The 57021-nt window shown below is 70.4% G+C and carries 52 protein-coding genes, 1 tRNA gene and 1 other RNA gene (1 of these 54 running past the window's edge); 31 read left to right on the top strand and 23 right to left on the bottom strand.

Annotated elements, in window-relative coordinates; all coding sequences use genetic code 11:
• Position 1: 1 nt before the first annotated feature.
• The gene (locus tag N553_RS0111130) at positions 2-1261 is read right to left on the bottom strand and encodes a CdaR family transcriptional regulator (RefSeq protein WP_028046580.1); all 1260 of its coding nucleotides are present in this window, start codon (positions 1259-1261) and stop codon (positions 2-4) included.
• A 113-nt stretch (positions 1262-1374) separates the two neighbouring features.
• Here N553_RS0111130 and N553_RS0111125 point away from each other — a divergent pair, with 113 nt between their 5' ends.
• Complete coding sequence (locus N553_RS0111125; protein ID WP_028046579.1) at positions 1375-2064, top strand: hypothetical protein; 690 nt, start codon at positions 1375-1377, stop codon at positions 2062-2064.
• A gap of 68 nt (positions 2065-2132) precedes the next feature.
• Here the strand turns inward: N553_RS0111125 and aceE are convergent, their stop codons facing one another.
• The gene (aceE, locus tag N553_RS0111120) at positions 2133-4877 is read right to left on the bottom strand and encodes a pyruvate dehydrogenase (acetyl-transferring), homodimeric type (RefSeq protein WP_028046888.1); all 2745 of its coding nucleotides are present in this window, start codon (positions 4875-4877) and stop codon (positions 2133-2135) included.
• A 315-nt stretch (positions 4878-5192) separates the two neighbouring features.
• Between aceE and N553_RS0111110 the strand changes: the two genes are divergently transcribed.
• From N553_RS0111110 to N553_RS0111045, 14 genes are all read left to right on the top strand, one after another.
• On the top strand, positions 5193-5612 hold the full coding sequence (locus tag N553_RS0111110) for a DUF3052 domain-containing protein (RefSeq protein ID WP_028046578.1): 420 nt from the start codon (positions 5193-5195) through the stop codon (positions 5610-5612).
• 79 nt (positions 5613-5691) lie between these two features.
• Positions 5692-6159, top strand: coding sequence for a peroxiredoxin (locus tag N553_RS0111105; protein WP_028046577.1), 468 nt, complete (start codon positions 5692-5694; stop codon positions 6157-6159).
• A gap of 29 nt (positions 6160-6188) precedes the next feature.
• Positions 6189-6265 (top strand) — tRNA-Val (locus tag N553_RS0111100).
• 92 nt (positions 6266-6357) lie between these two features.
• A complete protein-coding gene (locus N553_RS0111095) occupies positions 6358-6588 on the top strand; it encodes a helix-turn-helix domain-containing protein (RefSeq protein WP_028046576.1) in 231 nt (76 codons plus the stop codon).
• Complete coding sequence (locus tag N553_RS0111090; protein WP_028046575.1) at positions 6585-7826, top strand: type II toxin-antitoxin system HipA family toxin; 1242 nt, start codon at positions 6585-6587, stop codon at positions 7824-7826. The genes N553_RS0111095 and N553_RS0111090 overlap by 4 nt, the downstream gene beginning before the upstream one ends.
• Before the next feature lie 56 nt (positions 7827-7882).
• Positions 7883-8737, top strand: coding sequence for an MOSC domain-containing protein (locus tag N553_RS0111085; protein WP_034621801.1), 855 nt, complete (start codon positions 7883-7885; stop codon positions 8735-8737).
• 114 nt (positions 8738-8851) lie between these two features.
• On the top strand, positions 8852-9484 hold the full coding sequence (locus N553_RS0111080) for a DUF624 domain-containing protein (RefSeq protein ID WP_028046573.1): 633 nt from the start codon (positions 8852-8854) through the stop codon (positions 9482-9484).
• A 166-nt stretch (positions 9485-9650) separates the two neighbouring features.
• On the top strand, positions 9651-11000 hold the full coding sequence (locus N553_RS0111075; protein ID WP_028046572.1) for an ABC transporter substrate-binding protein: 1350 nt from the start codon (positions 9651-9653) through the stop codon (positions 10998-11000).
• A 95-nt stretch (positions 11001-11095) separates the two neighbouring features.
• Positions 11096-11938 carry a carbohydrate ABC transporter permease gene (locus N553_RS0111070; RefSeq protein WP_028046571.1) on the top strand — a complete coding sequence of 281 codons (843 nt, stop codon included), beginning with the start codon at positions 11096-11098 and terminating at the stop codon, positions 11936-11938.
• Complete coding sequence (locus N553_RS0111065; RefSeq protein WP_028046570.1) at positions 11935-12771, top strand: carbohydrate ABC transporter permease; 837 nt, start codon at positions 11935-11937, stop codon at positions 12769-12771. Before N553_RS0111070 ends, N553_RS0111065 begins: the two co-directional genes overlap by 4 nt.
• A 33-nt stretch (positions 12772-12804) precedes the next feature.
• Positions 12805-13866, top strand: coding sequence for a LacI family DNA-binding transcriptional regulator (locus tag N553_RS22300; RefSeq protein WP_231505269.1), 1062 nt, complete (start codon positions 12805-12807; stop codon positions 13864-13866).
• Positions 13867-13960: 94 nt separating this feature from the next.
• On the top strand, positions 13961-15157 hold the full coding sequence (locus N553_RS0111055) for a Nif3-like dinuclear metal center hexameric protein (protein WP_028046569.1): 1197 nt from the start codon (positions 13961-13963) through the stop codon (positions 15155-15157).
• Positions 15154-15900 carry a zinc ribbon domain-containing protein gene (locus N553_RS25080; protein WP_028046568.1) on the top strand — a complete coding sequence of 249 codons (747 nt, stop codon included), beginning with the start codon at positions 15154-15156 and terminating at the stop codon, positions 15898-15900. Before N553_RS0111055 ends, N553_RS25080 begins: the two co-directional genes overlap by 4 nt.
• 1 nt (position 15901) lies before the next feature.
• Positions 15902-17044, top strand: coding sequence for a bifunctional RNase H/acid phosphatase (locus N553_RS0111045; RefSeq protein ID WP_028046567.1), 1143 nt, complete (start codon positions 15902-15904; stop codon positions 17042-17044).
• Here N553_RS0111045 and N553_RS0111040 read toward each other — a convergent pair.
• Together N553_RS0111040 and N553_RS25645 are read right to left on the bottom strand one after the other, a co-directional pair.
• Positions 17041-18201, bottom strand: coding sequence for an SLC13 family permease (locus N553_RS0111040; RefSeq protein ID WP_028046566.1), 1161 nt, complete (start codon positions 18199-18201; stop codon positions 17041-17043). The genes N553_RS0111045 and N553_RS0111040 overlap by 4 nt on opposite strands.
• Positions 18198-18980, bottom strand: a complete 783-nt coding sequence (locus N553_RS25645) for a YaaA family protein (RefSeq protein ID WP_028046565.1) — start codon at positions 18978-18980, stop codon at positions 18198-18200. Before N553_RS25645 ends, N553_RS0111040 begins: the two co-directional genes overlap by 4 nt.
• A gap of 47 nt (positions 18981-19027) precedes the next feature.
• Here N553_RS25645 and N553_RS0111030 point away from each other — a divergent pair, with 47 nt between their 5' ends.
• Positions 19028-19411, top strand: a complete 384-nt coding sequence (locus tag N553_RS0111030) for a tautomerase family protein (RefSeq protein ID WP_028046564.1) — start codon at positions 19028-19030, stop codon at positions 19409-19411.
• A 36-nt stretch (positions 19412-19447) separates the two neighbouring features.
• Positions 19448-19830: RNase P RNA component class A (gene rnpB, locus N553_RS24350), an RNA gene on the top strand.
• On the opposite strand, the gene N553_RS0111025 is transcribed toward rnpB, so the two are convergent.
• Positions 19824-20384: a CGNR zinc finger domain-containing protein gene (locus N553_RS0111025; RefSeq protein ID WP_028046563.1), complete on the bottom strand. Its 561-nt coding sequence runs from the start codon at positions 20382-20384 to the stop codon at positions 19824-19826. The genes rnpB and N553_RS0111025 overlap by 7 nt on opposite strands.
• 86 nt (positions 20385-20470) lie before the next feature.
• Between N553_RS0111025 and N553_RS0111020 the strand changes: the two genes are divergently transcribed.
• The gene (locus N553_RS0111020; protein WP_028046562.1) at positions 20471-21439 is read left to right on the top strand and encodes a DMT family transporter; all 969 of its coding nucleotides are present in this window, start codon (positions 20471-20473) and stop codon (positions 21437-21439) included.
• A 15-nt stretch (positions 21440-21454) separates the two neighbouring features.
• Here the strand turns inward: N553_RS0111020 and N553_RS22295 are convergent, their stop codons facing one another.
• The 5 genes from N553_RS22295 to map are packed head-to-tail and all read right to left on the bottom strand — an operon-like array spanning position 21455 to position 24631.
• A complete protein-coding gene (locus tag N553_RS22295) occupies positions 21455-21862 on the bottom strand; it encodes a VOC family protein (RefSeq protein WP_034621798.1) in 408 nt (135 codons plus the stop codon).
• A 33-nt stretch (positions 21863-21895) separates the two neighbouring features.
• Positions 21896-22183: a DUF6191 domain-containing protein gene (locus N553_RS0111010; protein WP_034621796.1), complete on the bottom strand. Its 288-nt coding sequence runs from the start codon at positions 22181-22183 to the stop codon at positions 21896-21898.
• A 32-nt stretch (positions 22184-22215) separates the two neighbouring features.
• On the bottom strand, positions 22216-22980 hold the full coding sequence (locus N553_RS22290) for an MBL fold metallo-hydrolase (protein WP_051640079.1): 765 nt from the start codon (positions 22978-22980) through the stop codon (positions 22216-22218).
• A 2-nt stretch (positions 22981-22982) separates the two neighbouring features.
• The gene (ppgK, locus tag N553_RS0111000; protein WP_028046560.1) at positions 22983-23762 is read right to left on the bottom strand and encodes a polyphosphate--glucose phosphotransferase; all 780 of its coding nucleotides are present in this window, start codon (positions 23760-23762) and stop codon (positions 22983-22985) included.
• Positions 23759-24631 carry a type I methionyl aminopeptidase gene (gene map / locus N553_RS0110995; protein ID WP_369796705.1) on the bottom strand — a complete coding sequence of 291 codons (873 nt, stop codon included), beginning with the start codon at positions 24629-24631 and terminating at the stop codon, positions 23759-23761. Before map ends, ppgK begins: the two co-directional genes overlap by 4 nt.
• A gap of 64 nt (positions 24632-24695) precedes the next feature.
• On the opposite strand from map, the gene N553_RS25075 reads away from it, so the two are divergent.
• Positions 24696-24866, top strand: coding sequence for an SPOR domain-containing protein (locus N553_RS25075; RefSeq protein WP_156043807.1), 171 nt, complete (start codon positions 24696-24698; stop codon positions 24864-24866).
• Position 24867: 1 nt separating this feature from the next.
• On the opposite strand, the gene N553_RS0110985 is transcribed toward N553_RS25075, so the two are convergent.
• Genes N553_RS0110985 through N553_RS0110975 form a run of 3 tightly spaced genes read right to left on the bottom strand, consistent with a single transcriptional unit; the run spans position 24868 to position 28360 of the window.
• Positions 24868-25851, bottom strand: coding sequence for an endonuclease/exonuclease/phosphatase family protein (locus N553_RS0110985; RefSeq protein ID WP_028046558.1), 984 nt, complete (start codon positions 25849-25851; stop codon positions 24868-24870).
• On the bottom strand, positions 25848-26660 hold the full coding sequence (panB, locus tag N553_RS0110980) for a 3-methyl-2-oxobutanoate hydroxymethyltransferase (protein WP_028046557.1): 813 nt from the start codon (positions 26658-26660) through the stop codon (positions 25848-25850). The genes N553_RS0110985 and panB overlap by 4 nt, the downstream gene beginning before the upstream one ends.
• 23 nt (positions 26661-26683) lie before the next feature.
• Positions 26684-28360 (bottom strand): NAD+ synthase, encoded by a 1677-nt coding sequence (locus N553_RS0110975; RefSeq protein WP_028046556.1) that lies wholly within the window; start codon positions 28358-28360, stop codon positions 26684-26686.
• A gap of 118 nt (positions 28361-28478) precedes the next feature.
• Here N553_RS0110975 and glnA (N553_RS0110970) point away from each other — a divergent pair, with 118 nt between their 5' ends.
• The 4 genes from glnA (N553_RS0110970) to N553_RS0110955 all read left to right on the top strand — a co-directional run bounded on the left by glnA (N553_RS0110970) (position 28479) and on the right by N553_RS0110955 (position 38809).
• Positions 28479-29816, top strand: a complete 1338-nt coding sequence (glnA, locus tag N553_RS0110970; RefSeq protein WP_028046555.1) for a type I glutamate--ammonia ligase — start codon at positions 28479-28481, stop codon at positions 29814-29816.
• On the top strand, positions 29813-32842 hold the full coding sequence (locus N553_RS0110965) for a bifunctional [glutamine synthetase] adenylyltransferase/[glutamine synthetase]-adenylyl-L-tyrosine phosphorylase (RefSeq protein ID WP_028046554.1): 3030 nt from the start codon (positions 29813-29815) through the stop codon (positions 32840-32842). Before glnA (N553_RS0110970) ends, N553_RS0110965 begins: the two co-directional genes overlap by 4 nt.
• Positions 32843-32943: 101 nt before the next feature.
• Entirely contained in the window at positions 32944-34545 is a 1602-nt protein-coding gene (locus N553_RS22285; RefSeq protein WP_231505239.1) for a hypothetical protein, read from the top strand.
• A 142-nt stretch (positions 34546-34687) separates the two neighbouring features.
• Positions 34688-38809, top strand: a complete 4122-nt coding sequence (locus N553_RS0110955; protein ID WP_028046553.1) for a bifunctional nitrate reductase/sulfite reductase flavoprotein subunit alpha — start codon at positions 34688-34690, stop codon at positions 38807-38809.
• A 46-nt stretch (positions 38810-38855) separates the two neighbouring features.
• Here N553_RS0110955 and N553_RS0110950 read toward each other — a convergent pair whose 3' ends face one another.
• Positions 38856-39329 carry a nitroreductase family deazaflavin-dependent oxidoreductase gene (locus N553_RS0110950; protein WP_028046552.1) on the bottom strand — a complete coding sequence of 158 codons (474 nt, stop codon included), beginning with the start codon at positions 39327-39329 and terminating at the stop codon, positions 38856-38858.
• Positions 39330-39578: 249 nt separating this feature from the next.
• Here N553_RS0110950 and N553_RS0110945 point away from each other — a divergent pair, with 249 nt between their 5' ends.
• On the top strand, positions 39579-40142 hold the full coding sequence (locus tag N553_RS0110945; RefSeq protein ID WP_028046551.1) for a YqgE/AlgH family protein: 564 nt from the start codon (positions 39579-39581) through the stop codon (positions 40140-40142).
• 100 nt (positions 40143-40242) lie between these two features.
• Here the strand turns inward: N553_RS0110945 and glnA (N553_RS0110940) are convergent, their stop codons facing one another.
• Positions 40243-41667 (bottom strand): type I glutamate--ammonia ligase, encoded by a 1425-nt coding sequence (glnA, locus tag N553_RS0110940; RefSeq protein ID WP_028046550.1) that lies wholly within the window; start codon positions 41665-41667, stop codon positions 40243-40245.
• Positions 41668-41871: 204 nt separating this feature from the next.
• Between glnA (N553_RS0110940) and N553_RS0110935 the strand changes: the two genes are divergently transcribed.
• A complete protein-coding gene (locus tag N553_RS0110935) occupies positions 41872-42381 on the top strand; it encodes an RDD family protein (RefSeq protein WP_028046549.1) in 510 nt (169 codons plus the stop codon).
• 74 nt (positions 42382-42455) lie between these two features.
• Here the strand turns inward: N553_RS0110935 and N553_RS0110930 are convergent, their stop codons facing one another.
• Genes N553_RS0110930 through N553_RS22280 form a run of 4 tightly spaced genes read right to left on the bottom strand, consistent with a single transcriptional unit; the run spans position 42456 to position 45384 of the window.
• Positions 42456-43163: a DUF4191 domain-containing protein gene (locus tag N553_RS0110930; protein ID WP_028046548.1), complete on the bottom strand. Its 708-nt coding sequence runs from the start codon at positions 43161-43163 to the stop codon at positions 42456-42458.
• 39 nt (positions 43164-43202) lie between these two features.
• Entirely contained in the window at positions 43203-44204 is a 1002-nt protein-coding gene (lipA, locus tag N553_RS0110925; protein ID WP_028046547.1) for a lipoyl synthase, read from the bottom strand.
• A 52-nt stretch (positions 44205-44256) separates the two neighbouring features.
• Positions 44257-44913, bottom strand: coding sequence for a lipoyl(octanoyl) transferase LipB (gene lipB, locus N553_RS0110920; protein ID WP_028046546.1), 657 nt, complete (start codon positions 44911-44913; stop codon positions 44257-44259).
• 9 nt (positions 44914-44922) lie between these two features.
• Entirely contained in the window at positions 44923-45384 is a 462-nt protein-coding gene (locus N553_RS22280; protein ID WP_051640076.1) for a MarR family winged helix-turn-helix transcriptional regulator, read from the bottom strand.
• 50 nt (positions 45385-45434) lie between these two features.
• Between N553_RS22280 and N553_RS0110910 the strand changes: the two genes are divergently transcribed.
• The 3 genes from N553_RS0110910 to N553_RS0110900 are packed head-to-tail and all read left to right on the top strand — an operon-like array spanning position 45435 to position 49992.
• The gene (locus tag N553_RS0110910; RefSeq protein ID WP_034621788.1) at positions 45435-47684 is read left to right on the top strand and encodes an MMPL family transporter; all 2250 of its coding nucleotides are present in this window, start codon (positions 45435-45437) and stop codon (positions 47682-47684) included.
• Between the two features lie 5 nt (positions 47685-47689).
• Positions 47690-48712, top strand: a complete 1023-nt coding sequence (locus N553_RS0110905) for a Gfo/Idh/MocA family protein (RefSeq protein ID WP_028046544.1) — start codon at positions 47690-47692, stop codon at positions 48710-48712.
• A gap of 50 nt (positions 48713-48762) precedes the next feature.
• Complete coding sequence (locus N553_RS0110900; RefSeq protein WP_028046543.1) at positions 48763-49992, top strand: hypothetical protein; 1230 nt, start codon at positions 48763-48765, stop codon at positions 49990-49992.
• A 4-nt stretch (positions 49993-49996) separates the two neighbouring features.
• Here the strand turns inward: N553_RS0110900 and N553_RS0110895 are convergent, their stop codons facing one another.
• The 3 genes from N553_RS0110895 to lpdA all read right to left on the bottom strand — a co-directional run bounded on the left by N553_RS0110895 (position 49997) and on the right by lpdA (position 54299).
• Positions 49997-50887 carry a TIGR01777 family oxidoreductase gene (locus N553_RS0110895; protein WP_028046542.1) on the bottom strand — a complete coding sequence of 297 codons (891 nt, stop codon included), beginning with the start codon at positions 50885-50887 and terminating at the stop codon, positions 49997-49999.
• Between the two features lie 160 nt (positions 50888-51047).
• Complete coding sequence (sucB, locus tag N553_RS0110885; protein WP_028046541.1) at positions 51048-52883, bottom strand: 2-oxoglutarate dehydrogenase, E2 component, dihydrolipoamide succinyltransferase; 1836 nt, start codon at positions 52881-52883, stop codon at positions 51048-51050.
• Between the two features lie 30 nt (positions 52884-52913).
• Positions 52914-54299 (bottom strand): dihydrolipoyl dehydrogenase, encoded by a 1386-nt coding sequence (gene lpdA / locus N553_RS0110880; protein WP_028046540.1) that lies wholly within the window; start codon positions 54297-54299, stop codon positions 52914-52916.
• Between the two features lie 184 nt (positions 54300-54483).
• Between lpdA and N553_RS0110875 the strand changes: the two genes are divergently transcribed.
• Entirely contained in the window at positions 54484-54825 is a 342-nt protein-coding gene (locus N553_RS0110875) for a hypothetical protein (protein ID WP_028046539.1), read from the top strand.
• A 40-nt stretch (positions 54826-54865) separates the two neighbouring features.
• Here N553_RS0110875 and N553_RS0110870 read toward each other — a convergent pair whose 3' ends face one another.
• A complete protein-coding gene (locus tag N553_RS0110870) occupies positions 54866-56335 on the bottom strand; it encodes a leucyl aminopeptidase (protein WP_028046538.1) in 1470 nt (489 codons plus the stop codon).
• Between the two features lie 40 nt (positions 56336-56375).
• Here N553_RS0110870 and N553_RS0110865 point away from each other — a divergent pair, with 40 nt between their 5' ends.
• Together N553_RS0110865 and N553_RS22275 are read left to right on the top strand one after the other, a co-directional pair.
• Positions 56376-56735 (top strand): hypothetical protein, encoded by a 360-nt coding sequence (locus N553_RS0110865; protein WP_028046537.1) that lies wholly within the window; start codon positions 56376-56378, stop codon positions 56733-56735.
• Positions 56732-57021, top strand: the 5' portion of a protein-coding gene (locus N553_RS22275; RefSeq protein WP_034621786.1) for a hypothetical protein. 139 nt of this gene lie beyond the right edge of the window; 290 of the gene's 429 nt are visible here — the first part of the coding sequence; it begins with the start codon at positions 56732-56734; its stop codon lies off the right edge, out of view. Before N553_RS0110865 ends, N553_RS22275 begins: the two co-directional genes overlap by 4 nt.

Genomic DNA, 57021 nt, shown 5'->3' with positions numbered 1-57021 from the left:
CCTACGACGGAACGCTCGCGGCGTCGAGCCTCCCGAGCGCGAGCGCGGTCTGCAGGACGTACGACTCGCGGGCGTCCAACGGGTCCCAGCCGGTCACGTCGGAGACGCGGCGCAGACGGTAGCGAACCGTGTTCGGGTGCACGTACAGCGTCCGAGCCGCAGCCTCGAGCGACCGCCCGGTGCCGAGGTACGCCGACAGTGTCTCGAGCAGCGATCCCTGGCTGGCCGCCAAGGGCGCGTACGCCTGGGCGACGAGCGTCCTGCGGGCCGTCTCGTCGCCGATGAGCACGCGTTCGGGCAGCAGCTCGTCGGCCTGCACCGGTCGCGGTGCCTGCTCCCACGCGGGTGCCGCGAGGAGCCCGGAGAGCGCCGCGCGGGCGGACCGGGCCGAGTCGCTGAGGTCACCGACGACCGGTCCGATCACCACGGGGCCCGGGCCGAACCGGTGGAGCAGGGTCGCTGCGGCGGCACGGAGGTCGCCCTCGCCGCCGAGGAAGACGACAAGGCGGTCGCCCTGGATGCCGACGAGCGCGTCGTCGGCCGTTCGGCGGGTCGCCCGGCGCAGCTCGGCGGCCCGCACGTCATCGAGCGCGGACGTCGTCGTGCCCACCATGACCAGCGTCGATCCTCGTCCGCTCCATCCGAGGGCCGCGATGCGGGACCTGAGAGCGTCGTCTGCGTCGCCCCGGACGAGAGCGTCGACCACGAGCGCCTCGAGCCGCGCATCCCATGCGCCACGCATCTCCGCGGCGCGGGCGTAGACCTCGGCGGCCGAGAACGCCACCTCGCGCGAGTAGCGCAGGACGGCTTCGCGGACCTCTCGCTCGTCGCCCGGGGCTGCGAGGCGGTCGCTGTTCATCTCGACGACGTCGACCACCACGCGTACGAGCTGGAGCGTGTGCTGCAGCGAGATCGACCGGGTGAGCTCGGGTGGTGCGGTGGCGAAGATGTCCCCGACACCGTGCGGGGGACGGGTCGGCTCGGCGAACCAGGTGACGAACGCGGTGATCCCGGCCTGGGCGATCAGACCCACCCAGGAGCGGTCCTCGGCCGGCAGCTGGCGGTACCACTCCAGGTCCTCGTCGAGCCGTCGCATCGCTGCCGCGGAGAGCAGCCCCGCGCCTTCGCGTACGCGCCGCTGCGTCTCTGGCCCTCCGCGGGCCTCCAGAGCAGGAGTCCGAACTCGTGCCGGCGGGGTGCGTCGGGGACGGGACGGGGGTGCTGGAGGCGGGGTGGCCTGCCCGTCGAGGGTGCTGGACATGGGGCGAGCATAGGGTCCCGATTGTGGGAAGTCGACAAACGCCGAGGTGTGCTCGACCGTGTCGGAGCCGCGTCGAGCCGGTGCGGTTCGTCCCATACGGATAAGGTCGCTGCATGGCACTCCTGCCCCGTCTGCGTCAGCTCATGCGACGGCCGTCCTCGGCGTCGCGGGTTGGTGCACGCCGTCCGACGACCGCAGCGCGCCGTGGGGACACGCTCCACGAGGACGCCCTTCGGTCGATGCTCAGCGACGACCCGAACAACGAGCGAGCGTTCGTCGCCCTCGCCGAGATCGTTCGTCGCCGGGCTGCGGACTCCACGGTGGCCGACGAGGACCCGCTGGCCGCGCCCCCCGACGAGAGCGAACGTCAGCACGCCGCGGACCTCGCGGTCTGGGCTCTCGGGGAGGAGCTCGCCGGGAACCCACGGGCCTGGTACCCGCTCATCGAGGTCGCGCGCCTGTCGGTCAGCGACGACCACGAGGGAACGCTGCGCCGGCTCACCACGGCGGCCGAGCGGGACCCGTCCGGCAAGGCGCTCGTCGAGGCTCTTGCACTGCTGCGCGGCGCAGGGATGCCCGTCGACGCGATCGGGCTCGGCGTGGGCCACTGGCGCCCGCGCGAGCACGACCCCGAGGTCGCACGCCAGCTCGTGCTCGCTTCCATCGAGGCCGGGCGACCGCTCGAGGCCAAGCAGCACATCGCCGCCCTGGACCTGTATCCCGATCAGGCGGCAGTCGCAGAGCTCAGGGGCGAGCTGGGCCGGGAGCTCGCGCACGCCGAGCAGAACATCCCCGGGACCTGAGTCCGACCGCACGACGAAGGCCCGGGCGAACGTTCGCCCGGGCCTTCGTCGTCTCGCAGGTCAGAGGGTCAGCTCTCGCCACCGGCGTTGCCGGACGTACCTGCTGTGACGTCGTGCAGGCGGTACCGCTCGATCGCCTGCGCGGGCACCTCGGGTCCGACCGCCCCGCTGCGCGCGAGCTGCTGGAGCACACGCACCACGGTGGACGGACCGTCGATCTTGAAGTGCCGGCGTGCCGCGGCCCGGGTGTCCGAGAACCCGAAGCCGTCGGCGCCCAGCGTCGCGTACGTGCCGGGGATCCAGGCGCGCACCTGGTCGGCGACGAGGTGGTCGTAGTCCGTCGTCGCGACGAACGGTCCCTCGGCCCCCTGCAGCTTCTGCGTGAGGTACGGGACGCGCTCCTCCTCGCCGGGGTGCAGGTAGGCGTGCTGGTCGGCGGCCAGGCCGTCGCGCCGCAGCTCGTTCCAGCTGGTCACCGACCAGACCGCAGCCCGGACTCCCCAGTCGTCGGCGAGCAGCTTCTTGGCCTCGAGGGCCCACGGAACCGCCACGCCCGACGCGAGGATCTGGGCGCGCGGCCCGTCACCCTCGACCGGCGAGACCAGGTGGATGCCGCGCAGGATGCCCTCGACGTCCACGTTGTCCGGCTCGACCGGCTGCAGCATCGGCTCGTTGTACACCGTGAGGTAGTAGATGACGTCACGGTCGCGACCACCGGCATCGCCGTACATCCGCTCGATGCCGTCGCGCACGATGTGCCGGATCTCGTACCCGTACGCCGGGTCGTAGTGCACGACGTGCGACATCGTCCCGGCGAGCAGCGGGGAGTGCCCGTCCGCGTGCTGGAGCCCCTCACCGGTCAGGGTCGTACGACCAGCCGTGGCACCGATCAGGAACCCGCGGACCATCTGGTCGCCGGCTGCCCAGAACTGGTCGCCGGTCCGCTGGAACCCGAACATCGAGTAGTAGAAGTAGAACGGGATCAGGGGCTCGCCGTGCGTCGCGTAGGACGTCCCGACCGCCTGGAACGCCGACGCGCTGCCGGCCTCGTTGATGCCCGTGTGCATGATCTGGCCGGACTCGGACTCCTTGTAGGAGAGCATGAGCTCGCGGTCCACGGCCATGTAGTTCTGGCCGTTCGTGTTGAAGATCTTGGCGCTCGGGAAGATCGAGTCCAGGCCGAACGTGCGCGCCTCGTCAGGGATGATCGGCACCAGGCGGTGACCGAACTCCTTGTCCCGGACCAGGTCCTTGAACAGGCGCACGAGCGCCATCGTCGTGGCCACCTCCTGGTGACCTGAGCCCTTGGCCAGACCCTCGTAGACCTTGTCGTCCGGAAGGGTCAGCGGCTTGTGCGTCGTACGACGCTCCGGCACGAAACCACCGAGCTGGCGGCGGCGCTCGAGCATGTACTGGATGCCCTCGTCCTCGGTCCCCGGGTGGTAGTAGGGCGGCACGTAGGGGTTGGCGTCGATCTGCTCGTCCGTGATCGGGATGTGCAGCGAGTCCCGCAGGGTCTTGAGGTCGTCGCCCTTGAGCTTCTTCATCTGGTGCGTCGCGTTGCGCCCGGCGAAGCCCGAGCCCAGCCCGTAGCCCTTGATCGTGTGGGCCAGGATGACCGTCGGCTGACCCGTGTGCTCGCGGGCGGCCTTGTAGGCGGCGTAGATCTTGCGGTAGTCGTGACCGCCGCGCTTGAGCGCCCAGATCTCGTCGTCGGTCATCTTCTCGACCAGCGTCTTGGTCCGCGGGTCGCGACCGAAGAAGTGCTCGCGGATGAAGGCGCCGTTCTCGGCACGGAACGTCTGGAAGTCGCCGTCCGGCGTCGTGTTCATCAGGTTGACGAGCGCCCGGTCCTTGTCGGCGTTGAGCAGGGCGTCCCACTCGCGACCCCAGACGACCTTGATGACGTTCCAGCCCGCACCGCGGAACTGCGCCTCGAGCTCCTGGATGATCTTGCCGTTGCCACGCACCGGTCCGTCGAGCCGCTGCAGGTTGCAGTTGACGACGAACGTCAGGTTGTCGAGACCCTGCTGGCCCGCCAGCTGCAGCATGCCGCGCGACTCGGGCTCGTCCATCTCGCCGTCGCCGAGGAACGCCCAGACGTCCTGCTGGCTGGTGTCCTTGATGCCGCGCAGGTGCAGGTACCGGTTGGTCCAGGCCTGGTAGATCGCCGACGACGGGCCGAGGCCCATCGAGACCGTCGGGAACTCCCACAGGTCCGGCGCGAGACGCGGGTGCGGGTACGACGGCAGACCGCCGCCCGGGTGCGACAGCTCCTGACGGAACCCGTCCAGCTGGTGCTCCGACAGGCGCCCCTCGAGGAATGCGCGGGCGTAGACGCCGGGGGAGGCGTGACCCTGGAAGTAGACCTGGTCACCGCCGCCGGGGTGGTCCTTGCCGCGGAAGAAGTGGTTGAGGCCCACCTCGGTGAGCGTCGCCACCGACGCGTAGGACGAGATGTGCCCGCCGACGCCTACGCCCGGTCGCTGTGCCCGCGTGACCATGACGGCCGCGTTCCAGCGGATCCAGGAGCGGTAGCGCCGCTCGAGCGCCTCGTCGCCGGGGAAGTACGGCTCGTCGTGCACCGCGATGGTGTTGACGTAGGGCGTGTTGAGCGAGGCCGGGATGGCCACGTTCCGCTGTCGGGCGCGCTGCAGCATGCTCAGCAGCACGTACCGCGCGCGGGGACCGCCCTTCTCGTCGATGAGTCCGTCGATGGACTCCACCCACTCGCCGGTCTCCTCCGGGTCGATGTCCGGAACCTGGCTGAGCAGGCCGCCGATGAGCGGACCCGTCTCGTCGATCGAAGCCACCTGCGCTCCTTGCGTCTCGTCCGCGCGCACGAGCCCGGTCGGCATCGGCGGCGCATCTGTGCCCTGCCCCGCCGCACTCGCCCGGGTAGGCGCTGTGCGATTGGGTGCGGGTAGTGCACCCCATTCTCGGACCCCCGAGGCCCGAAAGTCACACCGAGTAGCAGGAACTGCCGCGTGACGTCCGTGACACCGGTCGAGCCGAGGTGGTCCGGGCGCCGTGTCTTGCCAGACCAGGCCCCCGTGCGGTGGGCTACGGTTTGGCATCAGGAAGCGTCGCCCCGGCCCGGGGCGAGCGAGGGAAGGGATCGGTCAGACGTGTCATCCACCACGGACGACGCCGCGAACGCAGCGTCTCGTCTGGGTTTCGCCGCGGGACAGGTGATCCAGGAGTTCGGTTACGACGACGACGTCGACGACACGCTGCGGTCAGGCCTCGAAGGCATCACCGGCACCGACCTCGTCGACGAGGACTATGACGACGTCACCGACGGCGCGGTGATCTGGTTCCGGCAGGACGACGGGGACCTCACCGACGCGCTCGTCGACGCCCTCACTGTTCTTGACGACAGCGGTCCGATCTGGGTGCTCACCCCTAAGGCCGGCCGTCCCGGCCATGTGTCGCACAGTGACATCGAAGAGGCTGCGACCACGTCCGGTCTGCACGCGATGAGCACCTTGTCGGTGGCTGCCGACTGGTCTGCCACCCGGCTCGCCGCCCGAGGCCGCGGCCGCTGAGGTGGTGAGGGTCGCCGGTGCAGGCGACCTCGGCCGGCGCCCGAGGGCCCTGGCTGCTGAGCGTTGCTAGGGTCGCCACATGGCGCATCCGGCCGTCGGTGACCTCGCTCCCGACTTCTCCCTGTCCGACACGCACGGCACTCCCGTGACCTTGAGCGGACTGCGCGGGGGCCCTGCGGTTCTCGTGTTCGTGCCGTTCGCGTTTTCGGGCACGTGCACCGGTGAGCTGTGCGAGCTGCGTGACAACATCGCCGACTTCGAGCAGGCGGGGGTGCACGTCGCAGTCATCTCGTGCGACCCCAGGCACTCGCTGCGGGCGTGGGCGGCCCAGGAGGGCTTCGGTTTCGACCTGCTGTCGGACTTCTGGCCGCACGGCGAGGTCGCCCGCGCCTACAGCGTCTTCGACGAGGCCAAGGGGCACGCCGTGCGGGGCAGCTTCCTGGTGGACGGTGAGGGCATCGTGCGCTGGTCCGTCGTCAACCCGCCCGGTCGTGCGCGCGAGCTGTCCGAGTACCGTTCGGCTGTCGCGGCACTCGCCGCCGCCTGACCGGTAGGCTGACCGCCCGTCGTCGTCAGGGGCCTGTAGCTCAGCTGGTTAGAGCGCCGCGTTTACACCGCGGAGGTCGCCGGTTCGAAACCGGCCGGGCCCACCAGGAGTTCAACGCCACCATATGGTGACATCGCGTCTAGGTAACGATATCGTTACCAGTACCGGATGTGCGGATATGGTGACACGGAGACCTCGATGAGCGACGACAAGCCATGGGCGTGGGTGACCCGCCCGAGCGACCTGGGTCGCTTCCTGCGCGAGACCCGGTCGGCCCGCGGGCTGACCCAGGCAGAGCTTGCCGACGAGCTGGGGATTTCGAGGCGGTACGTCAACGAGATCGAGCAGGGCAAGCCCAGCCTCTACACCGACCGGCTGTTCGCCGTGCTCCGTGAGCTAGGGGTCGTGCTGCGGGTCGAGCAGCGGTGAATGACGTCCTGGACGTCTGGCTCTACGGGACACGCGCCGCAACCGTGCACCCGCAGCGGTCGGGGATGTCGCTGACCTGGAGCGAGGAGGCGGTGCGCCGCTGGGGGACAGGCAGCCGCGTCGTCTCGCACCTGCTGCCCATCGGGACTGCCGAAGGTGCCCAGCCCGCACGGGTGCGCGCCTGGCTCGAAGGTCTGCTGCCCGAAGGCCGCGCCCGTAGCGCCATGGCCGCCGAGCACCGCATCGACCCCGACGACACCCTCGCGATGCTCGCGGTCTACGGCAAGGACACCGCCGGCGCCGTCGTGCTCGTGGACGAGGGCGCCCCGGACCCCGCCACGACGGGCCGTCTGGAGCCCGTCGACGCAGACGAGATCGCCGAGATGCTGACCCACGCGGCGCGGCACGGAGGAGGGGGCAACCGACTCGACTCGTTGACCTCGCTCGCGGGGATGGAACCCAAGGTCGCGCTCGCGAGGACAGCGCACGGCTGGGCGCGGGTGCGCGGTGGAGCGCCGTCGACACACATCCTCAAGCTCTCCCGACCCGACGGATCGGCCACTCGGGACCTGATCGACACCGAGGCGGCCGCGCTCGACCTCGCGCGGCGCGTGGGACTCACCAGCGTGCAGGCCGGGGTCGAGCGGTTCGCGCACGTCCGGGCCATCGTCGTGCAGCGGTACGACCGCGTGGCCGACGGCGGCGCCGTACGTCGCATCCACCAGGAGGACCTCGCCCAGGCGCTCGGCCTGTCGACGGCAGACCCCGACCGCAAGTTCCAACGCGGACGGGCGCTGCCCTCGTACTCGGCGGCCGCGGCGGTGCTGACGGACGGGGGCTCGACGCCGGACCCGCTCCTTCGGCTCGCGACGTTCACGGTGCTGGTCGGGAACACGGACGCGCACGCGAAGAACCACTCGTTCCTGCGGCACGACGACGGCGCACGGGTGGATCTGGCGCCCGCGTACGACGTGTCGATGCACGAGCACACCGGCGTCTCGTCAGGGCTGCTCGCCCTCGACATCGCCGGGCGCCGGGCGATCGCCGAGATCACCGTCGACGACCTGGTCGCCGAGGGCGCGTCGTGGGGTCTTGCGCCGGCGAGGGCACTGCGCGTCGTTCGTCAGACCGTCGACGCCACAGCGGCGGCGCTGGCGGACATCGACAGGTCCGCCCACCCAGGGGTCTCGATGCAGGCATGGGCCCAGGTCGAGCGCCGGGTCCAGCAGCTCGCGTAGTCGCCGGTCCTTGGTCGGCGCCGGGTCCGGCGACGCCCGATTGTTACTGTCCGCAGATGCCCGTCGTGTCCGCACTGACCGTCTATCCGGTGAAGTCCTTCGCGGGTTCGCCGCTGTCGCACATGAGGGTGGACGTCTCCGGTCCGCGCGGTGACCGGCGGTGGATGCTCGTGGACGACGACGGTCAGACGCTGACCGCCCGGAAGTTCCCCCGGATGCTGGCGGCCCGGGCAGAGGTCGTGGACGAGGGCGTGCAGCTCTCCGGTGCCGGGCTTCCGACGATCACCGTGGCGGAGCCGGACGGGGAGCCAGACGTCCCGGTGGAGCTCTCCCGGGTCTCTGTCGCAACTCATGCCGGCGTGGAGGCTGCGCAGTGGTGCTCCGAGCTGCTCGGTCGCTCGGTGCGGTTGGTCTGGCTGGACGACCCGCGACGCCGGGGGATGTCCGACCGGCACGGCGGCAGCCTCGAGGACCCCCTGGCCCTCAGCGACACGGGCCCGGTCCACGTCACGACGACGGCCTCGCTGGCGCGGCTCGATACCTGGGCCGCGGAGGTCCACGACGAGCTCGTCCTCACCGCTCTCGAGAGCGGTCGTCCGTCGCCCGAACCCAGGGAGCTCATGGACATGCGCCGGTTCCGGCCCAACCTGGTCATCGACGGGGACCTGGAACCGTTCGAGGAGGACGGCTGGTCGAGCGTGACGGTCGGTGACGTGGAGCTGCGGTTCGCGGACACCTGCGGCCGGTGCGTGCTCACGACGATCGACCCGGACTCGCTCCGGACGGGCAAGGAGCCACTGCGGACGCTCGCTCGGCACAGGCGCCGCGACGGCGAGGTGTGGTTCGGGATCCAGATGGTGCCTGTGCGGGTCGGCACGCTGGCCGTCGGTCAGGAAGTCCGCGCCGGTTAGCCGTCCGACGTGACGAACGTGTCGGGCCATCGGTCCGGCCGCACCGGAAACGTATGCGGTCAGCGCGGCGGGAACCGGTTCCGGCCACACGCGGTCGGCCGCTAGTCTTAGGGCGTGATCTCTCGTCTCTTCGAGCGTGGGGCGCCACTCTGGAACGCGGCGGAGACGCTGGGTGAGATCGTCGTCGTCAACCTGCTGCTCGTGCTCAGCGCGCTGCCGGTGGTCACGTTCGGTGCCGGTCTCACCGCTGCCTACGACACCGCGCGCCGCCTGCAGACGGGCGACGACCACGACGGCGCTGCGCGCACCTTCCGTCGGTCGTTCCGCGCCAACCTGGCCGGGGCGACGCTGCTGTGGCTCGTCGTCGGTGCCGTCGGCGTGGCCGTCCTGGCGAGCTGGCTCTTTCTCCCTATTGCAGGACTGGCTGTCGTAAAAACGCTGGTCACGGGCGTGTACATGCTCGTGTGGCCCTTGATCTGGGCGATGCAGGCGCGCTTCGAGAACAGCGCCTTGCGGATGATCCGCAACGCGACGGTCGTCGCGGTCGGCAGCCTGCCGTTGGCGGTCGGTGTCGCGGCGACGCAGCTCGGGGTCATCGCGGTCATCGTCGCTACCTGGGTGTACATGCCGCAGATCGTCGCCCTCCTGCTCCTGCTCGGCTATCCGCTCGCGGTGTTCGCCTCGACGCCCTTGATCGAGCGCGCCATGGCCCCGCTCCTGATGCAGGCCGAGGTCGACCGCGACTGACGACGCGGCCAGTACCCCGTTCGGCGGCGTTGCGCGGACCGGAAACGTGCCCGTATGCTCTCGCCGCAGAGGCACGGAATCGTTTCCGAAGATTGTCTCTCGTGCCGCCGCATCGACGCATCGGCATGTGGGCGTCTCCCTATCCAATGACGGAAGGCCTTAGACGATGATCAACCGCAGGATGGCGACCATGCTCGCCGCCGGCATCACCCTGACCACGATGGCGGGTGCACTCACCGGCTGCAGCAACGGCGGCGACGACGCGAGCTCCGACTCGAGCGGCGCCAGCGGCAAGGTCTACTACCTCAACTTCAAGCCCGAGCAGGCCGAGGACTGGACGGCGCTGGCTGCCGAGTACACGACGGAGACCGGGGTGCCGGTCGACGTGCAGACGGCGGCATCGGGGACGTACGAGACCACGTTGAAGTCCGAGATGGCCAAGAGCGACGCTCCGACGCTGTTCCAGGTCAACGGCCCGGTCGGTCTGGCCACGTGGAAGGACTTCGCCGCAGACCTGTCCGACACGGCGGTCTACAAGGACCTCAACGACCAGTCGATCGCCCTGACCGGTGACGACGACGCCGTGCTGGCGATCCCGTACGTCATGGAGACGTACGGCATCATCGTCAACAAGAAGCTGGTGAACGACTACATCGCCCTGCCCGGTGCGGCCGTTGCCTCGATCGACGAGATCGACAACTTCGACAAGCTCAAGGCCGTCGTCGAGGGCATGCAGGCTCAGAAGGACGCGCTCGGCATCGACGGCGCCTTCACGTCGGCGGGCTTCGACTCGTCGTCGGACTGGCGGTTCAAGACGCACCTCGCCAACCTGCCGCTGTACTACCAGTTCAAGGCGGACGACGTGACGGGGCAGCCCGCCACCGTGACGAACGAGTACCTCGACAGCTACAAGAAGATCTTCGACCTCTACATCAACAACTCGACCACCGAGCCCACGCTCCTGTCGAGCAAGACGATCGAGGACGCGAACGCCGACTTCGCCCTGGGTAAGGCGGCGTTCTACCAGAACGGCACCTGGGCCTACAACGACATCAAGGGCCAGTCCGTCTCCGACGAGGACCTCGGCATGCTGCCGATCTATATCGGCGCCGACGGCGAGGAGAAGCAGGGCCTGACGACCGGCTCGGAGAACTACTGGGTGGTCAACAACGAGGCGTCCGACGCCGACCAGCAGGCCACCAAGGACTTCCTCGAGTGGGTCATCACGTCCGACAAGGGACGCGACGCGCTCGCCAACACCATGGGCTTCGTGACCCCGTTCAACACGTTCGCCGACTACCTGCCGTCGAACCCGTTCGTCCAGGCCGACGCCGAGTACACGGCCGCCGGCAAGACGGCGGTCTCGTGGAACTTCACGGTCATGCCGTCGGAGGAGTGGAAGAACGGCGTCGGCCAGGCCCTGCTGCAGTACGCGCAGGGCACCGGCGAGTGGGACGGCGTGGAGACGGCGTTCGTCGACGGCTGGGCGAGCGAGTACGAGCTGGCCAACGGCTGACCTGTCCTGCCCCTCACCGAGGCCTCGGCCTCCCGCGGCTGGGCCGGCGTGGACGATCGCATCCGTCCACGCCGGTCCCGCAAGGAGCGCTCTTCATGAAGAAGTCCCTGGCCCGATGGGGCTGGCTGTTCACCGGACCGACGGTGCTGGCATTCATCATCGGCTTCGTCATCCCGTTCGTCCTGGGTGTGTACCTGTCCTTCGCTGACTTCCGCACGGTCACGCACAGCACCTGGGTAGGCCTGGACAACTACAAGAAGCTGTTCGGCGACGATGTCTTCCTGCACTCGCTCTGGTACACGTCCGCATTCGCCGTCGTGACGACCGTGCTCATCAACGTCCTCGCCTTCACGGTCGCCTACGTGCTGGTGAAGAAGTTCCGTGGGCGCAATGCGTTCCGCTCGGTGTTCTTCATGCCGAACCTGATCGGCGGGATCGTCCTCGGCTACATCTGGCTGCTTCTGCTCAACGGTCTGCTGGCGATGTGGGCGCGTTCGATCACCTTCAGCCCCGAGTACGGCTTCTGGGGCATGGTCGTCCTCATGTGCTGGCAGCAGATCGGCTACATGATGGTGATCTACATCGCTGGACTTCAGTCGATCCCCACCGAGCTGCTCGAGGCCGCCGACATGGACGGAGCCTCCACCTCGCGACGGCTGCGCAGCGTGGTCATCCCGCTCGTCATGCCGGCGATCACGGTGTGCACGTTCCTGACGATCACCAACGGCTTCAAGATGTTCGACCAGAACCTGGCGCTGACCAACGGTGCGCCGTCACGTCTGTCCGAGCTGCTCTCGCTCAACATCTTCAACACCTTCTACGGCCGCCCCGGGTTCGAGGGCGTCGGCCAGGCGAAGGCCGTGGTCTTCCTCATCATCGTCGCGGTCCTCGCGCTCGCGCAGAACCGTTTTGCCCGCTCGAAGGAGGCCATCGCGTGATCGACAAGCTGCGCCGTCCCTGGTTGTGGACCACGGTGTTCACGCTCATCGCGATCGCGTACCTGTACCCGATCGCCCTCGTGCTCATCAACTCGTTCAAGGGCAAGGTCTACATCGCCTCCGAGCCGTTCTCGCTTCCGGACGCGGAGAGCTTCGTCGGGTGGGACAACTATGTGCGCGGCATCGACCTGAGCGACTTCTTCTCGTCGTTCGGCTGGTCGCTCGTGATCACCGTCGGCTCGACCGTCTTGATCCTGGCCTGCACGTCGATGACGGCCTGGTGGATCGTGCGGATGGACAACATCTACGCCAAGACGCTGTACACGACGTTCCTGTTCAACCTCGTCGTGCCGTTCCAGATGGTGATGTTCACGCTCTCGTGGTTTGCCGACTACCTGGGACTGAGCAATCCGTTCGGGCTGTGGATCATCTACCTCGGTTTCGGAGCCGGACTGGCGGTCTTTGTCTTCACCGGGTTCGTGAAGGGCATTCCGTACGAGATCGAGGAGGCCGCCACGATCGACGGTTGTGGCCCGGTCCGCACATTCTTCCTCGTGGTCCTGCCCATCATGAAGCCCGCCGTGATCACCGTCGCAATTCTTGAGGTGATGTGGCTCTGGAACGACTACCTGCTGCCCTACCTGACGCTCGACCTGAAGAACTACAAGACGATCCCGATCGCGGTGCAATACCTCAAGGGCGGATACGGGTCGGTCGACATGGGCGCAATGATGGGCGTCCTGGTGCTGGCTATGATCCCCGTGATCGTTTTCTACCTGGCCAGCCAGCGTCACATCATCCGCGGTGTCGTCGCCGGCGCAGTCAAGGGCTGACGCCATTCGCAGAGGAGGTTCGCCGTGTCCGAGATGACCATCAAGGAGCTGGCGCGCATCTGCGGCGTGGCCGTCTCGACGGTGTCGCGCGCGATGAACGACCGTTCCGACGTCAACCCGCAGACGCGAACCCGAATCCGGGCCGCGGCCGAGAAATATGGCTACGTCCCCAATGCGAGTGCACGGCGCCTCAAGATCGGTTCGACCGACACCATCGCGGTCTTCATCCAAGGCGAGTTCGGTCAGCTGCTGATCGAGGTTCTCCAGCACCTCGAGGTGGCGTTCGCCGACGCCGGGTACGACGTCACCCTGTCCCACGTCGCCGACACGCAGAACGACCACGCCGGCTTGGTCGAGCGGATCGTGCGGGAGGGCAAGTTCGGCGGCGTCGTCTTCCTCGGCCGGTACGGCAGCGCTGATCGCGAGGCGTCGGCGCAGCTGAGTCGACGGCTCGGCGAGATCGACGTGCCGATGGTCTTCTGCACCACTCCCGACTACTCGGGGAGCGCGGCGCAGCACTCCTCGATCTCGGTGGACGACCACGCCGGTGCTCGTGACCTCACGGCGCACCTGATCTCCCGGGGGCACCGCCGGATAGCGTTCGTCGGCGCAGGCGAGGAGCCCGACAGGGAGCATGCCTGGGCTCTGCGTCTCGCCGGGTACCGAGCGGCATTGCAGGACGCGGGTGTGCCGTTCGACGAGTCGCTCGTGGTCGCGTCCGTCGTGGAGGGGCAGGTGTACACCATGCGCAACGGCTACGAGTCGACGCAGCGCTGGCTGCAGAGCGGCAGAGCCGGTGCGACGGCGTTCTTCGCGGTGTGTGACACGGCCGCCATCGGCGCCGGGCGTGCGCTCATCGAGGCGGGCCTATCCGTGCCGGCCGACGTGTCGCTCGTCGGGTTCGACGGCCTCGATGTGGCGGACTACTACAACCCGCGGCTGACCACCATCGTCCAGCCCGTGTCGGAGATCGCGCAGAGCACGGCCCGGGTCCTCCTCGCGACGATGCGGGAACCGGCGCGCGCGATCGAGCAGGTGTGGGTCCGGGGAAGGCTCGTCGAGGGTGCCTCGGTCGCCGCACCGCCCGCATCCTGAAGCCCGTTCCGCGCCGGGCGCTGTACAGCGCCGAGCTCGGAACCGCTCGCCGGTCGTCGTCGGCCACGAGGCCCGGGTTGGGTAACGTGCAGACGTGACCGCTGCGACCCTGGCCGACGTCGTGCGGCTGCTCGAACGCCGCTACCCGCCCGCGACGGCCGAGTCCTGGGACGCGGTCGGGCTGGTGACCGGTGACCCGTCGCAGCCCGTGGCGCGGGTCCTCTTCGCCGTCGACCCCGTCGCAGCGGTCGTCGACGAGGCCGCAGCATGGGGTGCGGACCTCGTCGTGACCCACCATCCACTGCTGCTGAAGCCGGTCCAGTCGATCGCTGCGTCGACGTTCAAGGGCGCGCTCCTGCATCGGCTCGTGCTCGGCGGCATCGGGCTCTTCACCGCCCACACGAACGCCGACGCAGCGACCGGGGGAGTTGCGGACGCTCTGGCCGACGCTCTCGGGCTCGTCGAGACGACACCGCTGGAGGCTGCGCCGGCCGAGCCGCTCGACAAGCACGTGGTCTTCGTTCCTGTCGGTGCCGCTGAGCGGCTCGTCGACGCGCTCGCGACGGCCGGGGCGGGGGCGATCGGCGAGTACACGCGGTGCGCGTGGACGTCGACGGGGGAGGGCACGTTCACGCCCTCGGAACGAGCGAACCCGACGATCGGCTCCATCGGCACCGCGGCGAGGGTCGTCGAGGCGCGGGTCGAGATGGTCGCGCCGCGGCGGTTGCGACCGGAGATCGTGGCTGCGCTGCGGGCCGCGCACCCGTACGAGGAGCCGGCGTTCGACGTTCTGGAGCTCGCGTCGTGGCCCGGGTCCACGGGCATCGGTCGGGTCGGGCGTCTGACGGCCCCGACGACCCTTCAGCAGTTCGCGGCCGTCGTCGCGGAGGCGCTGCCCTCCACCGCACAGGGCATCCGGTTCGCCGGCGACCCGGACGGGCGCGTCGAGCGGGTCGCCGTCGTCGGCGGATCCGGCGACTCGTTGTTCGACGCCGTACGACGTTCCGGCGTCGACGCGTACGTGACGGCCGACCTGCGCCACCACCCGGCGTCGGAGCTGCGTGAGCGGGCCGCGCACGAGAACGGCAGGCCCTTCCTCGTGGACGTCGCGCACTTCGCGTCGGAGTGGCCCTGGCTCGCGCACGCCGCCCGCGCTCTGGAGCACGATGCGACCGCCGCGGGGACTACGGTTGAGACGCGCGTCAGCACGTTGAGCACCGACCCGTGGACGGGTCGCGTCGCGAGCCCCGTGCAGACCGCACCACACGCCTCGAACGAAGGACACCCGTGACCACAGCCCCCGCAGCGGACCAGCGCCGACTGCTCGACGTCCAGGACCTCGACACGCGACTGGACCAGATCGCGCACAAGCGGCGGACGCTGCCGGAGCTGGCGCGCCTCGTCGAGCTGGACTCCCAGGTGGGTGACCTCTACACGGCACTGGTCACCAGCCGGACCGCGGTCGGCGACCTCAAGCGCGAGCTCACGAAGGCGGAGAGCGACGTCGAGCAGGTCAGGGTTCGCGCAGCCCGGGACCAGGCTCGCCTCGACTCCGGGCAAGGAAGCCCGAAGGACCTGCAGGCACTCCAGAGCGAGCTCGTCGCGCTCGGGCGCCGGCAGTCCGACCTCGAGGAGGTCGAGCTGGACGTCATGGAGCGGCTCGAGGCCCACGAGACCGCGCTCGCCGAGGTGACGACCGCGCACGACTCGCTGGCCTCGCGCCGTGCGGCGGTCGAGGTCGAGCGTGACGCCGCGTTCGCAGCGCTCGACGCCGATGCCGAGAAGGTCCGAGCCGAACGCGCTGCGGCCGTCGAGGGGCTCGACGCTGCGCTGGTCACCCTCTACGAGAAGCTTCGAGCCCAGCTGGGGGGCCGCGGTGCGGGTGCGCTGCGCGGCGCGCGGTGCGAGAGCTGCCGGCTCGAGCTCAACCCGCTCGACGTCGAAGCCATCCGCAAGGCGCCGGAGGACCAGGTCGTCCGGTGCGAGGAGTGCGGGCGCATCCTGGTGCGGCTGCCCGAGCCCGCCCGCGGCTGACGTGGCGCGGCGGCTCGTCGTCGAGGCCGACGGTGGATCGCGGGGGAACCCCGGTCCGGCGGGCTACGGCGCGCTCGTGCGCGACGCTGAGACCGGCAACGTGCTTGCCGAGCGCGCGGACTACCTCGGCATCGTGTCCAACAACGTGGCCGAGTACTCCGGGCTCGTCGCCGGGCTGCGTGCGGCGGTCGAGATCGACCCGGCTGCCGAGATCGAGGTCCGGATGGACTCGCGGCTCGTGATCGAGCAGATGCGCGGCGTCTGGCAGATCAAGCACGAGGACATGCGCCGGCTCGCTGCTGAGGCGCGTTCGGTGGTCGATCCGTCGGGCGTGACGTGGACCTGGGTGCCGCGCGCCGAGAACGGCGCGGCCGACCGCCTCGCGAACCTGGCGATGGACCGCAAGACTTCCCACGTGAGCGACGTCGCTGCACCGCCCCTCGGCCGGGCACCGCGCCCCTCCGGGGCCGGCGTCCGTTTCGACGAGGAACAACCCGTCACCATCGTGCTGGTCCGGCACGGGCAGACGACCATGACCGTCGCACGCGGCTACTCCGGCTCGGGCGTACCCGGTCCACCGCTCGACGACACGGGCATCGGCCAGGCGCACGCCGCCGCCGACCTCGTCGACAGGGTCGGTCGGGACCTGTGGGGCGACATCCCGTACCCGAGCCTGGTCATCGCGTCCCCGATGGTCCGCACCCAGATGACCGGTGCGATCATCGCCGAGCGGCTCGGGCTTCCGGTCCGGACCGACGCCACCTTCCAGGAGGCGAACTTCGGCGAGTGGGAAGGGCTGACCTCGGAGGAGATCAACGAGCGGTGGCCGGGCCAGCTCGAGCCGTGGCACACCGAGGCGAACCTGCGGCCACCGGGCGGCGAGTCGATCGAAGACGTCGGCATCCGCCTGAGGCGGGGGCTCGACGGGTTGCTCGACGAGGGCGTGGATCGCACGGTCGTCGTCGTGAGCCACGCGGTCTCGATCCGTGCCGCGCTCGGCGTCACCATGGGCGCGCAGCCGTCGTCGTGGAGCCAGCTGCGCGTCGCGCCCGCCTCGGTGAGCATCGTCCGGCTGTTCGAGGACCGTCGCAACGAGGTCGCTGTCGTCGGTGCACCGAGCGAAGGGTGGGGCGGCCGTCCCTAGTTCGTCGCGGCCAGTGCCAGCGTCGAGAGGACGACGGCCCCAGGTGCCAGCAGGAGTCCCTGCCTGACGATCGTCCGGGCGGGTACGTCGAGCATGACCGTGCGGCAGCGTTGCCACCACAGGACTGTCGCCAGCGAGCCCCAGGGTGTGACCAGTGCGCCGACCCCCGTGCCGACCAGCAGGGCCCCGATCCTCAACGGGTCACCCGCCATCGCGGGCTCCAGGGCCAGGTACGCCGGCAGGTTGTTGAGCCCGTTCGCGGCCAGTGCGCCCACACCGGCCACCCGCAGGAGCGCGCCGGCACCGTGTCCTTCTCCGGAGGCGTCGGCAAGGACCGTTCCCAGGCCGTGCGAGTGCAGCGTCTGGACGACGGCGAACAGGCCGAGCACCACGAGCAGCGTGCGCCAGGGGACCAGGTCGCCGGCCTGCACCGGAAGCTTCTGATGCCGGGCCAGCGTCACGGCGAGCAGGACGACCGCAGCCGCCACGGCAGTGGGCGCCGTCGGCGCGCCGATCGCGAAGGCGACGCCGAGGATGGCGACCATCACCGCTGACGCAATGAGCAGAGGCTTGTCTCGTGGCGGCCGGGGCAGGTTCGGGTCGAACCTGCCGCGAAGGACGCGCCTGTCTCGGAAGGCGAGCACGCTGACAGTGACGACGATCGCGACCAGTGCCGGAGCCCACATGAGGCCGAGGTACCCGACGCCCGCCTGCTTCAGGGCGTGGTCAGCCAGCAGGTTGGTCAGGTTGGACACCGGCAGGACCAGCGACGCGGTGTTGGCCAGCGCCAGGACGGCCAACGCGAACGGCAGGGGCGGAGTATGCGTGCGCCGGGCGAGTGCGATCACGACGGGAGTGAGCAGCACGGCCGTCGTGTCGAGCGACAGGACCGCCGTGCTCACGATCGCGAGCAGGACGACGAGCGCCCACAGGGCCCACCGTCTGTTCCGTGCCAGACGAGCGGCCAAGCCTGCCGCCTGCTCGAAGAGCCCGGCACCGGCACACATCTCGGCCACCACAGTCAGTCCCGCGACGAAGACCAGGATCGGCACAGTGCGTTCGGCGAGCTCCTGAGCGTCGTCCCGTGGGAGCCAGCCGGTCACGACGACCAGCACGGTCGCGAGGACCGCGACCAGCCACCAGGGGACCCGCCTCACGCGACGACGAGCGACAACGTCCGGGCGCCACGGGCCGGCGGTCCGAGCTCGACCGCCAGCAGGTCGGTGCCGACGAGCTCCCCGGCAACCCGGGCGAGGCTTCCGGCGTCGCCCGGAGCCTTCCCGCGGCGCGTGAGCAGGTGGCGGGTGAGGACTCCGCGCGTGTGCTTGGCACTGTGCGAGACCACGGAACGTGACCCGTCCGGCTCCTGACGCAGGACGCGCACGGCAACCCAGTCCGCGCTCGCCGGCGGGTGCCAAGCGGCCAGGTAGGTAGCGGACCGGCAGTCGACGACCAGCTCGCCCTCGGCGCGATGCTGCAGCTCGACGCCCAGGGCCGCCTTCCATGCGGCTGCGAGCGGCCCGATGCCCGGCAGGTCGGTGCCCATGGACAGTCGGTAGGCGGGGATCTGGTCGTCCGGCGTCACCAGCCCCCAGAGCCCGGACACGATCCGGACGCTCTCGGCCGCGCGCGCTCGCCCCGTCGGCGTCAGCCTGTCGAGGGCCGCTGCCGCGTAGAGCACCCCCGTGTAGACCTTCTTCGCGGGTGCCGTCGGCGCACGGCGCAGGCTGATGTTGCGCGCCACGTCGTCGGCCAGGCTCGGTCCGACGCCCAAGACCTCGAGCGCGTCGGGTGCCGCGCTGACCTGGGCGAGCGCGTCGAGCACCTTCTCCCGCAGAGGCGTCAGCCCAGGGGAGGACAGGGCGTCAAGGTCGAGCAGGGGGCCGCGGGCGCGCGGCGGCGTCTTGCCCTCGGAGGGCGGCAGGAGCACGAGCACGCCTGAACTGTAGGCTCCGCGGCACGAGCCAGCGCGAGGAGGACCACATGGCGCACGTGAAGATCTATGGCCGGCGCGACGTCTGGCAGGACCGCCGCGGCTCGGTGTCGGACGCGGTGCACCGCGCCATCGTCGGGACCTGGGGACTTCCTCCCGAGAAGCGCTTCCACCGGTTCTTCCTGCTCGACGCCGACGACCTCGTCGCGCCGCGGTCGAACGACTACCTGGTGATCGAGGTCCTCTGCTTCACGGGCCGATCCGTCGCTGCCAGGCGCGCGCTGATCGCTGCCTTCTTCGACGACGTCGCACCGACCCTCGGCCTGACCGCCGACGACCTCGAGATCATCATCATCGAGAGCCCGCCGGAGAACTGGGGCATCCGAGGCGTCTCAGGGGACGAGCTGTCGCTGGACTACCGCGTCGACGTCTGAGCGGTCTCGGTCTGTCGCGTAGGCTGACGGCGCGGATGAGTCAGTCAGGCGGTCGCGTCGGGCCTTCGGGCCCGCCGAGGAACGTCCGGGCTCCGCAGAGCAGGGTGGTGGGTAACGCCCACCCGGGGTGACCCGCGGGAAAGTGCCACAGAAAACAGACCGCCGGCTCAGCTCGCTGGGCCGGTAAGGGTGAAACGGTGGTGTAAGAGACCACCAGCGTGCCGGGTGACCGGTGCGGCTCGGTAAACCCCACCCGGAGCAAGGCCAGACAGGGAGTGTTCGAGGGCTGCTCGCCCGAGCTCCCGGGTAGGCCGCTGGAGGCGTGCGGCAACGTACGTCGTAGAGGGATGGCCGCCACTCGCGCAGCTGCGGGCAACCGTGCGCGAGGACAGAACCCGGCGTATCGACTGACTCATCCGCTCTCAGCGCTCTGCGCCCGGCGCGCACGGTATGCGGCGACGTGGGCGCGGTTGGCGCAGCCGTTGACGTCGCAGAACCGGCGCGAGCGGTTGCGCGACAGGTCGACGAGGACCGCGTCGCAGTCGTCGGCCGCGCAGTGCTCCAGGCGGTCGTACTCGTCGCTGCGCACGACGTCGGCCATCGCCATCGCGGTCTCGACGAGCACCACGGTTGCGAGCCCGGCGTCGGGCGCTGTGCCGTGCAGGTGCCAGTCGACGTCGCCGTGCCGGGTGAGGAACGGGATGGCGCCCCCGCGCGCCAGCATCTCGTTCACCATCGGCGCCGCCGCGTCGCGGTCGACCTCCCACAGTGCGGCGATCCGGTCGCGGGCGTCACGGACCGCAGCCAGCTCGGCGCTGTCACCGTCGTGCCGGCCGGTGTAGCCCCAGCGGATGTAGAACTCGGTGATGTCCGCCGTGGTCGACATGCCATCGTGCCCGTCGCGACGGCGCGTGGTGTTCACCAGCTCCACGGCAGCAGCGATCATCATCTCGGTGTCAGGTGCAAATACCACTTTCACTCCTGTCGAGATCGGTCTACTGTCATGAGCGTAGTCCTTTTCACTCATGACAGTCCGCATCGCCGACGAGGAGCAACGCCATGGCCACGACAGCCGCGCGGAACCGGTCGGTCGGCATCGTCGCAGGGCTCGTCGCCGCGGTGGCCTTCGCGACCAGCGGGCCCGTGGTCAAGCCGCTGCTGGTCGCAGGCTGGTCACCGGGTGCGGCGATCCTCGTCCGCCTGTCGGTCGCGGCCCTGCTCTTGGGCGCTCCCGCCGCGTGGGCGCTGCGCGGACGCTGGTACCTCCTGCGAGACGAATGGCGCACCGTGCTCGGGTTCGGGGTCCTCGGGGTCGCGACGGCGTCGACGATGTACTACCTCGCGGTCGACCGTCTGCCCGTCGCCGTCGCCCTGCTCGTCGAGTACATGGGCCCGTTGCTGCTCGTGGCGTGGCGGTGGGCACGCGAGCGCACGGCACCCGAGCGGGCGACGCTGGCCGGTGCGGCGCTGGCGACCGGAGGGCTCGTCCTGGTCCTCGACCTGACCGGCTCGCTCGAGCTCGACCCGACAGGACTCGCGTTCGCGCTGCTCTCGACCGTCGGCAACGCCGCGTACTTCGCGCTCACCGGCCGCCCGACCGCGCTGCCACCGATCAGCCTGGCGGGTGCCGGGATGGCGGTCGGCGCACTCACGGTCGCCCTGGTCGCTGCGATCGGTGTGCTGCCCGTCGTCGCGCCCGACGTGGGCGTGGAGCTGCTCGGGGCGCACGTGCACTGGATCGTTCCCCTGCTGATCGTCGCCACCGTGCCCACCGCGCTCGCCTACGGGGTGAGTGCGACGTCGGTCCGACTGCTCGGGGAGCGGCTCGCGTCGTTCCTCGCGTTGACCGAGGTGCTGGTCGCCGTCCTGCTCGCGTGGGCGCTGGTGGGGGAGGCGCCCCTGCCCACCCAGGGTGCCGGGATGGTGCTCGTCGTCGCCGGGATCGCCCTGGTCCGTCGTGGGACCGCCGTGCCCGAACGCGTGTCGGTCGCTGTGCCGGAAACGTCAGTGCCGGTCGGGGCCGACTGACAGCGGGTCGACACGTCAGCCGGCAGCCTGCTGGGCCATGTGGGCAGCGACCTCAGCGGGGGTGCCCTTCAGGAGGCAGAATTCGTTGCCCTCCGGATCTGCGAGGACGTGCCACGTGACGTCGCCCTGGCCGATGTCGATGGGTCGGGCGCCCAAGGACAGCAGCCGTTCCAGCTCCGCGGCCTGGGACGAGCCGTTCGGTGGGCGGAGGTCGATGTGCAGCCGGTTCTTGGCCACCTTCACCTCGGAGACCCGCAGGAACAGCAGGTTGGCGGCGGAGCCGTCGGGTGGCGCGATCTCGACCTCGACACCGTCGTCTTCCGGCTCCCAGGCATAGATCCAGTCCAGGACCTCCCGCCACCAGGCGGCCAGGGTGTGCGGCTCGGCGGAGTCGATCACGAGCTGTGAGATCACCGGTGGCATGCGAGGCACGCTAGAGGCATCGTTCGATGCTCGCTACCGGGGATCGAGGCGCACGTGACCGGAGTCGAGGTCGACGGGTAGTGCTGCGTCCTCGGCGTGCTGGATATCGGCGTCCTGGCGCTCCTGCTCGGCGGTCAGGTGGATGTGGTTGGGCTGGAACACGTCGATCAGGTCACCGAGGAATCCACTGCCCGAGCCGGCTGGTGCGACGGGCCGCTGACGCGGGACCCGGCGGTCGAACCAACCGCGGGCGACCATCCGGTCGACTCCGTAGAGCGCCAACGCGGCGATCGCGACGACGCCCACGATGACCCAGACCATCGATCCATCGTCGCACGGCACAGCCGGGCAGCTCAGGCGGGCAGCGCGCTCCGCTGCGACTCGTGCGCCGCCACGAGCCACGCGGCGTGCAACCGGGGGTCGTCGGTCGACGAACCGGCGAGGTAGGCGAGATCGGCTGCCACGCGGGGAGCCAGCGGACCGACGTGACCGTGTCCGGGTACGACCAGGTGCGCGGTTCCGGCGAGCTGCGCGAGTGCGGCGCGGTAGGTGCCGACCGGGTCCGGCGACGACATGTCGAGCAACGGGATCTCGACATCGGACAGCAGGTCACCAGCGACGAGCACGTCGGCCGACGGGATGACCAGCGACGTGCTGCCGGGCGCATGGGCGTCGTGGGCGACGACGTGGATGGCCGGACCCGGCCAGTCGAGCTGACCGTCCACCACCGACGGGTACGGCACCGGTGGCGCGGCCCCGACAGGTGCGGGGGAGTCTCCCGGGGCGGCCGCCAGCGCGCGGGCGAGCTCGGGATCGTGGTCCCGCTCGTTCGTGAGGGTCTCGACGTCCACCGGCCAACCGGCTGACCAGCGCGGGAGGCCGGTGAACATCCCGCCGTCGAGCAGGTGGTCCCAGTGGCCGTGCGTCGACCACGCAGCGATCGGTCGCCAGCCGCGCCCCTGGATGGCCGACGAGAGGAGATCGATCTCGTGCGCGGTCACGCCGGGATCGACCACGAGGCACACCCCACCGGGTGCGACGACGACGGTCGACGTCGTCAGGTACACGGCGCTCGTCGCGACGTGCACTCCGTCGGCGACCTCGACCAGATCGTGCAACGTCAGCCGCGGAAGTCGGCGGCCAGCGCCGCGGCTCCGATAATCCCCGCGGCGTTGCGGAGCTCAGCGGGGACGATCTTCGTGCGGAGGTCCAGCAGCGGCAGGAACTTCTCGTGATGCTTGCTCACCCCGCCGCCGACGACGATCAGGTCTGGCCAGAACAGGTTCTCCACCACGGTGAAGTACCGCTGGAGCCGCTCGGCCCACGCCTCCCAGGACAGGTCGTCACGGTCGCGCGCGCTCTCGGCCGCCCTGGACTCCGCGTCGTGCCCGTCGATCTCCAGGTGGCCGAGCTCGGTGTTGGGCACGAGGTGCCCGTCGACGATCAGGGCGGAGCCGATGCCGGTCCCGAGCGTGACCACGAGGACCACCCCGTCGACCCCGCGCGCCGCACCGTAGAGCACCTCCGCGTACCCGGCGGCGTCCGCGTCGTTGACCGCGAGCACCTTGCGACCGGTGGCCTGCTGGACGGCCTTCTCGACGTTCGTGCCGATCCAGGACTTGTCGACGTTGGCCGCCGACTGTGCGACTCCGTGCAGGATCACCGCCGGGAACGTGACGCCGATCGGGACGTCCTTGTCCAGGTCGAAGGAGTCGACCACCTCGGCGACGGTCTTCGCCACAGCGTCCGGGGTGGACGGCTGCGGCGTCGGGATCCGCACCCGGTCGGCGGAGAACTCGCCGTCGTCGAGCGAGACCGGCGCGCCCTTGATGCCGCTGCCGCCGATGTCGACGCCGAACGCCGTACCGGGCCTGTTCGTGCTCTTCGGGTCGTGGCTCATGGCAGTGTCAGGATCTCCGCTCCGGTCTCGGTGACGAGCAGGGTGTGCTCGAACTGGGCACTGCGGCGACCGTCGGCGGTGAGCACCGTCCAGTCGTCGTCCCACATGACCCAGTCCGGGGTTCCGAGGTTCAGCATCGGCTCGATCGTGAAGACCATCCCCGGCTCGATGAGCGTGTCGTAGCCGGGTGCCGCGTCGTAGTGCGGGATGACGAGCCCGGTGTGGAAGGCCGGTCCGACGCCGTGCCCGGTGTAGTCGCGCACCACGCCGTAACCGAAGCGGGCGGCGTACTTCTCGATCACCCGCCCGATGATGTTGATCTCGCGCCCGGGTATGGCCGCCTTGATCGCCCGGGACAGGGCCTCCTGGGTCCGCGCGACGAGCAGGCGGGACTCCTCGTCCACGTCTCCGGCCAGGAACGTCGCGTTGTTGTCCCCGTGCACCCCGCCGATGTACGCCGTGACGTCGATGTTCACGATGTCGCCGTCCTCGACGACCGTGGAGTCGGGGATCCCGTGGCAGATGACCTCGTTGACCGACGTGCACAGCGACTTCGAGAACCCCCGGTAGCCCAGCGTCGAGGGATAGGCACCGTGGTCGATCAGGAACTCGTGGCCGATGGCGTCGAGCTGGTCGGTGGTGACACCCGGTTCGACGTGCTCACCGACCAGGGCCAGCGCTTGCGCCGCGAGGCGCGCAGCGACCCGGATGCGGTCGACCATGTCCTCGTCGAAGACGTTCGGACCCGTGTAGCGCGCCGGACCAGGGCGCCCCACGTACTCGGGGCGGGGGATCGACGACGGGACGGAGCGGCGAGCGCTGACGGTGCCCGGGACGAGGGCGCTGCGCGGCGCGTGGACGGACGACATACCTGGCAGTCTACGGAAGGGAGGGCATCGGAGCCGCGTGGTGCCCCGCAGAGAGGAGAGGGCGATGGCCGACGGGTTCTACTTCAACATCGAGACGCATCAGGTGGAGGAGGGCAGGCAGAGCGACTACACCAAGCTCATGGGCCCGTACCCGACGCGTGAGGCGGCGTCGCAGGCCCTGGAGACCGCGCGCAAGCGCAACCAGTCGTGGGACGAGCAGGACCAGCAGCGCTGAGTCAGCGCCGTTCGAGGATCGCGACGATGGGCCGGTGGTCGCTGCCGCCGGTGGCCGGCAGGACCGAGAAGTCCACGACGCGCCACGCGCGCCCGTCCACGAGGACGTGGTCGATCGGTGCGGCGAGCAAGGTCGGTGCCGACGACGGCCAGGTGCCCTGCGACGCCTCGCCGACCTCGCGGGCAGCGTCGACGCACGGACCGAGGTTCCGGAGCCCGGGATGGTCGAGGGTGGCGTTCAGGTCCCCGGCGACGATGGCGCCAGGCGTCGTCGCGCACGTGTGAGCGATCAGCGCGGTGTCCTGGCGCCACGCCTCCATGCTCGAGCGCGCCCCCGGTGAGATGGGGTGCGCCGCGACGATCACAGGGGACGCGGGGTCCTCTGGCTCCACCCGCAACGAGCCGAAGCGTGTGGGGAGCGACGTCGACGCGCCATAGCTGCCGAGCCGTTCACCGACGAGCAGCGTGGTGCCCGAGACGAACCCCCTGGTGCCCCCCGCCGTGCGCACCTGCATGGGGCGACCCGTCTGCGCCATGAGCGCTGCCACCTCGACGCCGGTCCGGTGCGACGTCTCAGGCAGCACGACCACATCCGCGTGGTGCGCGCTGATGAGCGCGAACAGCTCTGCCGGCGTGACGACGTCCAGGGTGTTGAACGACAGGACGACGACCCTGTCGTCGGAACCGGCCCCGTCGTCGGGACCGGCCCCGGCGGCCGGCCCGAGCGGCACGCTGCGATAGGCGAGGACCCCGACCTGAGCGAGAGCGCCGACGGCGAACGCCACCACGAGCGGGAACAGCACTCGCCTCCGGCGGGGCAGTGCGACGAGCACAGCCGCGATTCCCAGCGCACCGAGCCCGATGACGGCACGGAACGACACGAGCTGAGCGACCGGGTAGATGCCCGCGGCGACCGGCAGTGCCAGGCCGACCAGGACGGCGCAGACGACGAGCCCTGCCGCCAGGACCGTGCCGCGTACCGTCATGCGTCGAACTGGTGACCAGCGTCCGGGAACGTGCCGTTGCGAACCTCTTCCGCGTACGCGGTCGCCGCGGCGCTCAACGCGGCGCCCACCTCGCCGAACCGCTTGGCGAAGCGCGGTGACCAGTCGGTCATGCCGGCCATGTCGACCCAGACGAGCACCTGGCCGTCGCATCCGGTGCCGGCGCCGATACCGATGGTCGGGATCGCGACGATCTCCGTGATCCGCGCCGCGACGGGTGCAGGCACCATCTCGAGCACCACGGCGACGGCGCCGGCCGCGGCCACCGCGACGGCGTCCTCGCACAGCACCTCGGCGGCGTGGTCGCCTCGGCCTTGGACGCGCGGTCCGCCGAGCAGGTTCTCCGACTGCGGCGTGTAGCCCAGGTGCGCGACCACCGGGATGCCCGCATCCGTGAGCGCCTTGATCTGCGGGACCACCCGCTTGCCACCTTCGAACTTCACGGCGGCGACGCCGGTCTCCTTCATCATCCGCACCGCCGTCACGAGCGCCTGCTCGGGGCCGGCCTCGTACGAACCGAACGGGAGGTCGGCGACGACGAAAGCGCGCTGCGCCGCCCGGGCGACGGCGCGCGCAGGCGGGATCAGGTCGTCGACGGTCACGGGAAGCGTCGTGGTGTGCCCGTGCATCGTGTTCCCGATCGAGTCACCGACCAGGAGCATGTCGATGCCCGCGGCGTCGAAGATGTGCGCGGTCACGGCGTCATAGGCGGTGAGCATGGTCAGCCGCTCACCGCGCTCCTTGGCCTCGCGCAGGTGGTGCACGCGCATCCGCTTGGGGGTCTGGCTCATCTCGTCAGTGCTCCTGTAGTCGGTCAGGCTTCTCGCCACGCTGCGGTGATCGGAAGGCGTCGGTCGCGACCGAATGCCAGCGCCGTCACCTTGGTGCCCAGGGGGTACTGGCGTCGTTTCCACTCGGCCCGGTCGACCAGGGCAAGGACCTTGTCGACGACCTCCGGGTCGAACCCGCGGGCGAGCAGCTCCGGCCGACCTTCGGCATTCTCGACGTAGGCGTCGAGCACCTCGTCGAGAAGGTCGTACGCCGGGAGCGAGTCCTGGTCGGTCTGTCCGGGACGGAGCTCGGCGGACGGCGGCTTCGTGATCGACGACTCCGGGATCGGCGGGAGCTCGCCGGCGTCGAGCGCCGCGTTGTTCCGCCAGCGGGCGAGCTTCCAGACGCGGGACTTGTCGATGTCCTTGATCGGGGCGAAGCCTCCGATGCTGCCCGCGTCGTAGATCGTGGTGTAGCCCGTTGCGAGCTCGGACTTGTTTCCGGGTGCGATGACCAGGTGACCTTCGCGGTTGGAGATCGCCATGAGGATCACGCCGCGGACGCGGGCCTGCAGGTTCTCGGCGGCGACGCCGTCCAGCGGGATCTCGCTCTCGAACGCGTCGACCATCGTCTTGATCGGCTGCACCCGGTAGTCGGCACCGATGCGCTTGGCGAGGTCCTCGGCGTCGTCCTTGCTGTGGTCGGAGGAGTAGACCGAGGGCATCGAGACGCCGACCACGTTCTCGCCCCCGATGGCGTCGGCGGCGATCGCGGCGACGAGCGCCGAGTCGATGCCCCCCGACAGACCGAGCAGGACGGTGCGGAAGCCGTTCTTGCGCACGTACCCCCGCAGCCCCGCGACGAGTGCCTGGTAGACCTCCTCGTCGGGGTCGAGCGCCCGTGCCCTGGGGCCCTCGGACGGTGCGTCGTCGTCGTCCAGCAGGTCCCACACGAGCAGCTGCTCCTCGAACTGCGGGGCGCTGGTCAGGACGCGGCCGTCGGTCGCGATCACGAACGAGCCACCGTCGAACACGAGGTCGTCCTGCGCGCCGACCAGGTTCACGTAGGCGACGGGAGCCTGCACCTCGTGGGCGCGGCGGGCGGCCAGCTCGACGCGCTGGTGCCCCTTGCCCTCCTCGTACGGCGACGCGTTGAGTACCACCAGGAGCGACACCTCCTGCTCGTCCATCTGGGAGACGGGTCCACCGTCCTGCCAGATGTCCTCGCAGACCACCACGCCCACGCGTCGCCCCTGCACGTCGATGACCATGACGTCGTCGCCGGGCGCGAAGATCCGGTACTCGTCGAAGACGCCGTAGTTGGGCAGGTGGTGCTTGTTGTAGCGCGCCTGCACCCGGCCGTGCTGCAGCAGGACCGCCTGGTTGGTGGGCCGACGAGGCCCCTCAGGCGCGTGCGGTGCGCTGACGGGTGTGACCGACCGCTCGCCGACCGTTCCCACGAGAACCGCCAGGTCCCCGAGCCCGTCGTCGGCGAGCTCGGCGGCGACGCGCTGGAGCGCCCCCTCGGCTCCTCGCCGGAACGACGAGCGCAGGGCGAGATCCTCGATCGGGTAGCCGGTGAGCGTCATCTCGGGGAACACGACGAGGTCGGCGCCCGCGTCCGCGGCTCTGCGCGACCAGGCGAGCACCGCGTCGGCGTTGGCCGCGACGTCACCCACTCGCGTGTCGATCTGCGCCAGTGCGACGCGGGCGTGAGGCATGTGTCCGAGCGTAACCATCAGGTCGGCGGGACGGCTTCCAGGGTGGCGCGACTCACGCCAGTAACCCACCCCGGACAGTGACGCTCGGAACAGTGGTTCATCAGGCAGGATGTACCGCATGGACAGGCAGCAGGAGTTCGTGCTCCGCACAGTCGAGGAGCGGGACATCCGCTTCATCCGCCTCTGGTTCACCGACGTGCTCGGGATCCTCAAGTCGGTGGCGGTCGCCCCGGCTGAGCTCGAGGCCGCGTTCTCGGAGGGCATCGGGTTCGACGGGAGCGCGATCGAGGGCCTGACGCGGGTGTACGAGGCGGACATGATCGCCCGCCCCGACCCGTCGACGTTCCAGGTGCTGCCCTGGCGCGGTGAGCGGCACGGAACCGCGCGCATGTTCTGCGACCTGCTGACGCCCAACGGTGAGCCGTCGCTGGCCGACTCGCGCAACGTGCTCAAGCGCGCGCTGTCCCGCGCGGCCGAGCAGGGGTTCACGTTCTACACGCACCCCGAGGTCGAGTTCTATCTGTTCGACGCACCCGCGGACCCGACCCAGCCGCTCGTGCCGGTCGACCAGGGCGGCTACTTCGACCACGTGCCGCGCGGGACCGCCCACGACTTCCGGCGTGCCGCGATCACGATGCTCGAGTCGATGGGCATCTCGGTGGAGTTCTCCCACCACGAGGCGGGCCCTGGTCAGAACGAGATCGACCTGCGGTACGCCGACGCCCTCACGACCGCGGACAACATCATGACGTTCCGCACGGTGGTCAAGGAGGTCGCGCTCGAGCAGGGCGTGTTCGCGTCGTTCATGCCGAAGCCGCTGGCCGACCAGCCGGGCTCCGGGATGCACACCCACCTGTCGCTGTTCCAGGGTGACGCCAACGCGTTCCACGAGTCGGGTGGGCACCTCGAGCTGTCGAAGACTGCCAAGTCGTTCATCGCCGGCCTGCTCAAGCACGCCGCCGAGATCACGGCGGTCACCAACCAGTTCGTGAACTCCTACAAGCGGCTCTGGGGAGGCGCTGAGGCGCCGAGCTACATCTGCTGGGGTCACAACAACCGCTCGGCCCTGGTCCGCGTGCCGATGTACAAGCCCGGCAAGGGCAACTCGAGCCGCATCGAGTACCGCGCTGTGGACTCAGCGACCAACCCGTACCTCGCGTTCGCGGTCATCCTCAACGCCGGCCTCAAGGGCATCGAGGAGGGCTACGAGTTCCCCGAGGGCGCCGAGGACGACGTCTGGGAGCTGACCGACTCCGAGCGGCGGGCTCTGGGCATCGAGCCGCTGCCCACCTCGCTCGACGCGGCCATCTCCATCATGGAGAAGTCCGAGCTGGTCGCCGAGACGCTCGGCGAGCACGTGTTCGACTACTTCCTGCGCAACAAGCGCCAGGAGTGGGACGCCTACGCCGCTCAGGTCACGCCGTACGAGCTGCGGCGGTTCCTGCCGGTCCTGTGACGGTCGCGTCCTCGGGCCGTGGCTCGCTCGCCGGGCGGCTGACCCGCGCGGGCGTCCTGGACGCCGCGCGCGCGCAGACGCTCCTGGACGATCCGGCGCTGCTCCGGGTCGTCGACTCACCGGCCGACCTCCTGGTCGGTGCGCTGACGGAGGTCGCCGACCCTGACCAGGCGCTGCTCGCGCTCGCGAAGCTGGCGGCATCGGCAGCCGAGGACCCTGGAGTCCTGCGGGGGATCCTGTCGCAGGACGGTGGCCCGCGCGCACGGCTCCTCGCGGTGGTGGGCGCATCGGTCGCGCTCGGCGACACGCTGGTCGCCCACCCCGAGGCGCTGAGCATCCTGCTCGACGAGGCACCCGGAACCGGCGTCCCGGTCGAGGCTGTGCGCGCCGAGCTGCTCACCGCGGTCGGTGCAGACCCGGCGGCGGACGTCCCGGTCGCAGCCCTGGCCGGGTCGGCCGGTATCGACGCGATGCGCAGGGCGTACCGGTTCCGGCTGCTGCGGATCGCCGCGACCGACCTGACGAGCAACGACCCGCTCAGCCGGCTTCCGGGCGTCGCGGCGGCGCTCGCCGACCTCGCCGCGGCGGCGCTGGAGGCGGCGCTCGCGCTCGCACGCGCCGAGCTCGACGACCACGGCTTGGGCGTCCGGCTGTCCGTGATCGGCATGGGCAAGTGCGGCGGGCGCGAGCTCAACTACGTCAGCGACGTCGACGTCATCTATGTGGCGGAGCCCGTCGACGGTGTCGACGAGGCCGAGGCGCTCTCGGTCGGCGCGCGGCTCGCGGCCGGCCTCGCTCGGGCGTGCTCGACGCCGTCGACCGAGCCTGCGCTCTGGCCGGTGGACGCCGCGCTGCGGCCCGAGGGCAAGAACGGCCCGCTGGTCCGCACGATCGCGAGCCACAAGGCGTACTACGAGCGGTGGGCCAAGACGTGGGAGTTCCAGGCGCTGCTCAAGGCCCGTCCGCTCGCCGGTGACCGTGCGCTCGGCGAGGAGTACGTCGCGATGACGCAGCCGTTCGTGTGGGGAGCGGTCACGCGCGAGCACTTCGTCGAGGACTCGCAGGCCATGCGGCGCCGGGTCGAGAGCTACGTGCCAGCGGCTGAGGCGGACCGGCAGATCAAGCTCGGCGTCGGCGGCCTGCGCGACGTCGAGTTCACCGTGCAGCTCCTGCAGCTCGTGCACGGCAGGGCCGACGAGTCGATCCGCAGCCCCAGCACCTTGACGGCGCTGGCCGCCCTGGCTGCGGGCGGTTACGTCGGGCGGTCGCACGCGGCCCAGCTGGCCGTCTGCTACCGGCTGATGCGCGCGCTCGAGCACCGCATCCAGCTGCACCGCCTGCGTCGCACGCATCTCATGCCCACCGCTGAGCCCGACCTGCGTCGCCTCGCCCGGTCGGTCGGGATGCGCGCCGAGGGCGCCGAAGGCCTTCTGGAACGATGGAAGGCTGCCAAGCGCGACGTCCGCGGCCTGCACGAGGAGCTCTTCTACCGCCCGCTCCTGCCGGCCACCGCGCAGCTGTCGGCGGAGGAGGCGAGCCTGTCTCCCGACGAGGCGCGCGCCCGCCTCGCGGCGATCGGCTACCTCGACCCGTCGGGCGCCATGCGGCACATCGCAGCGCTCACGGAAGGTCTCTCCCGGCGCGCCGCGATCCAACGTCAGCTCCTGCCGGTGATGCTCGGGTGGTTCGCGGACGGCGCGGACCCCGATGGTGGCCTGCTGGCGTTCCGCCGGCTCTCGGACGAGCTCGGTTCCACGCACTGGTACCTCAAGCTGCTCCGCGACTCCGGCACGGCGGCGGGGCGGCTGGCCCGCGTGCTGTCGACGAGCCGGTACGTCGCCGACGCCCTGACCCGGTCGCCCGAGTCGGTGACGTGGCTCGCCGACGACGCCGACCTGGAGCCGCGCACCTACGAGCGGTTGACGGCCGAGGCGGACGCCATCCTGACGCGGTCGGACGAACCGGTGAAGGCGGTCACGTCCCTGCGGGGTCTGCGTCGTAGGGAGCTCGCGCGCACCGCCGCAGCCGACGTCACCGGAACGGTCACGGGGACCCGCGCCTCCCGGAGCCTGAGTGTCGCAGCCGACGTCGTGCTGGTCGGTGCCCTGCGGGTGGCCGAGTGGGAGGCCCGCTCGCAGCGCGGTCTGGACGAGAGCCCGACGCGGATGCTCGTGGTCGCGATGGGGCGCTGGGGTGGCCGGGAGATGGGCTACTCCTCCGACGCCGACGTCCTGTTCGTGCACGATCCGCGTCCGGGTGCGGACGGTGTGCTTGCGCAGGAGTTCGCCCTGTCGGTCACCACGACCCTGCGGACTCTGCTCGGCACGGTCGGTCCGGAGCCCACCCTCGAGGTCGACGCCGACCTGCGTCCCGAGGGCCGCAACGGTCCGATGGTCCGGTCATTCGACTCCTACGCCGAGTACTACGACCGCTGGTCGTCCCCGTGGGAGAGCCAGGCGCTGCTCAGGGCCCGTCCGGTCGCCGGTGACCTCGAGCTGGGGGAGCGGTTCGTCGACCTCGTCGCCCCCCTGAGGTACCCGCAGGGCGGTGTCGACCCTTCTGTCGAGCGCGAGATCCGCCGGATCAAGGCGCGGGTCGAGTCCGAGCGGCTGCCCCGGGGTGTCGAGCCCGCGCGCCACCTCAAGCTCGGCCGCGGTGGGATCTCCGACGTCGAGTGGACCGCGCAGCTCCTCCAGCTCCAGCACGCGCACGACGTTCCGGGCCTGCGCACGACCGAGACGCTCGAGGCGCTCGACGCCGCAGCGACCGCGGGGCTTCTCGACGTCGACGATGCGCGTGTTCTGACCGAGGCGTGGGTGCTGGCGTCGCGGCTGCGCGATGGCAACGTGCTCTGGACCGGTCGCGGCGGGGCCCACGCCGACGTCCTGCCGCACGACCGGCAGGCACTGGCAGGTCTGGCACGCGTTGTCGGCTATCCCGCCGGTTCAGGCGGCGAGCTCGAGCAGGACTATCTGCGGACCGCACGACGGGCCCGGACCGTCGTCGAACGAGTCTTCTACGGCTGACCTGCCGCGGCGCCTCGCGCGGTGACCTGCGGAACTGCCATGCTCGACCAGACATCGTGCATATGCGACATCCTGCAGTTCACCCGTGCCGGGAGGGCCCCGTGGTCGAGAACAAGCCGACACCCCGCAAGCCGAGGACCACAACTGCCGCCAGCCGAGCGCCAGGCGCGACGCCGAAGCCTGCCGAGGCCGAGCCGACGCCGGAACCCGGACAGATGCCGCCCGACGAGGTCGTCCTGGGGGAACCGGCTGAGAGCGTCGCGAGCGACATCGCGGCCGATGAGAGGGCGGAGCCTGCGGTCGTCCTGGAAGAAGGACCGGACGGGCCGGACGAGAACGACACGGAACCCATCGTCGTCGGGGTCGCTGCGGAACCCGCCGACCTGAGGGCCCGCCTGGCGGCCCTCGAGGCCGAGAACGCCGCCCTGCGAGCGGCCACGGTCGCGTCCGCTGTGCCTCCGGCGGCCCGGCGCCGCAAGCCGGGGCGGACAACCGCGGCGGTCGTCCTCATCCTGCTCGGCGCCCTGCTGGCACCCGTCGCCGTGGTCGGCACGTGGGCCCGCAACCTGGTCGTCGACACCGATGCCTATGTGGCCACCGTGGGGCCGATAGCTGACGACCCGGGGGTTCAGGCGGCCGTCACCAACCGCGTCACCACCGCCGTGGTCGACGCGCTCAACGTCGACGAGCTCACGACCCAGGTGGGTGATGCGCTGACGACCCTGGACCTGCCGCCGCTCGTCTCGACCGGCATCCAGTCGCTCAAGGGACCGCTGCAGGATGCGGTGACAGGGTTCGTCCACAAGCAGGTCGACAAGATCGTCAGCTCCGACGCCTTCGCGACGACCTGGACCGAGGCCAACCGCACCGCGCACGAGCAGATCGTCGCCACGCTGCGCGGTGACGCGGACGCGCTCGGGCAGATCAGCGACAGCGGTCAGCTCGTGATCGACATCACGCCGATCATCGAGCAGGTCAAGGCGGCACTCGTCGACGCCGGCTTCGAGCTGGCGGGCAGGATCCCGACCGTCAAGGTGACGTTCCCGGTGGCGTCCAGCGCCGACTTCGTCCGCCTTCAGAACGCGTACAACCTCGTCGACATCGGCGGCCGCATGCTGCCGTGGATCTCGCTCCTGCTGCTCGCTGCCGGCGTCCTGGTCGCACAGCGGCGGTCGCGTGCCCTCGTCGTCGCGGGACTGTCGCTCGCCGGCGCCATGGCGTTGCTGGCGGTCGGTCTGGCGATCGGTCGATGGTTCTACACGAACTCGCTCCCACCGACCGTCCAGCGCCCGGACGTCGCCGTCACGATCTACGACCAGGTCGTCTCGCTGCTGCGGGTCGAGCTGCGCGTAGGGCTCGTGCTCGGCCTGATCGTCGCGATCATCGCGTTCCTCGCCGGTGGCACCGCTGCCGCGAGGTCGGTCCGCGAGACGTCCAGCCACGGAGCCGCGTGGGTGCGGGGCCTCGGTGACCGGCACGGCGTCGGGACCGGCGCGTTCGGCGTGTGGCTCTACGAGCAGCGGACCCTGATCCGCGTGGTGGTCATCGGCCTCGCGGTCCTCGTGCTGGTGCTCGCCGACGGCCTCACGGGGAAGGCCGTCTTCACGGTCGCCGTCGTCGCGCTCCTCGTCCTGGGCGTGATCACGCTGCTCGCGCGCCCGGGTCACGACGAGCTCGCCGCGGAGCCGGTCGCTTCGTCCTGACGTGGCCTGACCGGATCTCTCACAAGCGCGCCTGCGCACCTGTGCGTAGACGTTGACCTCGGCGCTACGGGATGGCGCTCTCGCGGCAATCCGTAGCGGGCATCGTCGGTGGGGTGAGACTCGTACCCGGAGCGGCTGGCTCGTGACCAGCCCAGCCACCACGACCGTCACGTCGTCCTGCTCGTACTGCGGGGTCGGCTGCGGAATGGTGCTCGAGATCGCCGTCGACCCGACGACCGGCAGGCGACGGGTGACCAAGGCCTCGGGCGACAAGGAGCACCCGACGAACCGTGGGCGGCTCTGCACCAAGGGCGCGACGAGCGCTGACATGCTGCAAGCCAGCGGGCGGCTGGAAAGGGCGATGGTCCGGCCCGAACGCGGGGCGCCCCTCGAGGCGCACCCGATGACGGACGCGATCCAGGAGGCGGCACGCCGGCTCCGCAGCGTGATCGACGAGCACGGGCCTGACGCGGTGGCGTTCTACGTCTCCGGGCAGATGTCGCTCGAGGCCCAGTACCTGTCGAACAAGCTGGCCAAGGGCTTCGTGCGGACCAACCAGATCGAGTCCAACTCGCGCCTGTGCATGGCGAGCGCGGCGACCGGCTACAAGCTCTCACTGGGTTCCGACGGGCCCCCTGGGTCCTACGACGACTTCGACCACGCTGACGTCTTCTTCGTCATCGGATCCAACATGGCCGACTGCCACCCGATCCTCTTCCTCCGGATGATGGACCGGGTCAAGGCGGGCGCGAAGCTCATCGTCGTGGACCCGCGCCGCACGGCAACAGCCGACAAGGCCGACCTGTTCCTGCAGGTGAAGCCCGGAACGGACCTGGCCCTGCTCAACGGGCTCCTCCACCTCCTCGTGGCCGAGGGCCAGATCGACGAGGACTTCATCGCGGAGGCCACCGAGGGGTGGGAGGCGATGCCGGAGTTCGTCGCCGACTACCCGCCGTCGCTCGTTGCCGAGCTGACGGGGCTCACGGAGGCTGACCTGCGCACGGCCGCTCGGTGGATCGGCGAGTCCGACAACTGGATGTCCTGCTGGACCATGGGCCTCAACCAGAGCACGCACGGCACCTGGAACACCAACGCGCTGGTCAACCTCCACCTCGCAACCGGCGCGATCTGCCGGCCAGGCAGCGGACCGTTCTCCCTGACCGGGCAGCCGAACGCGATGGGCGGCCGCGAGATGGGCTACATGGGTCCCGGTCTGCCGGGTCAGCGCAGCGTCGTCGAGCCGGACGACCGCGCGTTCGTCGAGACCGCCTGGGGGCTGCCCGAGGGCACCCTTCGCGCCGAGGTCGGCACCGGGACCATCGACATGTACCAGCGCATGGTCGACGGCTCGATCAAGGCGTGCTGGATCATCTGCACCAACCCCGTCGCGTCGGTGAGCAACCGGAGCACCGTGATCCAGGGCCTGGAGAGCTGTGACCTGGTGATCGCGCAGGACGCGTTCCTCGACACCGAGACCAACGCGTACGCCGACATCGTGCTGCCTGGCGCCCTGTGGGCGGAGTCGACGTACGTCACGATCAGCTCGGAACGGAACCTGACGCTCCTGCAGCAGGCCGCCGACCCCGTCGGTGACGCGATGCCGGACTGGCAGATCATCGCGGAGGTCGCCCGTGCCATGGGCTTTGTGGAGGCGTTCACCTACGCGTCCGCCGAGGAGGTCTTCGAGGAGATCACGCAGTTCTGGAACCCTCGGACCGGCTACGACCTGCGGGGCGTGAGCTACGAGCGGCTGGCGCGCGCATCCGTCCAGTGGCCCAGCCCGCCGCAGGACATGACGCGGCCCGCCGACGAGGGCCGCAGCCCGATCCGCTACCTCAACGACGGCAGGAGCCAGCGGCTGCTCGAGCGTCCGGACGGAACGCGGCCACGTCTCGCGTTCGCGACGGCGAGCGGCCGGGCGGTCTTCTTCCCGCGACCGCACATGGATGCCCGGGAGATGCCCGACGACGACTATCCGTTCGTGCTGAACACCGGCCGGCTGCAGCACCAGTGGCACACCCTCACGAAGACCGGCAAGGTCGACAAGCTGAACAGGCTGAACCCAGGGCCGTTCGTGGAGATCCACCCCGACGACGCCGCACGCCTCGCGATCGCCGACGGTGACTCCCTGGAGATCGCGTCGCGGCGAGGCCGTGCCGTGCTCCCCGCGTCCGTGTCCGACCGGGTCCGACCGGGCAACCTGTTCGCGCCCTTCCACTGGAACGACACGTACGGCGAGTACCTGGCCGTCAACGCGGTCACGAACGACGCCGTCGACCCGCTCTCCCTCCAGCCGGAGTTCAAGGTCTCCGCTGTCGCACTCACGCGGCTCGCGGCACGCGCGTCCGTCGAGCCGGCCGAGCAGCCTGCACCGTCGGTCGGCGAGCGTAGAGCGGCGGGTGAGGACACTGAATCATCGACCGGCGTCATCCTGACCGGGCTCGGCATGACTCCCAGCGGGCCACCGGACCTCACCCCCGACCAGGAGCGCTACCTGCAGGGCCTGCTGTGGGCGCGCGACCGGCTGCTCACGGGTGAGCCCGCGGTGCTGCCTGAGTCGGCGCCGTTCGACCGCAACGCTCGCGCGTGGATCAACGGGATGCTCGCCGGCTTCCACCGGACCCCGCGTCCGCAGCCGTGGTCCGCCTCTGTCGCGACGAAGCCCACGGTGTCGGTGCTCTGGGCGTCGCAGACGGGGAACGCCGAGGAGCACGCCGTCGAGCTCGCTGATCGCTTGCGCGGCATCGGGCTCGACGCCGTCCTCGTCGCCATGGACGACTACGACGTCGACCGCCTCCCGACCGACGGCCCGGTGCTCCTGGTCAGCAGCACGTTCGGGGACGGCGACTCCCCAGACAACGGTGAGGCTTTCTGGGCTGCCCTCTCAGCCGACGGCGCACCCCGTCTCGACGGTCTCCGGTACGCCGTTCTCGCGTTCGGGGACCCCAGCTATGACGACTTCTGCGGCCACGGTCGTCGACTGGACGTCCGGTTCGCCGAGCTCGGTGCTGAGCGGCTGGTCGATCGTGCGGACTGTGAACCAGGCGACGCCGCCCCTGCGCAGGCGTGGTTCGCGCGGGTCGCGGCGCTGCTCACGCCGGCGGTCCAGGCCGCCCCGGCGGTCGTGGCGGACCGGCCGACCGCGACCCGGTACTCACGGCACGTGCCGCTCGTGACGCGAGTGACGCGCAACGTCAGGCTCAGCGGCCCGGGTTCCACGAAGGACGTGCGCCAGTTCGGGATCGAGGTGGACGACGAGCTCTCCTACCGGGCGGGCGACGCGCTGAGCGTGCGCCCGACCAACAGCCCGGCCGCCGTCGACGCGTGGCTGTCCGCGACGGGGCTCGACGGTGAGACCGTGGTGGACCTGGCCGGGGTCGGCGCGCTGTCCCTTCGCGATGCGTGCACCCATCATCTCGAGATCGTCAACGTCACGCCGAACCTGCTGAAGTTCGTCAACGAGCACCACCCGGGGCGGCAGCTCTCGACGCTCCTGCGCTCGGGGAACAGGACCAGCCTGCAGCAATGGCTGTGGGGGAGACAGGCGGTCGACGTCCTGGCACAGTTCCCGGTCGGCGCTGACGTGTCCGAGTGGCTCGGCGTGCTGACGCGCCTCCAGCCCCGTCTCTACTCCATCTCGTCGAGCCCCCTGGTCGAGCCCACGCAGGTGCACCTGACCGTGTCGGCCGTGCGCTACGAGCACCAGGGTCAGGCCCGCCACGGCGTCTGCTCGACGTTCCTCGCGGACCACAGCGACACGGCCGACGTGCCCGTGTTCGTCCAGCCCAACAACCACTTCCGCCCACCGACCGACGCGGCAGCACCGATGATCATGGTCGGACCGGGAACCGGCATCGCACCGTTCCGCGGCTTCCTGCAGGAGCGCCAGGCGCTCGGGCACCACGGCAAGAACTGGCTGTTCTTCGGTGAGCGCAACTCCGACAAGGACTTCTACTACCAGGACGAGATGCAGGCCTGGCATGACGACGGCTTCCTCGACCACCTGACCCTGGCGTTCTCCCGTGACCAGCGGCAGAAGATCTACGTCCAGGACCGGCTGCGCGAGAACGGGTCGCGGGTCTGGGGCTGGTTGCAGGACGGTGGTCACTTCTACGTGTGCGGGGACGCGAGCCGTATGGCGAAGGACGTCGACCGTACGCTGCACGAGATCGCGAAGGCCCATGGCCACCTCTCGGACGACGACGCGACCGCGTACCTCAAGCAGCTGACCAAGGACAAGCGGTACGTGCGGGACGTGTACTGACGGCGACCCGCTCACGTCGACCGGCTGCGCTACCTTTCGGCTCCGGTCACCCCTCGGCCAGGCCCGCGGACCGCAGCCGCAGCACCGGGATGGGACGGTCGGTCTTCGACTCGTAGCCGGCGAAGCCGGGTACCAGGCTCGTGATCCGGTTCCACGCCTCGGCCCGCCCTGCGCCGACGAGCTGCTCCGGCACGACGCGGTGACGTACGCCTGATACCTCCACCTCGACAGCATCGGGGTGCGCCACAAGGTTGACGTACCACGCAGGGTGCTTCGCCTGGCCGCCAGCCGACGCGACGACGAGCCAGGCGCCGTCGCCGTCGTCGAACCGAGCCACCGGTGCGATCCGGCGCTCGCCCGACTTGGCCCCCACGGTCGAGATGTAGAGCAGGTCCATCCCGCCCATCTTGTCGCCGGCCCTGTGGTGCATGCGCAACCTGATCGGCAACGTGAGGCGCTGGATCAGGCGCGGGACGCTTCGTGCGCCTCGCGTGCCGGCTGGCAGCTTCTCGATCGACATGTGCGACCTCGTTCGTCGTTGGCCTCCAGCGTGCGCCGGACGTGGCACGTCGGCAATCCATGGTGCGCCTGTGTCCGGTGCGAGCAGGATCCTCGACCATCGGGGAGTGGCCGACCACCGGTACCCGTTCGACATGCGCACCAGAGATGGAGTCGTAGACGTTGAACGGCGCGGAGCGTCACGTCGCGGTTCACGCTGGCAGAACGGATGTCGAGGGCGCCTTTCGGCGCGCTCACCCATGATGGGAGTGTGAAGGAATTCACCACGCTCGTCGGGCACCTCCTCGTGGCGAAGCCGCGCCTCGGCGACCCGAACTTCCACCGCACCGTGATCCTGCTGCTCGACCACAGCCACGAGGGCGCGTTCGGCGTGGTGCTCAACCGACCGGTCGACGTCGAGGTCGACGCGGTCCTGCCCGCGTGGCAGCAGGCGGTCAACCCGCCGGCCGTCGTCTTCCAGGGCGGACCCGTGGGGCTCGACGGAGCGATCGGCGTGGTGACGTTCCCGGCGGGCGTCCCACTGCCCCCGAACGTCGACCTGCTCGTGGGCCCGTTCGGCCTCGTCGACCTCGACTCAGATCCAGCCGACCTGCGCGGTGCAGTCACGGGCGTGCGTGTCTTCGCAGGGCACTCGGGCTGGGGTGCCGGTCAGCTGGAGGACGAGCTCGAAGAGGGTGCGTGGTTCGTCGTGCCCGCGCTGCCGTCGGACGCCGTCACGCCCGACCCGGCGGTGCTCTGGCGGCGCGTTCTGCGCCGGCAGGGCGGTGAGCTGGCGATCGTGTCGACGTTCGCCGAGGACGCCCGGCTCAACTGAAGCTGGTCGCAGACGTGCAGCACCCCCGCCGCCACGAGGGCGACGGGGGTACCGTTTCTTCAGGTCACCGCCTCGCGGGAGCAGCCGCGAGGCGGGCCGATCACACGTCGTAGTAGAGCTCGAACTCGTGCGGGTGCGGCCGCAGACGGATCGGGTCCACCTCGGCGTTGCGCTTGTAGTCGATCCACGTCGAGATCAGGTCGGGCGTGAAGACGTTGCCCGCCGTGAGGAAGTCGTGGTCGGCCTCGAGCGAGTCGAGGACCTCACCGAGGGAGCCCGGAACCTGCTGGATGAGGGCGTGCTCCTCGGGGGGCAGCTCGTACAGGTCCTTGTCGACCGGCTCGGGCGGCTCGATGCGGTTCTGGATGCCGTCGATGCCGGCCATGAGCATGGCCGCGAACGCGAGGTACGGGTTGGCCGACGGGTCCGGCACGCGGAACTCGATGCGCTTGGCCTTCGGGTTGGAACCGGTGACCGGGATGCGGATGCACGCGGAGCGGTTGCGGGCCGAGTAGACCAGGTTGACGGGTGCCTCGAAGCCGGGGACCAGGCGGTGGTAGGAGTTCACCGTCGGGTTGGTGAACGCCAGGAGCGAGGGCGCGTGCTTGAGCAGGCCGCCGATGTACCAGCGCGCGACGTCGGAGAGGCCGCCGTAGCCCTTCTCGTCGAAGAACAGGGGCTCGCCGTTCTTCCACAGGGACTGGTGGACGTGCATGCCAGAGCCGTTGTCGCCGAACAGCGGCTTCGGCATGAAGGTCGCCGACTTGCCGTTGTTGTGCGCGACGTTCTTCACCACGTACTTGAACAGCATGACCTTGTCGCCGGAGATCGCCAGCTTGTCGAAGCGGTAATTGATCTCCTGCTGGCCGGCCGTGCCGACCTCGTGGTGCGCGCGCTCCACGCCGAGCCCGAGGGCGTCGAGCTGGAGGCTGATCTCGTCGCGGATGTCGGCGAAGCCGTCCACCGGCGGGACGGGGAAGTAGCCGCCCTTGTAGGGGATCTTGTGGCCGAGGTTGCCACCCTCCTCCTCGCGTCCGGTGTTCCAGGCCGCCTCGAACGAGTCGATCTTGTAGAACGACTCGTTCTGCGCCGTGCGGAAACGGACGTCGTCGAAGATGTAGAACTCGGCCTCGGGCGCGAAGAAGGCGGTGTCGGCGATGCCGGTCGACGCCAGGTACGCCTCGGCCTTCGCTGCGACCTGACGCGGGTCGCGGCTGTACGGCTCGTCGGTGTACGGGTCCACGATGTGCATGTTGATGTTCAGCGTCTTCTCGACCCGGAAGGGGTCGATGTAGGCCGAGGTGACGTCGGGGAGGAGCTTCATGTCCGACTCGTGGATCGCCTGGAAGCCGCGGATCGAGGACCCGTCGAACATCTGGCCCTCGGCGAAGAACGAGGCGTCCAGCGAGGCGGCGGGGACGTTGAAGTGCTGCATCGTGCCGGGCAGGTCACAGAACCGGACGTCGACGAACTTCACGTCCTCGCTCTTGATGAAGGCCAGGACTTCCTCTGGCTTGCTGAACATCCGCTGCTCCTCGGTCGGGGGTCCCATCAGGTCGGGCACACGCAGGCTACGAGGGTGCCGTTTCTCCGTCGTGTAGTGAATGTTTCGACAGCGTTACGGCGGACCGCCTCGTGTTACCAGGGCTGACACTAATCCGGTGCTGAGGGGTCCGGGGCGCGGCGCACCTGTGTGCCGGGGAGCGGTACCGGCCCGTACCCTGCACGGGTGGCAGATCGGCGAGACCTCAGCTCATGGCTCGAAGGCGAACCGGCCGGGCGTGACCCGGCCGGTGGTCGCGGGCACAGGCTGGGGCTGAGCCCGGAGGGCCCCGGTTCGCTCGGGCGGCTGGGTCGGCGGGTGGGGGCGCTCCTGATCGACTGGTTCGCCTGCCTGGCCATCTCGGCCGCGTTCTTCCCGGTGACTTCCCAGGGGTTCTACCTGACCCGGGGCAGCTCGTTGGCGACGCTCGGCGTCTTCGCGCTCGAGAACGTGCTCCTCGTCGGGTCGATCGGCAACACGCTGGGGCACCGGCTCATGGGTCTGCGGGTGCGCCGAGTCTTCGCTGCGCAGTCCGACGCCGCGAAGGATCCCGTGTGGGAGACGGCGGCGCCGGGCTTCCTGAGCGCTCTGACCCGAACGTTGCTGCTCTGCCTGGTCGTGCCGGCCGTGATCTGGGACGCCGACGGGCGGGGGCTGCACGACCGCGTGGCGGGGACGGCGATCGTCCGACGCTGAGCCTGCAGGGCTTACAGATGGTCCTGCGTGGCGTGGTTCCCGGAACGCGTCGTGAACCACGCCGTCGCGGCCGGTCAGCGGCCGCGTGTGCCCTTACGGTCCGGGCGTGCGCGATTCGGGTCGACGCCCTTCGGCATCGGGAGCTTCACGCCGCCGAGGGCGGTGAGCCGCTTGTTGACCTCGGCGACCTCCGCCTTGGTCAGCTTGTTGCGCAGCTTCTGGACGGACCGCGGGATCTTGCGCAGGGGGATCTGGCCCTCGCCGTCACCCATCTGCAGCAGGATGATGGGCGCTCCGCCGACGATGCGCGCGGTGCGCTTGCGCTCGGCCTCGAGCAGCTTGTTGATTCGGGGTGCGGGCCCCTCGCCGACGAGGACGACGCCGGGGCGTCCGACACCACGGAACACGAGGTCACGGGTCTTCGGGTCGAATGCCGCGGGCTCCTCAGGGAACGTCCATCCGCGCCGGATGCTGCGCAGGGCGGACAGCGTGGCGCCCGTCTGGCCCTCGATCTGCGCGAACGCGGCCTTCTCGACGCGACGCGACAGGACGAACATCGCAACGAGCGCGGCGAAGGGGATGCTCAGCAGCACCCAGAAGACGACCGACCCGAACAGCAGGCCAGCGCCCACCCCGAGAGCGATGATCACGACGATGATGCCCAGGAGGATCCAGGTGATCGCCGGATCCGACTTCCGGGTCATCTGGAAGACCTGCCACAGCTGGTGGTACCAGCGCTGCTTCTTGACGGGCGCTGCTGCGGTGGAGTTGTCGCGGGCCATGGGTCGAAAGTCTACCGACGCGAAACCATGGTCCTGACGTCAGCGTGCGAGCAGGCTCGCGGCTTCCTGGCGGGACGTCGTCGGCTCGCTGAGGTGGGCGAGGGCCTCGGGGATCGGTCGGCCGTAGCGACGCATCGCCTGGCCCCACAACCGTCCGGCGCGGTAGGACGAGCGGACCAGGGGGCCAGACATGACGCCGAGGAACCCGAGCTCCTCGGCCTTCGCGGACAGCTCCACGAACTCTTCGGGACGCACCCAGCGGTCGACCGGGTGGTGCCGCACGGAGGGGCGCAGGTACTGGGTGATCGTGATCAGGTCGCAACCGGCCTCGCGGAGCTGGGCGAGTGCTTCGACGACCTCGTCGGTGGTCTCACCCATGCCGAGGATCAGGTTCGACTTGGTGACCAGACCGGCCTCGTGCGCCCGCGTGATGACCGAGAGGGACCGGTCGTAGCGGAACCCGGGCCTGATCGTCTTGAAGATGCGTGGGACGGTCTCGAGGTTGTGCGCAAGGACCTCGGGCTGCGAGGAGAACACCTCGTCGAGCAGCTCGGGCGTCGCGTTGAAGTCGGGGATCAGCAGCTCGACGCCCGTCCCCGGGTTCACGGCGTGGATCTGCCGGACCGTCTCGGCGTAGAGCCAGGCAGCGCCGTCGGGCAGGTCGTCGCGGGCGACACCGGTCACGGTCGAGTACTTCAGGCCCATCGCCTGCACGGATGCGGCGACGCGGCGCGGCTCGTCGGCGTCGAAGGCAGCCGGCTTGCCCGTGTCGATCTGGCAGAAGTCGCACCGCCGGGTGCACTGGTCGCCGCCGATGAGGAACGTTGCCTCCCGGTCCTCCCAGCACTCGAAGATGTTGGGGCAGCCCGCCTCCTCGCAGACCGTGTTCAGGCCTTCGCGCTTCACGAGGCCCTTGAGCTCGGTGTACTCGGGCCCCATCGTGGCGCGTGTCCGGATCCACTCCGGCTTGCGCTCGATGGGGGTCGCGGAGTTGCGCGCCTCGATGCGGAGCATGCGTCGGCCATCGGCTGCGATCGTCACGCCGGTCAGACTAACCCGCGGCCGGCGCGTCGGCGGCCGGGGGAGTGCGACGTCACAGCGCCGGCACGGCGTCCAGGAGAGGTTCCAGCGTCTGCGCCAGGTGCCCGCGGACGATCGGCGTCACCTCTGCGATGGTGACGCGCCGTCGGGCCTCCGCGGACAGGGACGTCACGTCGGCGTCCGGGATGCCGCACGGCACGATCCGGTCGTAGACCGACAGGTTCGGCTCGCAGTTCAGCGCGAAGCCGTGCATGGTCACGCTGCGGGAGACGCGGACGCCGATGGCGGCGACCTTGCGCTCCCGCTGGGTCGCCGTCGCGGCGAACCAGACGCCGCTGCGCCCGTCGACGCGGATCGTCGTCAGGCCGAGGTCGGCGCACGTGCGGATGAGCGCCTCTTCCAGGGCGCGGACGTAGCGGACCACGTCGATGGGAGCGGCCAGCCGGACGATCGGGTACCCGACCAGCTGTCCCGGGCCGTGCCACGTGATGCGGCCCCCTCGGTCGACGTCCACTACCGGGGTCCCGTCGACCGGTCGGTCCGCCTTGGCGGTGCGCTTGCCCGCCGTGTAGACGTCCTCGTGCTCGCACAGCAGGACGACGTCCTCGCGCGATCCGTCCGCGACGGCCGCGTGGACGTCGCGCTGCAGCTGCCACGTCGGCTCGTAGGGGAGCAGGCGCGTGCCGAGGTCGAGCTCGTCGAACCGCATGCGGTCAGGCTAACCCGGTCCTGCGACATCCGGTCCCGGTCGCGCGACCAGTGCCAGGAGCCGACGAAGCTCGGAGACGTCCCTCTCCGACATGCCGCGGGTGACGAGCGCCTCGGCGGGTTCCCGCTCGGACGCGACGGCGAGAGCGGCGCGCCCCGCGTCCGTGATCGTCAGGACGAGGCGGCGGCGGTCCTGCTCGTGCGGGGTCCGCGTGACGTAGCCCGAGCGCTCCATGCGGGCGACGACCCGGCTGGTGGTCTGCTCGGTCACGCCGCACGCCGCGGCGAGCTCGCGCTGCGACAGCGGGCCGCCGGACAGGTGCACGAGAACGGGCAGGCTCGCGTGGTTCAGGTCCCAGGCGGCCAGGTGCGCGTTGAAGTCACGCTCCACCCGGCGAGCCGCTGCTGAGAGCAGCCGTCCGGACGGCCACTGCGCGGGGTCGAGCGAGGCAGGGTCCGGCTCCTGCTCCATCCGTGTGCCTCCATTTGCCGTTCGGAGGAATCGACCCCATGATACTCAGCATGCTGAGTAATCGCCGATCCACCGTCGTCCGTGCCCTGCTGGTCGGTGTCGCGCTGGTTGCCTGGCTCGCCATCGGGTCGCTCGGGGGCATGGCCCAGGGCAAGCTCTCGCAGGTCCAGACGAACGACGCGGCCGCATTTCTGCCCTCGTCGGCCGAGTCCACCCGGACCGCGGAGGAGAGCAAGGCCTTCGTCGACACGCCGACCCTACCTGCGCTGGTGGTCCTCGAACCCGCGGACGGCAGCGATGTCTCGCCCGAGCAGCTGGAAGCCGTGCAGAGCTGGGCGGCAGGTGTTCCCGACGAGGCTCTGCCGGCCGGCAACGAGGGCACCTGGTCGGACTACCTGGTCGGCGAGCCCGCGGTCGTCCCGTCCGAGGACGGTGAAGCGCTGCTGGTCGCCTTCTCACTCGATGCCGAGAAGGCCGAAGAGCTCCTGGCCGACGAGGCGGGTGTCACCGACTCCTTCGTGCTCGCGCTGCGGGCGTCGTTGGAGGAATCCCTCGGCGCCACGGCGACGTCCGCGGGCGAGCTCGGCCTCCACGCCTGGGTGACCGGTCCGGCGGGGTTCGTCGCTGACCTGGTCACCGCGTTCGGTGGCATCGACGGGGTCCTGCTCCTCGTCGCGCTCGGTGCCGTGCTGCTCATCCTGGTTCTCGTCTACCGCTCGCCCTTCCTGCCCTTCGTCGTCATCTTCACGGCGGTCTTCGCGCTCTGCCTGGCTGGTCTTGTCATCTACCACCTGGCCAAGAACGGGACGCTCGTGCTGAACGGGCAGTCGCAGGGCATCCTGTCGATCCTCGTCGTCGGCGCGTCCGTGGACTACGCGCTGCTGCTCGTGGCGCGGTACCGCGAGGAGCTCGGCCGGGTCGAGCACCCCGCGACCGCGATGCGGCGAGCCCTGCGGGCGTGCGTCGAGCCGATCACCGCCAGCGCCGGCACCGTGATCGCCGGCGTGCTGTGCCTGCTCCTGTCGGACCTCGGCTCGGTCCGGTCGCTGGGGCCGGTCGCGGCGATCGGTATCGCGTCGGCGCTGCTGGGCGCCCTGACGCTGCTCCCGGCCATCCTGCTCATCGGTGGCCGTCGGTCGCGCTTCCTGTTCTGGCCTCGTGCGCCCCGCCCGCACACGCCGACGACCGAGCACGACGCCGCCCTCGACCCGGCCGCCGGTCACGGCCTGTGGGCGCAGCTCGCGCGGTTCGTCGGGCGCAGGGCACGACTGGTGTGGATCGTCACCGCGCTCGCACTGTGCCTCGGAGCGGCGTTCCTTCCGACGTTCAAGGCATCCGGCACCAACCAGGTCGACCTGTTCCTCACGGACGTCGATGCCGTTGCCGGTGAGGAGGTGCTCGTCGAGCACTTCCCGGCCGGAGCGGTGCAGCCGGTCATCGTGATCGTCGACGAGGCCGACGCCGCGGCGGTCACCGAGGCGGCCGAGGGTGTCGACGGAGTGTCGTCGGTGGCGCCCTACACGGGTGCTCCGGGCGGGGCCCCGGATCCTGACGCCCCCGCGATCGTCGTGGACGGTCGCGTCCGTCTCGACGTGGTCACCGAGGCGTCGTCGGACTCGCAGGCGGCCGTTGCCGTGGTCGAGGACCTCCGCACGGTCGTGCATGCCGAGAGCCCGACCGCAGTGGTCGGCGGCGCAGCGGCAGAGACCCTGGACACGCAGGTTGCCAGCGAGCAGGACCTCCGGACGATCGTCCCCGTCGTCCTGCTGGTCATCGGCCTGATCCTCATGATGCTGCTGCGGTCGGTCGTCGCGGCCGCGCTCCTCCTCGCCGCCAACGTCCTGTCGTTCGCTGCCGCCCTCGGCGTCGCGGCCCTGGTGTTCAACCACATCCTCGACTTCCCGGGCGCCGACCCGGTGGTCCCGCTGTACGCGTTCGTGTTCCTGGTGGCGCTCGGGGTCGACTACTCGATCTTCCTGATGACACGTGTGCGCGAGGAGTCGGCCGCGGTCGGGACCCGTGCCGGCGTGATCCGAGCGCTGACCGTGACCGGAGGTGTGATCACGTCGGCGGGCGTGGTCCTGGCGACGACGTTCGCGGCCCTCGGCATCATCCCGCTGCTCTTCCTCGCCCAGATCGCGTTCATCGTCGCCTTCGGCGTTCTTCTCGACACGCTCGTCGTGCGCAGCCTTCTCGTCCCCGCTCTGGTGCACGACCTGGACCGGCGGACCTGGTGGCCCAGTGCGCTCTCGCGCCCGCAGTCCGCCCCTCGGGAGGTGTCGGTCGCCGACCTAGAGTGAGCACCATGAGCGCTCTGCGGGTAGGACTGGTCGGGTACGGCGGTGCAGGTCGGGGCATTCACGCCAGGCTGCTGCGTGAGGCAGGGCAGCAGGTGACCGTCGCCGTCACACGCAGCCGTGCCGCGCAGGTGGCGGACGACTGGCCCGGTGCGGCCGTGGAGCCGGACATCGAAGGTCTCTTGACCCATGCCGCGGACCTGGACCTCGTCGTCATCGCCAGCCCGACGGGCGAGCACGTCGCGCACACCCTTGCCGCGCTGGACGCGGGTCTGCACGTCATCGTCGACAAGCCCTTGGCCACCACGGCCGACGACGCGGAGATGCTGGCCTCACGTGGCGACGGTCGGCTGACCGTCTTCCACAACCGCCGCTGGGACACCGAGCAGGCGACGCTCCTGGCGCTGCTCGAGGCAGGAACGCTCGGGACCGTGCACCGGTTCGAGCGTCGCTGGGAGAGGTTCCGCCCCGTCCCGCAGGACCGTTGGAAGGAGAACGACCCGCTCGCCGGCGGCCTCCTTCTCGATCTCGGTGCACACCTCGTCGACTCGGCGACCCAGCTGTTCGGTCCCGTCGCCACGGTCTATGCCGAGCTGCACGCGCGCACGACCCCCGCGGTCGATGACGTGTTCCTCTCCCTGACCCATACGTCGGGAGTCGTCAGCCACCTCGAGGCAGGCGCGGTCGTCGGAGCGCCGGGACCGCGGACCCGGGTCCTCGGCGACGCCGGTGCGTACCTCGTGACGAGCTTCGAGGGTGAGCCGACCCCGTTCTCCGCCCTCGACGACGCCTACGAGGAGACGCGTCGACCCGGCGAGCCGACGCACGAGGGCTGGCTGGTGCGCGGCTCAGACCGCGCTCCGGTGCCCCGGGTCGGCCGTGGGCACAGCGACGTCTACCGCGCCGTCGCGGCCTGGGTCGTCGACGGTGGACCACCACCCGTCGACCCGTTCGACGCGGCTCGGACTGCGCGGGTGCTCGACGCGGCGAAGGTGTCTGCTGACGAGGGGCGCGTCGTTCGCATGCCCTGACCTGTGGACGACTGCCGACGCGTCCGTTGCCACCCCGCTTTGATGGCGGGATGGACGCGACGGTGGTGCCCGCAGAGATCGAGAGCTCGCTGGCCCGGCTCGGATTCCGTCCGACGTCGCTGCTCGGTCCCGGTCGTTGGCTCGCCGTCGCGCTCGACGGGACCGACCACCGGGTCGAGCTGCAGGTGATGGACGCGGATGTGCACGACGACACCCTCGTCGCGCGGGTCGCCCGCTTGCGCGGTGTGCGACACGAGCACCTGACCCGGCTCCTCGACGCCACCGAGCTCACGCCCGGTCGGATCGGGCTGCTGGTGGAGCACGTCGAAGGACTCTCGTTGGCTCAGATCCGCGCCGCGCGGGCACCCTTGTCCGACGGTGAGGCCGCAACCGTGGCGATCCCGGTCGCGAGCGCGCTCGGCACGCTGCACGACGCGCTCCTCGCGCACGGCGTCGTCGACCCCTCGACGATCCTGGTGCGCCCGGACGGCCGGCCCGTCCTGTGCGACCTGCGCGGCGCCGTCGCCGGTGCGAGCTCACCGCGCGAGGACCTGGAAGCCCTCGTGACCGCGGTGCTCGCCCAGCTGCCAGGAGACGACGTGCATCTCCTGGCTGGTGGCCTCGTGCTGCGCGACCTGCTCGTCGACGCCCTCCGGCAGCCGGCGATGGACGCAGCAGTGCTCGCCGACGTGTGCTTCCGGGCGGCGCATCCCGAGCCGGTCCAGCTTCCTGACGCGGGGTCGCTCGCCTCGTCGGCCCTCCTCTCGAGTGCGCGTCACACCCCACCGGCGGCGTCGCGGCGCTCCACAAGGCGTCGATTCCCTTCTGGCCTCGTCGCGCTGGCGTGCGTCGCGCTACTCGTGTCCGGGGTGGTGGGGTGGCGGCTCCTCGCGGCTCCTGAGCCCGCGACGAGCGCGCTGACCGACGCGGACGACCCGGTCGCGGCCGCGGTCGAGCTGAGCAGGCTCCGGGCCGCCGCTGTCGGTGACGCGAGCGCGGCGCGGCTCGCGGATGTCGAGGTTGTCGGCGGACCGGCACACCTCGCCGACTCCGCGCTCCTGGAGGCGGTCGACCCGGCTAGCAGCGACGGGCTGGCCGTGGACGTGCGAGACGCGCGGCTGGTCCAGGACGACGGCACGCGCGGGTCGACGACAGACGTCTCCGTCACGACGGTGATGACGACGGCGGTGCTCGTCGGAGCACCCCGGACGGTGGTGCTGGGGCTCCGATGGACCGACGCGGGCTGGCGCGTCTGGGACGTCACAGAGCCGGCAGGATGACCTGTCAGCCGCCTGCGGCGACCCAGCGGGCAGCTGTCCCGAGGTCGGGGTGCGTCGGGACGAAGCCGTCGGCGGCCAGCGCCCGGGGGAACGCTCGGTTGGATCCGAGCACCTCCGAGGAGAAGTCGCCCAGGACCGTACGAAGCGCGAACGCGGGAACGGGTACGACAGCCGGGCGGTGCAGCGCCTGAGCCAGTGCCTTCACGACATCGGCGTTGCGGTCGGACGCCGTGACCAGGTTGACCGGCCCGTGCATCTGTGACGTCAGCAGGTGCTCGATCGCCCGGACCTCGTCGGTGAGCGTGATCCACGGCCAGAACTGTCGACCGTTGCCGAAGCGACCGCCGACGCCCAGCCTGATCAGGGGAAGCAACCGTCCGAGCGCCCCGCCGTGCGAGCTGAGCACGACGCCCGTACGCAGGTGGACGACCCGGACGCCCGCCTCCTGGGCCGACGCCGTCGCTGCCTCCCACTGTCGCACGACGGTGGCGAAGAACGTGGTGCCGATCGGCTCGTCCTCGTCGAGCAGATCGTCGCCGCGGGATCCGTACGCCCCGATCCCGGACGCCTGAAGCAGTACGCGCGGACGCGCGTCGAGGGACGCGAGCGTGCGCGAGAGAAGCTTCGTGGTGTTGACCCGGGAGGAGACCACGAGCCGCTTGCGGGCCTGCGTCAGCGGGCGCGTCCCGGGGTTCACGCCGGCGAGGTTGATGACCGCATCGGCCCAGTCGAGCGCGGACGGAGCCAGCTCTCCGGCGTCAGGGTCCCAGCTGACCTCGTCGGGGCTGCGCGTCTCGCCGCGCACGAGCACCCTGACGTCGTGGCCGTCACGCCGCAGCTGAGGGACGAGCGTGCCACCGATGAACCCGTGCGAGCCCGCCACGACCACCTGCATGGCGCTCACCCTACGTTCGGGCTACGTCCGCGGCGCGACGAGCGTCGACGCAGCGGACGCCGAGCACGGTTCATCGACGGACCGCGGGTCTGACGGAGCGCGAACGGCCGCGGCCCGGTCCCACGAGGGGACCGGGCCGCGGCCGAGGTGACGCTGGACGTCAGAGGCCGACCTCGGACTCGAACGCGCCTTCCTCGAGGCGTGCCTTGAGCGCGCTGAGGTAGCGCGACGCGTCGGCTCCGTCGACCAGACGGTGGTCGTACGAGAGCGACAGGTAGCACATCGAGCGGATCGCGATGACCTCGGCGCCGTCCGCGTCCTGGATCACGACGGGGCGCTTGACGATCGCCCCGGTGCCCAGGATCGCCGACGTGCCGCCGGGAACGATCGGCGTGTCGATGATCGCGCCGCCCGAGCCGGTGTTGGTGACCGTGAACGTGGCACCGCTGAGCTCGTCAGGAGTGACCTTGTTCTGGCGCGTACGGCCGGCAAGGTCGACGATCTTGCGGGAGATACCGGCGAGGTTCAGGTCGCCGGCGTCGCGGATGACCGGGACGAGCAGACCACGCTCGGTGTCGACGGCGATGCCGACGTTCTCCTCGCCGTGGTAGGTGATCGTGTTGCCCTCGAGCACACCGTTGATCTTCGGGTAGGCCTTGAGGCCCTCGATCGCTGCGAGAACGAAGAACGGCAGGAACGTCAGGTTGACACCCTCGCGCGCCGAGAAGTCGGCCTTCGCCTTGGCCCGGAGGCGGGCGATCTTGGTGACGTCCACCTCGACGACCGTGGTCAGCTGCGCCTGCGAGTGCAGGGCGTCGACCATGCGCTCGGCGATGATCTGGCGCAGGCGGCTGGCCTTCTCGGTGGTTCCGCGCAACGGCGACACCGTCGCACCGGCCGACTTGGGGGCTGCGGCCGGCGCGGCCGCAGGAGCCGGCTTCGCGGCTGCCGCTGCCGCTGCCTGGGCAGCCTCTTCAGCCTTCGCGGCGGCGTCGAGCACGTCCTCCTTGCGGATGCGTCCGCCCACGCCGGTGCCTGTCAGGCTCCCGACATCGACGCCCTTCTCCGCGGCGAGCTTGCGGACGAGCGGCGTCAGGTAGCTTCCGGACGCCTGCGGCGCGGGAGCCGGCGTGGCCGGGACCGGGGCAGGCGTGGCCGGAACCGGAGCCGGTGTCGCGACAGTCGGCGCGGTGGGCTCCTGCTGTGCCGGCGATTCCTGCTCTGCAGGGGACTCCTGTGCCTGTGACGGCTCGGACGGCTCCGACGCGGCGGCCGGTTCGGCGGCAGCGGGTGCCGGCTCGGGGGCGGCGGCGGGCGCCGACGAGCCGGAGCCGATAACGGCCAGCACGGCGCCGACCTCGACGGTCTCGTCCTCCTGGACCAGGATCTGCTGCAGCGTGCCGGCGAACGGCGACGGGATCTCGGTGTCGACCTTGTCGGTCGAGATCTCGAGCAGCGGCTCGTCGACCTCGACCGTGTCCCCGACGCTCTTGAGCCAGCGCGTCACGGTGCCCTCGGTCACGGACTCACCCAGAGCGGGCAGCGTCACGTTCTCACCGGCGCCGCCACCGTCGGACGAACCCGCCGGTGCAGACGCGGGCTCCTCGTGCGCCTCGACGGACTCCACGGCGGGCGCGGCCTCGGCGGCCGACTCCTCGGGGGGTGCCTGCTCCGCGGGTGCCTCCTGCGCGGGGGACTCCTGCTCGGGTTCCGACGAGCCCTCGTCGGAACCCGAGCCCGACTCCGAGCTCGAGCCGGAGCCCGAGCCGATGACGGCGAGCGTGGCGCCGACCTCGACGGTCTCGTCCTCCTGGACCAGGATCTGCTCGAGGACGCCGGCGAACGGCGACGGGATCTCGGTGTCGACCTTGTCGGTGGAGATCTCGAGCAGCGGCTCGTCGACCTCCACCGTGTCGCCCACGTTCTTCAGCCAGCGAGTGACGGTGCCTTCGGTGACGGACTCACCAAGGGCGGGCAGCTGCACGTTGTCGGACATGACCGCTCGTGTCTCCTTCGAATCGTGTGGTCAGTTGTGGGCGTGCAGCGGCTTGCCGGCGAGCGCGAGGTGCGCTTCCCCGAGGGCCTCGTTCTGCGTCGGGTGCGCGTGCACGAGCGACGCGACGTCCTCCGGGTAGGCCTCCCAGTTCACGATGAGCTGGCCCTCCCCGATGAGCTCGCCCACGCGCGCACCGATCATGTGGATGCCCACGACCGGGCCGTCCTTCTGGCGCACGAGCTTGACGAACCCCTGCGTGCCGAGGATCTGGCTCTTCCCGTTGCCGCCCAGGTTGTACTCGAGCGACTCGATGTTCTCGGCGCCGTGCACCTCCTTGGCGCGTGCCTCCGTCAGACCCACAGAGGCGACCTCGGGGTCGGAGTACGTCACGCGCGGGATACCCGACTCGACGATCGTCGCGGGGTTCAGGCCCGCGATCTCCTCAGCCACGAAGATGCCCTGCGCGAACCCACGGTGGGCGAGCTGCAGGCCGGGAACGATGTCGCCGACGGCGTAGATGTTGCCGACGCCGGTGTGCAGACGGTCGTTCGTGATGACGAAGCCGCGGTCGAGCGTGATGCCCTGGTCCTCGTAGCCCAGACCCGAGGTGCGCGGCCCACGCCCGACGGCGACCAGCAGGAGGTCCGCCTCGAACGTCTTTCCGTCCTCGAGCGAGACCTTCACTCCGTTGTCGTCCTGGGTGACGCCGGCGAACCGGACGCCGAGGTTGAACTTGATCCCGCGCTTGCGGAACTGGCGCTCGAAGGCCTTGGACAGCGCCTCGTCCTCGTTGGCGACGAGGTGGGGGAGAGCCTCGATGATCGTGACGTCGGCCCCGAACGACTTCCAGACCGAGGCGAACTCCGAGCCGATGACGCCGCCGCCGAGCACGATCACCGACTTGGGCACCCAGTCCAGCTGGAGGGCCTGGTCGGACGTGATGACACGGCCGCCGATCTCGAGGCCGGGCAGCGTGCGGGCGTAGGAGCCGGTGCCGAGGACGATGTGCTCGCCGGTGATGCGCTGGCCGTTGACCTCGACGGTGTCCTTGGCGACGAGCGTGCCGTAGCCCTCGAACACGGCGATGTTGCGGGACTTCACGAGCCCCTGGAGCCCCTTGTACAGGCGGCTGATCACGGTCGCCTTGTACTCGTTGACGCCCGCCATGTCGATCTTCTCGAGCGTGGTGTGCACGCCGTAGTGCGCGCCCTCGCGGGCGTGGTCGGCCAGCTCGGCGGCATGCAGCAGCGCCTTGGTGGGGATGCAGCCCACGTGCAGGCAGGTGCCGCCGACCTTGTCGGCCTCGACAAGTGCGACGGACTTCCCGAGCTGGGCGGCACGGAGGGCAGCCGCGTAGCCGCCGCTTCCTCCGCCCAGGACGACGATGTCGAAAGCGGTGCCGGTGGTGTCGGCCACGTGCAGACTCCTCATACGCAGACGGGTGGTCTCGAGCTCGCCGACCATCTTGTCATCCCCGCAGGTCCGGAACGACCCGGACGCTCGATGCGGTCGTGTGACCCTCAGAACAGTCGTCCCATGACCGTCTTTCGGCGTCCTGTTTCACGGGCCCACGCAGGACGGGAATGTACTCTCGGGCAGCATGGGCCTGTTCTCTCGTCGGAAGCATCCGGCGGCCAACGACGCACCGACGGACCGCTCGGCCCGTGACGCGACGGTCGCGCACCTGAAGGACTTCATCCAGACGCGGGTGGGTGTCGAGGCGTACGTCGAGCCCAGGACCAACTCGACGCCCACGACCGTGATGCTCGTCGCGACCGACGGGGAGTGGACCCGCCGCCGGGTGCCCGACGGCGAGGCGGCGGCGCAGATCGCGCGCGAGATGAGCATCCCGATCTACGACGTGCAGCGCACCGGGTACCCGCAGCGCGTCCGGGACTACAACGCGCGTCAGCGGATCGCACGCAAGCGCTCGATCAGCTGACTACGCGCCGGCTCGGGCCGCGCCCGGAGCTGTTTCGGGTCTAGACCGATCGGCCTTCGATCAGTGCCAGGAGCGTGCGGACGCCGACACCTGTCCCACCCACGGGCGTGTATCCGTGTGCCGAACGCTCGTTGAACGCGGGGCCGGCGATGTCGAGGTGAGCCCACGGCGTCTGGCCGACGAACTCCTGCAGGAAGATGCCGGCGGTGAGCATGCCGCCGAAGCGGTCGCTGATGTTCGCGATGTCCGCGACCTTGGACTTCAGGCCCGGTCGCAGGTCTGCGGGCAACGGCATCGGCCAGAACTGCTCACCCGAGGTGCCGGCGGCGGTGACGACCTCGGCGCGGACGTCGTCCGTTCCCATGACCGCGGACACCCGGTGACCGAGCGCAACCACCTGGGCACCGGTCAGCGTGGCGATGTCGACCACCACGTCGGGCTTCTCGGCGACCGCCTCGACCAGACCGTCCGCCAGGACGAGACGGCCCTCGGCATCGGTGTTGAGCACCTCGACGGTCTTGCCACCGCGGATCGTGATGACGTCCGACGGGCGTTGCGCGGTGCCCGACGGCATGTTCTCGGCCAGGCACAGCCAGCCGGTGACCGCGACGGGCAGCTCGAGCTGTGCCGCCGCCACGACCGTGCTCAGCACCGCGGCCGCACCGGCCATGTCGGACTTCATCGCCTCCATGCCCGCGGCCGGCTTGATCGAGATGCCACCGGAGTCGAACGTGATGCCCTTGCCGACCAGTGCCACCTTCCCCTTGGGGCGCGAGGGCGAGTACGCGACCTTGACCAGGCGCGGGCCGCGTGACGAGCCCTGCCCGACGCCGGTGAGCCCGCCGTAGCCGCCCGCGAGCAGCGCCTTGTCGTCCGTCACCGTCACGCGCAGCCCCTTGGCGCCGGAGTCCTTCACGGCAGCCTTGGCCAGGTCCGCGAATGCCGCCGGGTAGAGGTCGTTCGGCGCCGTGTTGACGAGGTCCCGCGTCCGGTGCACCGCGGCGGCGACCACCGCGGCACGGGCCACACCTTCCTTGGCGGCACGGTCACGTGGGTGCTTGGTCACGATCTGGATCGTCGCGACGGGAGCCTTGGCCGAGACGTTGTAGCGCGCGTACGAGTACGCACCGAGGAGCGCGCCCTCTGCGATGGCGGAGACGGACTCCGCGTCATCGGCCGGGAGTGCGAGGCCCACGCTCGCCGTCCCCGCGAGCTCACGCGTCGCGGCACCCGCGGCCCGCCGGAGGGACTCGGGTGTCAGGGGTCCTGAGCCGACGCCGGTCAGCACGAGGACCGGGGCGGCCAGACCCGTACCGGGCAGACGCCGGACCTCGTCTGCCGCGCCCGTGATGCCCAGGGCCGTCGCGGAGGACGCGAGCAGCGAGCGGAGCTCCTTGGGGAGGTGCTCGGCGCCCAGGACGACGGGAGCGTCGTCCTGCTGCCTGACCGCGACCACCAGGGCGTCGACGGCGAGACGGGCAGGGTCGTGTGAGGTCAGCGTCACGGTCACGGTCCGACTATAGGTCGACGCGCCGGTACGGTGGGGCACCGTGATCGTCGCCCTCGCCCTGCTGGTCGTCGCGCTCTGCGTCGCGCTGGCGGGCTGGGCGTCGTGGTTCGTCGTCCGCGACCGTGCGGTGGTCCTGCGTCAGCTGTGGGGCGGCGCGGTGGTCGAGGCAGTCCTCCTCGTGCAGGCCTTGGTGGCTGGCGTGGTCGCCGTGACCACGGCGCCCGACATCGACGCCGTGCTCGTGTGGGGGTACGTCCTCACGCAGCTGCTCATCCTGCCGATCGCCGCGGCGTGGGCCTTCGCGGAGCGCACGCGGTGGAGCTCCGTGGTTCTCGTGCTGGCCGCGCTGACCGTCGCATTCCTGGAGTACCGACTTCTGCAGATCTGGGGGACCGTGTGACGCAGGTGGCAACGCGTTCTACGGCGAGCGGTCCGGGGCGACTGCTCGTGGCGGTGTACGGCATCCTGGCGCTCGCCGCGACGGCACGGGGCGCCTACCAGGTGGCTCTGAAGCTCGACGAGGCGCCGGTCGCCTACCTGCTCTCCCTCGCCTCGGGGATCGTGTACGTCGTGGCGACGATCGCGTTGGCCAAGGACTGGCGTGCCCTCGCGTGGTGGGCGGTGGGCATCGAGATGGCGGGCGTGCTCACGGTCGGCGTCCTGTCGCTCACGGTCGTCGACGACTT

Origin of the sequence: Cellulomonas sp. URHE0023 (genome assembly GCF_000688475.1) — a bacterium.
GTDB lineage: Bacteria > Actinomycetota > Actinomycetes > Actinomycetales > Cellulomonadaceae > Cellulomonas.
The sequence above is the reverse complement of the archived record's forward strand: the minus strand, read 5'-3'. Positions and strand labels throughout refer to the sequence as shown.

Excerpts from the sequence above, each read along its gene's own strand:
- N553_RS22295 (WP_034621798.1), bottom strand. The coding sequence starts at position 21,862 with ATGCCACCGGTGATCTCACAGCTCGTGATCGACTCCGCCGAGCCGCAC.
- glnA (WP_028046555.1), top strand. The coding sequence starts at position 28,479 with ATGGACAGGCAGCAGGAGTTCGTGCTCCGCACAGTCGAGGAGCGGGAC.
- glnA (WP_028046550.1), bottom strand. The coding sequence starts at position 41,667 with ATGTTCAGCAAGCCAGAGGAAGTCCTGGCCTTCATCAAGAGCGAGGAC.
- N553_RS0110900 (WP_028046543.1), top strand. The coding sequence starts at position 48,763 with ATGGACGCGACGGTGGTGCCCGCAGAGATCGAGAGCTCGCTGGCCCGG.
- N553_RS0110910 (WP_034621788.1), top strand. The coding sequence starts at position 45,435 with ATGCTGAGTAATCGCCGATCCACCGTCGTCCGTGCCCTGCTGGTCGGT.
- N553_RS0110975 (WP_028046556.1), bottom strand. The coding sequence starts at position 28,360 with ATGCCTCACGCCCGCGTCGCACTGGCGCAGATCGACACGCGAGTGGGT.
- lipB (WP_028046546.1), bottom strand. The coding sequence starts at position 44,913 with ATGCGGTTCGACGAGCTCGACCTCGGCACGCGCCTGCTCCCCTACGAG.
- N553_RS0111075 (WP_028046572.1), top strand. The coding sequence starts at position 9,651 with ATGATCAACCGCAGGATGGCGACCATGCTCGCCGCCGGCATCACCCTG.
- N553_RS0111010 (WP_034621796.1), bottom strand. The coding sequence starts at position 22,183 with ATGGTCTGGGTCATCGTGGGCGTCGTCGCGATCGCCGCGTTGGCGCTC.
- N553_RS0110905 (WP_028046544.1), top strand. The coding sequence starts at position 47,690 with ATGAGCGCTCTGCGGGTAGGACTGGTCGGGTACGGCGGTGCAGGTCGG.
- panB (WP_028046557.1), bottom strand. The coding sequence starts at position 26,660 with ATGAGCCAGACCCCCAAGCGGATGCGCGTGCACCACCTGCGCGAGGCC.
- N553_RS0110875 (WP_028046539.1), top strand. The coding sequence starts at position 54,484 with ATGGGCCTGTTCTCTCGTCGGAAGCATCCGGCGGCCAACGACGCACCG.
- N553_RS0111130 (WP_028046580.1), bottom strand. The coding sequence starts at position 1,261 with ATGTCCAGCACCCTCGACGGGCAGGCCACCCCGCCTCCAGCACCCCCG.
- N553_RS0110985 (WP_028046558.1), bottom strand. The coding sequence starts at position 25,851 with ATGACGGTACGCGGCACGGTCCTGGCGGCAGGGCTCGTCGTCTGCGCC.
- sucB (WP_028046541.1), bottom strand. The coding sequence starts at position 52,883 with ATGTCCGACAACGTGCAGCTGCCCGCCCTTGGTGAGTCCGTCACCGAA.
- N553_RS22300 (WP_231505269.1), top strand. The coding sequence starts at position 12,805 with ATGACCATCAAGGAGCTGGCGCGCATCTGCGGCGTGGCCGTCTCGACG.
- N553_RS0110950 (WP_028046552.1), bottom strand. The coding sequence starts at position 39,329 with ATGTCGATCGAGAAGCTGCCAGCCGGCACGCGAGGCGCACGAAGCGTC.
- N553_RS0110930 (WP_028046548.1), bottom strand. The coding sequence starts at position 43,163 with ATGGCCCGCGACAACTCCACCGCAGCAGCGCCCGTCAAGAAGCAGCGC.
- N553_RS0111070 (WP_028046571.1), top strand. The coding sequence starts at position 11,096 with ATGAAGAAGTCCCTGGCCCGATGGGGCTGGCTGTTCACCGGACCGACG.
- N553_RS0110895 (WP_028046542.1), bottom strand. The coding sequence starts at position 50,887 with ATGCAGGTGGTCGTGGCGGGCTCGCACGGGTTCATCGGTGGCACGCTC.
- ppgK (WP_028046560.1), bottom strand. The coding sequence starts at position 23,762 with ATGAGCCACGACCCGAAGAGCACGAACAGGCCCGGTACGGCGTTCGGC.
- N553_RS0111125 (WP_028046579.1), top strand. The coding sequence starts at position 1,375 with ATGGCACTCCTGCCCCGTCTGCGTCAGCTCATGCGACGGCCGTCCTCG.
- map (WP_369796705.1), bottom strand. The coding sequence starts at position 24,631 with ATGTCGTCCGTCCACGCGCCGCGCAGCGCCCTCGTCCCGGGCACCGTC.
- N553_RS0111105 (WP_028046577.1), top strand. The coding sequence starts at position 5,692 with ATGGCGCATCCGGCCGTCGGTGACCTCGCTCCCGACTTCTCCCTGTCC.
- N553_RS0111030 (WP_028046564.1), top strand. The coding sequence starts at position 19,028 with ATGGCGCACGTGAAGATCTATGGCCGGCGCGACGTCTGGCAGGACCGC.
- N553_RS0111085 (WP_034621801.1), top strand. The coding sequence starts at position 7,883 with ATGCCCGTCGTGTCCGCACTGACCGTCTATCCGGTGAAGTCCTTCGCG.
- N553_RS0111095 (WP_028046576.1), top strand. The coding sequence starts at position 6,358 with ATGAGCGACGACAAGCCATGGGCGTGGGTGACCCGCCCGAGCGACCTG.
- N553_RS22280 (WP_051640076.1), bottom strand. The coding sequence starts at position 45,384 with ATGGAGCAGGAGCCGGACCCTGCCTCGCTCGACCCCGCGCAGTGGCCG.
- N553_RS0111020 (WP_028046562.1), top strand. The coding sequence starts at position 20,471 with ATGGCCACGACAGCCGCGCGGAACCGGTCGGTCGGCATCGTCGCAGGG.
- N553_RS25075 (WP_156043807.1), top strand. The coding sequence starts at position 24,696 with ATGGCCGACGGGTTCTACTTCAACATCGAGACGCATCAGGTGGAGGAG.